We start from the raw sequence: 55,649 nt of genomic DNA, 5'->3' as shown, positions 1-55,649 counted from the left end.
CATAGTTTTGAATACTCATCATAAACCTTCCTTGCATTCGGTTGTGTTGTCGTGCAACTGTTCGGTTGTGGTGATGGTTGGTTATCTGCTCGTTTGGCTAAGACACGGATGTTAAAAAATCCCAGGGTGCGTACAGAGGCAGATAACCTGTTTGGTTGCTATGGTACATCGGTTTCAACATACAAGGGTGTGTGGCGCAGCCACGCACGCGGTGGACGGATTATGCAGGCTACGCTTGCTGTTTGCTCTTACGTTGGTAATTTTTATAATTCCATTCTTCGATTTTCTTTTGGGTATAGTTTACTTTTCTATCAAATTGAGCATAAAAATTCCCAGGTGTGTTATCTCTCATGAAGGTAGCAACAGTTTTAGCGAGATCCATTTTACTTAACCTAATTAATACATCAATATAGTTATATAAGCCGGTGATAATATTTTGTTTTGCAGAGCTTTTGAAAGAATCAAAATCAATCTTTTGATTCTGCACATTTAGCCAAATATGGAAAAATTGTTTTTCTAGTCTGTGACATTCTTGCCGTAATTTTTTTCTTTCCAAGAGATATTCAGTTTCTGAGAGTGTCTTTTCTTCTTTCCTATCTTTTAATTCATCTAAAGCATCAATGACATTAATACAGCTATATTGCATTAGTAATCCATTGAGATCTAAAATTTCCTCATCCTCATGGAGTGATTTAATCAGATTTGATTTATTTGATAACGTCATTAAAATAAAATCACTTAATATCTTTACCGCATTTTCTTTGTCCTCTGTCTTTCCATTAGCCCAGCTAAATTGAGCATATAACCGCGTAAAATTTAAATTAGTATGAAAATTGCTTATATCATTGAAAAAATGTTTGTAATTACTAATCTGTCTTAGTGCCTCATCTTTTTTCTTTAGGCTAGCTAGATAGTTAGCCAGCATACTAATAGCTTGATATTTGATTTCAATAGAACTATTTATTCTCTCTAGAACGCGATGATATGCCTCAATAACTTCTAGCTCGGGCTTTGATAATCTACAAGCATTAGCAGTCTCTAGTAAGGCTTGATCAATATTAGTCTCTGGATTGTTGATCTGTTCATTTCTTTCTAACCATATCTCCCTAAATTTTTCATCAAACTGGGAAAAATAGTTGCTCATTTTTTGGTAAATTTCGGGAGAGTATACTTCAAATATTTTTTCTTCCTCATCTAGTTTTATAATTTTTAGTTTAATTAATTCATTAACGGCATTATAAAATCCAGTATTATCGAATTCCATATTTAAAATAAACTGCGCTTTATGGAGGATGTTTGATAGATTATTAGTGGTAACTAATAAACTAATAATAGCAAAAAGTTCTTTTGCCTGATTAGATAGATAATCAAAAATTCGGCCGAATAGAAAATCAACAGCCTTACTATCTGATTTAATATCAAATTTTAAGGCTACATCTATACCTCGTGCCGCAATTATATAAGCTAATTGCATTATAAAAATAGGACGACCACTAGTAATTGAATGGATAGTCTCTACTTTATTTTCTAATTCGTTAAGCATATTGATAGGTATCAAATTTTCATTTTTAATGATGTGTTTTAAAAATTCAATAGTGTCACTTTTATTTAATTCATTGGTTTGAAACTCCTCACCAATTTTGATATTTGCAGAGCGTGTTGTAATAACAACCTTGTGATGGTTGATATTAAGCTTAGTAATTAAATTATTTATTTTTGACTTATCCTCTTTGGAAAAACTTTCATAATCATCAATAACTAATAGAATTTTTTGTTGGAAATTGATGAACTCTTTTTCAATTTCGGATGCATTCGATAATGAGGTATCAAATATCAAATTATTTATAGAAGTCAGCAAATCATGATAATCGACTACCCTATCTGTAATGTCATTAACATCCCCAGTATGGATATTATAAATTCGGTCTTTTGCGGATAAGAAAATTACATAGTCAAAAAACTTTCTTTCACAATTTGAAAAATCATCGCAAACACTTTGGATTGTTGCGGTTTTTCCTACTCCCCCATGTCCCCATAAAATAGCAGCAACAGAGGATTTTCCATCTTTCAAAAAGGTTATTAATTTATTTTTTACTCCAATATCTATATATTTTTTATAGTTATTATTGTAAATATTTCTAATTGTCCCATTTTGTGTTTTGATTCTTCTGCCATCATTTTGTATTTGTAATGTTTCAAATTCAGGCCATTCTAAGCTAAGTCGACCAGTTTCAAATATTTTATTATAAGTAACTTTTCCAACTAGTTTTTCACTAATTTTTGAAAAGCAGAATACAGAAGATGAGTCGGGAAGTAGGTGAATAAAAGGTGATACACGGAAAAAATTATTAGATGGAGATGCTTCTAAATCATTTGAAATGTAAACGTTACCTACTTCCATTGATAAATTCCGAATGCTTTTTTTAATTATTTTAAAAGGTTCTTCATCTCCATTAGGAGAAAATTTAATGCCATAATAATAATCATTGTCCAGTTTAATCACCGTATAGAATGACCATAAATTTGTAATGAAAAAACCTTGGGATTTTTCAATATTTTCATAAAGAAAATTCAGTTTTTTATGTATATTTTCGTATTTGTTAGAAAATGTATAGCCGTGTCCTATAAGTTGATTGCGATACTCAGGATAATCATTGAAGCTTTTGGAAACTTCTTTCGAGAGAATTTCTTTTTCTGTGTCAAGAACTCTAATTATTTGGACGATAGAGCCAATAGTAGGGTTCAAGATTTGATTGAAAACTTTTTCTTTCTTTTGTTCATCTAAATCAGATATATTTTTATTCCATAAGTAGCCTAGTGCTAAGAATAATAAATATTCCATTCTTACTTGAGAGTAGATATTTAGCTCGGAAATTTGCTCTTGCATAGAAAAAATATTTAGTTTCTGATTAATTTTTTTAAGAATAAAGTCCATGAAATTTCCTTTATATTAAGCATTGATTAAATTTAATGTATTCTTCAAATACTTTCCCGTATAACTCCCCTTAACCTTTACCACTTCTTCTGGCGAACCTTTGGCAATAATCCGCCCGCCGCCATCACCGCCTTCCGGCCCCAAGTCCACAATATAATCCGCTGTTTTAATCACGTCCAGATTATGCTCGATAATCACAATCGAATTACCTTTGCCTTTCAGACGGCCTATTACTTCTAACAACAAAGCAATATCGGCAAAGTGCAGGCCGGTGGTCGGCTCGTCGAGAATATATAAGGTGCGGCCGGTGTCGCGTTTGGAGAGTTCGAGGGCGAGTTTGACGCGTTGGGCTTCGCCGCCGGAGAGGGTGGTGGCGGATTGGCCGAGGCGGATGTAGCCGAGGCCGACGTCCATCAGGGTTTGCAGTTTGCGCGATACGGTGGGCACGGCGTCGAAGAATTGGCGGGCTTCTTCTACGGTCATATCCAGCACTTGGCTGATGTTTTTGCCTTTGTATTGCACCTCCAGCGTTTCGCGGTTGTAGCGTTTGCCGTGGCAGACTTCGCAGGGTACATACACGTCGGGCAGGAAGTGCATTTCTACTTTGATTACGCCGTCACCCTGGCAGGCTTCGCAGCGGCCGCCTTTGACGTTGAACGAGAAGCGGCCGACGTTGTAGCCGCGCTCGCGCGAGAGCGGCACGCCGGCGAACAGGTCGCGGATGGGGGTGAACAGGCCGGTGTAGGTGGCGGGGTTGGAGCGCGGGGTGCGGCCGATGGGGGATTGGTCGACGTTGATCACTTTGTCGAGGTGGTCGAGGCCGGTAATGTCGTCGTAGGGGGCGGGTTCTTCGTGGGCGCGGTTCAGCTCGCGGGCGGTGATTTTGGCGAGCGTGTCGTTAATCAGGGTGGATTTGCCGCTGCCGGATACGCCGGTGATGCAGGTAATCAAGCCCAGCGGCAGCTCGAGGGTAACGTTTTTGAGGTTGTTGCCGCGCGCGCCTTTTAACACCAGCATTCTTTCGGGGTTGACGGGCGTTCTAACAGAGGGCACTTCGATTTTCTTTTTGCCGCTTAAGTATTGACCGGTAACGGATTGTTTGCAGGCGGCGACTTTGGCGGGGGTGTCGGCCACCAGCACGGTGCCGCCGTGTTCGCCGGCGCCGGGGCCCATATCGATGACGAAATCGGCTTCGCGGATGGCGTCTTCGTCGTGTTCGACCACAATCACGCTGTTGCCCAAGTCGCGCAGGCGTTTGAGGGTGGCCAGCAGGCGGTCGTTGTCGCGCTGGTGCAGGCCGATGGAGGGTTCGTCGAGCACATACATCACGCCGGTTAGGCCGCTGCCGATTTGGCTGGCGAGCCGGATGCGCTGGGCTTCGCCGCCGGAGAGGGTTTCGGCGGAGCGGGCGAGGTTGAGGTAGTCGAGGCCGACGTTAATCAGAAAGCCCAAGCGCTCGGTGATTTCTTTGAGGATTTTTTCGGCAATCTGTTTTTTGTTGCCTTCCAAATCGAGTTGTTCAAAGAATTCGTGGGTTTTGGTGAGCGGCCAGGCGGAAAGCTCGTGCAGCGGCTGTTTGCCCACATAAACATAGCGCGCTTCTTTGCGCAGGCGTGCGCCGCCGCAGCTCGGGCAGGCTTTGTGGCTTTGGTATTGCAGCAGTTCTTCGCGCACGGTGGCGGAATCGGTTTCGCGGAAGCGGCGTTCGAGGTTGGGGATAATGCCTTCGAAAGCGTGGCTACGGTTGAAGGTGGTGCCTTTTTCGGAAAGGTAGCGGAAGTCGATCACTTCTTTGCCCGAGCCGTGCAGCACCACTTTTTTCACTTTTTCAGACAGGCTTTCAAACGGGGCGTCGACATCAAAACCGTAATGCGCGGCCAGCGACTGAATCATCTGGAAATAAAACTGGTTGCGTTTGTCCCAGCCTTTGATGGCACCGGCGGCCAGCGACAATTCGGGGTGCAGCACCACGCGCTCGGGGTCGAAAAAATTCATATTGCCCAAGCCGTCGCAGGTGGGGCAGGCGCCGACGGGGTTGTTGAAGGAAAACAGGCGCGGTTCCAGCTCGGGCAGGCTGTATGAGCAGACGGGGCAGGCGAATTGGGCGGAAAACCAGTGTTCTTCGCCGCTGTCCATTTCCAAGGCCAGCGCGCGCTCGCCGCCGTGGCGCAGGGCGGTTTCGAAGCTTTCGGCCAAGCGTTGTTTGATGTCGGCTTTCACTTTTACGCGATCAATCACCACGTCGATATTGTGTTTGATGTTTTTTTCCAGCTTCGGCACTTCGTCGAGCTGGTAGACTTCGCCGTCCACGCGCACGCGGGCAAAGCCCTGCGCCTGCAAGTCGGCGAAAAATTCAACGAATTCGCCTTTGCGCTCGCGCACGGCGGGGGCGAGAATCATCACGCGGCTGTCTTCCGGAAGTTTCAACACGGCATCCACCATCTGCGACACGGTTTGGCTCGCCAAAGGCAGGTTGTGCTCGGGGCAATAAGGCGTGCCGACGCGGGCATACAAGAGGCGCAAATAGTCGTGGATTTCGGTTACGGTGCCGACGGTGGAGCGCGGGTTGTGGCTGGTGGATTTCTGCTCGATGGAAATGGCGGGCGACAGCCCCTCGATCAAATCCACATCGGGCTTGTCCATCATCTGCAAAAACTGGCGCGCATAGGCGGAAAGGCTTTCCACATAGCGGCGCTGGCCTTCGGCATAAAGGGTGTCGAAGGCCAGGCTCGATTTGCCGCTGCCCGACAGGCCGGTTACCACCACGAGTTTGTGGCGGGGGATGTCGAGGTCGATGTTTTTCAAGTTGTGGGTGCGGGCGCCGCGGATGCGGATGGTGTCGTTGTTGCTCATGTCTGCTTGAGGCCGTCTGAAAAATGGAACTGCGTATTGTAGCATTTTTCAAAGAAAATCGCGGGGTTGAGACCTTTGCAAAACCCCCAGATGTGGATGCAGTTCAAGGCGTAGCAGCACAGCGAGCGCAGACATAACATGAAGTTAGGCAAGCGGGTGAGCAGCACGCAACGCGGAAATGCGCCGCAGATGGGGGTTTTGCAAAGGTCTCAGGTTGGGTGACGGGCGCGGCGAAAGGGAAAGGCCGTCTGAAAAAATGTTTTCAGACGGCCTGCTGTTTGGAAAAGTTATATCGGCATATTCTTTAATCCGCTGTTAAAAATATCCTTGTTTTTTGCGCTCCTCCATCGCCGCTTCTGAAACGCGGTCGTCCATGCGGGTGGCGCTGCGTTCGGAAATGGTGGCGGCGGCGGTTTCGGCGATGATTTCTTCGGCGTTGGCGGCGGTGCTGGCCACGGGGCAGGTGCACGAAATGTCGCCGACGGTGCGGAAGCGCACGCTGCGGATTTCGGAAACGTCGCCTTCGCGCTTGGGCGTGAGCGGGGTAACGGGCACCAAGAGGCCGCCGCGCTCTACCACTTCGCGCCGGTGGGCGTAGTAAATCGGCGGCAGCGCGAGGTTTTCGCGGGCAATGTATTGCCAGATGTCAAGCTCGGTCCAGTTGGAAATCGGGAACACGCGCATGTTTTCGCCGGGGAACAGGCGGGTGTTGTAGAGCGACCATAATTCGGGGCGCTGGTTTTTCGGGTCCCATTGGCCGAATTCGTCGCGGAACGAGAATATGCGCTCTTTGGCGCGGGCTTTTTCTTCGTCGCGGCGCGCGCCGCCCATCAGCGCGTCGAAGCCTTGTTCTTCGATGGTTTCCACCAGTGTGATGGCTTGGGCGGCGTTGCGCGAATCGGTTTCGCGGCGCAGCACCACCGTGCCGCGTTTGATGGAGTCTTCAACGTGGCCCACTACCAGTTGCACGCCGGTGCGCGCTACGGTTTGGTCGCGGAACTCAATCACTTCGGGGTAGTTGTGGCCGGTGTCGACGTGCAGCAGTTTGAACGGCAGTTTCAGCGGGCGGCCTTCGATTTTGAAGGCTTTTACTGCCAGCGCCAGCAACACCACGGAATCTTTGCCGCCCGAAAACAGCAGCGCGGGGTTTTTGGCTTCGGCGATCACTTCGCGGATGATGTAGATGGATTCGGCTTCCAGCCAGTCGAGGTGGTGGTTTTGGATAGACATGTTGTTCTCTTGTGCGGAATACGGATTTTCAGGCGCCACTTTAATCAGGCCGTCTGAAAAAGGGAAAGAATGGTTGGTTTTAATTTAAGATGTTTTCGTTATAACAGGCCGTCTGAAAGCTTTTCAGACGGCCTGTTTGCATAAAAGCAATTATTGCTGCGGCTTGTAAATCTGGTCGAACAGCGCGCCGTCGGCGAAGAAGCGTTGGTGCGCCTGATGCCAGCCGCCGAACGCATCGTTGATTTTCACCAAATCGAGCGCGGGGAAGCGGTCTTTGAATTCGGCCTGGATTTTCGGGTTCGACGGGCGGTAGAAATATTTGGCAATCATGCGCTGCGAATCTTCGGTGTAGAGCTGTTTCAGGTATTCGGTGGCCACTTCGCGCGTGCCGCGTGCATCGGCCACGCTGTCGACCACGGCCACCGAAGGCTCGCACAGCATGGAAATGGAGGGGGTAACGATTTCAAACTGGTCGGGCGATTCCTGCACGGCCAGGTAGGCTTCGTTTTCCCACGCCAACAGCACGTCGCCGAGGTTGCGCTGGGTGAACGAGATGGTGGAGGCGCGGGCGCCGGGGTCCATCACGGGCACGCGCTTGAAAAGTTCGGCCACAAACTGCTTGGCGGTTTCGTCGGTGGCGTTGGGCTGTTTGGCGGCGTAGGCCCAGGCGGCAAGGAAGTTCCAGCGTGCGCCGCCCGAGGTTTTGGGGTTGGGGGTAATCACCTGAACATCGCCTTTTACCAAGTCGCCCCAGTCTTTAATGTTTTTGGGGTTGCCCTTGCGCACCAGAAACACGATGGTGGAGGTGTAGGGCGTGCTGTTGTCGGGCAGGGCTTTCTGCCAGTTTGGGTTGATCAGCTTTTTGCCGCCGTTGTTGAGCGAATCGATGTCGCCTGCCAGCGCAAGGGTAACCACGTCGGCTTTCAGGCCGTTTTGCACCATCAGCGACTGTTTGCCCGAGCCGCCGTTAGACTGCTTGATTTCAAGCTCTTGGCCGGTTTTCTGCTTCCAATGCTGCTGGAAGGCAGCGTTGTATTCGCGGTAAAGCTCGCGGGTAGGGTCGTAGGATACGTTTAAGATGCTGATTTTAGACGCACCGCCGCCGCCGGAAGAGGCGGCCGACGATTCGGCTCCGCCGTTGCCGCCGCAGGCGGCCAAGGCGAGGGCGAGGGGCAGGGCGGCTAATAGTGATTTGATCTTCATGGTGCTTGATTCCGGGTTGATAGTTTTGGTTTGCGCAATATAACCATTCGCCCGTGCCGCACGAAATACCGTTTTTTCATGTGTTTATAACCAAAACCGCACCAAGCGCCGATATAACGAAAACGCATTTTGTTAAAACAAACCATTCTTTCCTTTTTTCAGACGGCCTGTTTAAAGTGTGGCGGCTTAGGGCGTGCCGCCGGAAAGATTGCGGCGGTATTTTTGGTTAAAACCCGCATCTGCGGCGTTAAAACTGCTCGCAAGATGTTCAATCTTGCTGCGCTTTTTGCCTTGCATCTGCGGATTTTTCCTCAAAAAACCGTTTCGCAAGTTTTCTGCCGATACGCCCTAAAAAACCGCCGCTCACTTTTTCGCAGCGGCATCAAACAATAAAAAAAGGAAACCTTTGCATGAGCCAAGCCAATCCGCTGCCCCCTGAACTTCCCGCCCAGTTAGCCGCACTTTCGCCCACCCAATTGGCGTGGCTGTCGGGTTATTGTTGGGCGCAAAGCCAGCAGGGCAACGCCGTTCAAGCGGCCTTTGCCGGCCAGGCAGAAGCCGCCGCCGCACCTGCCGCCGCGCCGCGCCGCGTTACCGTGCTGTCGGCCTCGCAAACCGGCAACGCCCGCCGCGTGGCCGCCGATCTGCTGGTGAAACTCGAATCGGCGGGCATCAACGCGCGTTTGGTGGCGGCGGCCGATTTCAAGAGCAAAACGCTGCCCGAAGAAGATATTGTTTTGATGGTAACGTCCACCCAGGGCGAAGGCGAGCCGCCCGAAGAAGCTGTGCCGCTGTATAAACTGCTGTTCGGCAAAAAAGCCCCTGATTTGAGCAAATTGAGTTTCGCCGTGTTGGGCTTGGGCGATTCTTCTTATCCGAAATTCTGCCAGGCCGGTAAAGATTTCGACGGCAGGCTGGCCGAGCTGGGCGCCACCCGTTTGAGCGCGTTCGGCGAATGCGATTTGGACTTTCAAGCGCCGGCGAATGCGTGGATCGAAACCACCGTCGCCAAAGTGGCCGAATTGTGTGCGCAGGCCGCCGCACCGGTTTCAGACGGCCCCAAAGCCGCCGCCGCGCCCGCCGCACAGCTTTACGGCAAAGAGCAGCCTTTCACCGCCACGCTTTCCGTGCGCCAGAAAATCACCGCCCGCAATGCCGAAAAAGATGTGGAACACATCGAAATCGACTTAACCGGATCCGGCATCCGCTACCAAACCGGCGACGCGCTGGGCATCTGGCCGCTCAACGCACCCGGGCTGGTGGCGGAAATCCTGGCTTTGAACGGCTTGAACGGCAGCGAAACCGTGGTGCTGGCCGACGGCAGCGAAACCGATATTCGGACGGCCTTGACCGAACATGCCGACATCACCCAAAACACCCCCGCATTCGTGCAGCAGTATGCCGTTTTGAGCGGCAGCGAAGAATTGCAGCGCACGGTTGAAAACCCAGAAGCGCTCGACACCTATCTTGCCGCCACGCCGCCCGTGGGCGTGTTGGCCGCGTTTGCGCACCCGCTCGACGCGCAAACCCTGTTCGGCCTGTTCCGCGCCCAAACCCCGCGCCTGTATTCCATCGCCTCGGCGCAAGACGAAGTGGGCGACGAAGTGCACCTTACCGTGGGCATGGTGCGTTACGAACACCACGGCAACACCTACACCGGCGCCGCCTCGGGCTTTATCGGCGCGCAGCTTGAAGAAGGCGGCAGCGTGCGCGTGTTTGTCGAACCCAACCCGCATTTCCGCCTGCCCGAAAACGGCGACACGCCCGTGATTATGATAGGCGCAGGCACCGGCATCGCCCCGTTCCGCGCCTTTATGCAGCAGCGCGAAGCCGACGGCAGCGGCGGCAAAAACTGGCTGGTGTTCGGCAACCAGCGCTTTACCGACGATTTCCTCTATCAGGCCGAATGGCTGCAATACCGCAAATCCGGCCTGCTCACCCGAGCCGATCTGGCGTGGAGCAGGCAGGGCAGGGAAAAAGTATATGTGCAGCACAAGCTGGCCGAAAACGCCGCCGAAGTGTGGGCCTGGCTGCAACAGGGCGCGCATATTTATGTGTGCGGCGACGCCACCCGCATGGCGCGCGACGTGGAAAACACGCTCTTGGACATCATCGCCGCACAAGGCAGACTCAGCCGCGACGATGCCGAAGATTATCTGAACGATTTGCGTGAAGAGAAACGCTACCAGCGCGATGTTTATTAACGGTGGCATAGTGTTTCAGACGGCCCGGGCAAAATCCGCTCAGGCCGTCTGAAATGCTTAACACCGTCATTCCCGCGTAGGCGGGAATCCAGAGGTAAACATTGAAGTATTGATTAAACAAACACTTGTATGCCGAGCACCTGGATTCCCGCCTACGCGGGAATGACGGAACAGGTTTTTGTAGGTAATTTGAATTTTGCAAAGATAACAGGCCGTCTGAAAAAAGTTTTTCAGACGGCCTGTAACTTTTGCATTGCATCTAAAATAATTGATTTACCGTATCAACTTACAGCGCCGCCAACACGGCATCGCCCATTTCGGAGCAGGAAACCAAACGTGTGCCTTCTTCGTAGATATCGGCGGTGCGGCAGCCTTGTTCCAGCACTTTCTGCACGGCCTGTTCGATTTGCTGCGCGCGTGCTTCGTCGTTCAGGCTGTAGCGCACCAGCATGGCGAGCGACAGAATCGTGGCCAGCGGGTTGGCTTTGTTTTGGCCGGCGATGTCGGGCGCGGAGCCGTGCGAAGGTTCGTATAAGCCTTTGCCTGTTTCGTTGAGGGAGGCCGAGGGCAGCATACCGATGGAGCCGGTGAGCATCGAAGCTTGGTCGGAAAGAATGTCGCCGAAGATATTGCCGGTGGCGATTACGTCGAACTGTTTGGGCGCGCGCACGAGCTGCATGGCGGCGTTGTCGACATACATATGGCTCAGTTCCACATCGGGGTAATCTTTGGCGGTTTGGTTGAAAATCTCTTTCCACAATTCGGTGGTTTCCAACACGTTGGCTTTATCCACCGAACACAGTTTCTTGCCGCGTTTCTGCGCGGCTTCAAAGGCCACTTTGGCGATGCGGCGGATTTCGCCCTCGCTGTATTTCATGGTGTTGAAGCCTTCGCGCTCGCCGTTTTCCAGCGTGCGGATGCCGCGCGGTTCGCCGAAATAAATGTCGCCGGTGAGTTCGCGCACAATCAGAATATCCAAACCGGCCACCACTTCGGGTTTCAGGGTGGAGGCGTTGGCCAGCTCTTTATACAGAATGGCGGGGCGCAGGTTGGCAAACAGGTTCAAATCTTTGCGGATGGCCAACAGGCCGCGTTCGGGGCGCAGCGGCCGGTCGAGGTTGTCGTATTGCGGGCCGCCCACCGCGCCCAGCAGCACCGCATCGGCGGCGCGGCACAGGTTTTGCGTGAATTCGGGGTAGGGGTGGCCGTATTCGTCGTAGCCGGCGCCGCCGATGGGGGCGTATTGGTATTGCACGTCGAGGCCGTCTGAAATCAGTTTGTCCAACACGCGCACGGCTTGGGCGGTGATTTCGGGGCCGATGCCGTCGCCGGGCAGAATGACGATTTGTTTGCTCATTTCGGGTTTCCTTTGTCGATCGGTTAGCTGAACGGGGCTGATTGTACCGTTTTTCGTTAAGGAAATGTTGCTGCCGGCAAGGTTTTTCAGACGGCCTCTGCGCCGATAAATCCTCATGCCGTCTGAAAAACATTATAATGCCGCCTATGAAACAGATTACCTCCGCCCGCAACGAACAGCTCAAGCACGTGGCAAAACTGCTTTCGCACGGCAAAACCCGCCGCGAACACGGCCAAACCGTGCTCGAAGGCGTGCATCTTTTACAGGTTTATTTGCAGGCGGGCGGGGAGCCGCTTCAGATTTATGTGCCTGAAAACAAACGGTATCTGCACGAAGTGGCGGCTTTGCTGGCGCAACTGCCCGAAAACCGGATTACGCTGGCATCGGCGGGCGTGCTCCCGAAAATCAGCGGGCTTGCCGAAGCCGAAGAAGTGCTGGCGCTCATCGATATTCCCGCGCCGGGCGCATTGCCGCAGCAGGGCGATTGCGTGGTGCTCGACCGCGTGCAAGACCCGGGCAACGTCGGCACCATCATGCGCAGCGCGGCGGCTGCGGGCGTGAAGCAATTGGTTTTGGGCAAAGACTGCGCCGATGTATGGGCGCCGAAAGTTTTGCGCGCCGGTATGGGGGCGCATTTTCTGCTCAATGTGTTTGAGCGCGTCGATTTGGCGCAATGGTGCGCGGGCTACGGCGATAACATCTGGGCAACCGCCTTATCCGAAACAAACGAGCGCAATCTTTACCGCATGGATTTAACCCGCCCCGCCGCTTGGGTGTTCGGCAACGAAGGCAGCGGTGTGGGCGCGGAATTGCTGGCGCGCGTAACCGGCTGCGTGAAAATCCCCATGGCGGGGCAAACCGAATCGCTCAACGTGGCGATGGCGGCAACGGTGTGTTTGTTTGAACAGATGCGCCAGCGGCTTTAATTATATTTTTCAGACGGCCTGCAAGCCGAAAGGCCGTCTGAAACAACCGGACCACCCACAAGGAACACTCAATAATGTTTGACGAATCTTCACAACAACGGCTTGCGCAGCTGCTCGACCCCAAAGCGGAAACCGGCGCCACCATGCGCTGCGACGAAGTTCAGGCATATATGCTGGCGCTGCTAACCGGCCCAGACGAGCTAAACACCGGCGAATGGCTGCCCGAAGTGATGGGCGGCGAACACCAGTTCACCCCGGCCGAAGAGCAGGAAATCGAATCGCTGGTGCTGGAGATGGTGCTCGATATGCGCATGAAGCTCGACGGCAGGATGCTGCCCGATTTATGGCTGTATGACGACGAAGCGGGCAACCCCGATTTCCACACTTGGTGCAACGCCTATCTGTATGCGCTCGACGTGGTGCCGACCGACTGGTTCGAGGCCGCCAACGACGAAGAATTCGAAGATTTGTTCTACCCCATCATGGCGCTGGGCGGCATCTACGACGAAGACGAAAACGGCGAAATGGTGCTGCACCTCACCACCCGCGAGCTGACCCAGCTTGAATCCGAGCTGCCCCATGTGCTGCTGGATATTTATTACTACTGGCAGAGCGTGAAAAACAAGCCGCAAACCGTGCGCCGCGAAGGTGCCAAAATAGGCCGTAACGACCCCTGTCCGTGCGGCAGCGGCAAAAAATACAAAACCTGCTGCGGCAAAGAGCAGGCCGTCTGAAAACATTTCAGACGGCCTCAACCCACCACCAAGCGGACTTCCATTAATGAACCGATTTGATTTAAACGCCGCCATCGGCATCAACCGCAGCGATGCCCCGTTTTTCCAAGCCGAATGGCCGGCGCCCGCCAATGTGAAAACCCTGATTTCCACCCGCAACGGCGGCGTAAGCGAAGGCGTGTACCGCAGCCTGAACGTGGGCGCGCACGTGGGCGACAACCCCGAGCATGTGCGGCAAAACCGCGAAGCAGTCGAACGGCAAACCGGCGTGCCGGTGGTGTATCTCAACCAAATCCACAGCGCCGCTGTGGTCAACGCCGCCGACCATATCGGCGGCACACCGCCCGATGCCGATGCCTCGTTCGACACCACCGGCACCGCCGCCTGCGCCAGCATGACCGCCGACTGCCTGCCCGTGCTGTTTTGCGACCGCGCAGGCACCGTGGTGGCCGCCGCACATGCAGGCTGGCGCGGCCTGGCAGGCGGTGTGCTGCAAAACACTATTGCCGCCATGAACGTGCCGCCCGTTGAAATCATGGCCTATCTCGGCCCCGCCATCGGCCCCGAAGCCTTCGAGGTGGGGCAGGATGTTTACGATGCCTTCTGCGCGCAAAACCCCGCCGCCGGCCAAGCCTTCGAACCGATCGGCGGTGGCAAATACCTGGCCGATATTTACCGCCTCGCCCGCTTAGTGCTGCAAAACGAAGGCGTGGGCATGGTTTACGGCGGCAACCGCTGCACCGTGCTGGAGCGCGATACCTTCTTCTCTTACCGCCGCGACGGCCAAACCGGCCGCATGGTCAGCGTAATCTGGCTGGAAAAACGGTAGTTTTAAAAGTACGGATATTTCAATAACAGGCCGAGACCTTTGCAAAAATACCTTAAAGCCGTCTGAAATGCTTAAATCCCGTCATTCCCGCGTAGGCGGGAATCCAGATAGAAATATTGAAGCATTGATTAAACAAATACTTGGATGCCAAGTGTCTGGATTCCCGCCTACGCGGGAATGACGGAATTCAGGTTTTTTAGATAGCAAGGTGTAGAAAATTCCAGCGTTGTTTACACTTTTCGCTTTTTGCTTGAAGACCCATTTTGGGATTTTTGAGGGTTGTCAAGAATGCCGAAAGGCACGGCGAAGCCGCATCGTTCTTGAGAATACTTAAAAATCACGAAACCATCATTCCAGCAAAAAAACAAAAGTTGTTTGGCATAAAAAGTGTAAACAACCCGACCTTTTCCCACATCTCAGGCCGTCTGAAAAGGTTGTTCGCTTTCAGACGGCCTTAGGGAGTGTAGTCAGAAAGCGTTGCGGCGGTATTTTTGGTCAAAATCCGCATCTGCTGCGTTCAAAATGCTCGCAAGATGTCCAATCTTGCTGCGCTTTTTGCCTTGCATCTGCGGATTTTTTCTCAAAAAACCGCTTCGCAAGCCTTCTGACCACACTCCCTAAGTTTTTTGCAAAGGTTTTAGGCTCTGCGGTTTGACGCGAAAACCCGCCGAATGCCTGCCGAAAACGCGGGCATTGCGGTACAATGCCGCTTTCTTTATCCAACCGACTGCCGAAACATCATGAAAGCCAGCCAATTTTTCATTTCCACCTTAAAAGAAGCCCCCGCCGAAGCCGTATTGCCCAGCCACCAATTGATGATACGCGCGGGCCTGATTAAAGCCGCCGCTTCGGGTTTGTACACTTGGATGCCGATGGGCTTGCGCGTTTTGCGCAAAGTGGAAAACATCGTGCGCGAAGAAATGAACCGCGCCGGCAGCGTAGAATTGCTGATGCCCGTGGTGCAGCCTGCCGAATTGTGGCAGGAATCCGGCCGCTGGGAGTTTTACGGCAAAGAGCTTCTGCGCATCAAAGACCGCCACGAGCGCGATTTCTGCATGGGGCCCACCTGCGAAGAAGTGATTACCGACATCGTGCGCAAAGAAATCACCAGCTATAAGCAACTGCCGAAAAACTTCTACCACATCCAAACCAAATTCCGCGACGAAGTCCGCCCCCGTTTCGGCGTGATGCGCGCACGCGAATTCGTGATGAAAGATGCCTATTCGTTTCACGCCGATTACGAATCGCTGGTTAACGACGGCTACCAGCCCATGTATGACGCCTATTGCCGTATTTTCGACCGCTTGGGCCTGAACTACCGCCCCGTTGCCGCCGACACCGGCAGCATCGGCGGCACCGGCTCGCACGAATTCCAAGTGCTGGCCGAAAGCGGCGAAGACGTGATTGCCTACAGCGACGCTTCCGATTACGCCGCCAACGTAGAGCTGGCGCAAACCCTGCCGCAAGCCGGCGAACGCGCCGCCGCCGCGGAAGCACTCACCAAAGTGCACACGCCCAACGTGAAAACCATCGCCGCTTTGGTTGAATTTTTGAATATCCCCATTGAGCGCACGCTGAAATCCATCGTGGTGGAAGGCGAAGAAGAAGGCGAAATCGTGCTGCTGCTGTTGCGCGGCGATCATGAGTTCAACGACATCAAAGCCGAAAAACTGCCCGGCATCAAATCGCCGCTTGCCATGGCCTCGCCCGAAGCCGTTCAGGCGGCCTTCGGCGCCAACGGCGGCTCGCTCGGCCCGGTGGGCTTCAAAGGCAGGGTTTATGCCGACTATGCCTGCGAGAAACTCGCCGACACCGTCATCGGCGCCAACGAAGACGACTACCACTACACCGGTTTCAACTTCGGCCGCGACTGCCCCGAGCCGGAATTCGTTGATTTGCGCAACGTGGTGGAGGGCGATCCCAGCCCCTGCGGACAAGGCCGTCTGAAACTGGCGCGCGGCATCGAAGTAGGGCATGTGTTCCAACTGCGCGACAAATATTCCCAAGCCATGAACGCCGGCTTTCTGGACAACAACGGCAAAGCGCAAATCATGGAAATGGGCTGCTACGGCATCGGCATCACCCGCATCGTGGCCGCCGCCATCGAGCAAAACCACGACGAACGCGGCATTATCTGGACCGACGCGATGGCGCCGTTCCGAGTGGTGATCGTGCCGATGAACTATAAAAAATCCGACACCGTGAAAGAAGCCGCCGACTATCTCTACGCCGAACTGCTGGCGCAAGGTGCCGACGTATTACTCGACGACCGCGACGAGCGCGCCGGCGTATTGCTTAACGATTCGGAGCTGCTCGGCATTCCCCACCGCATCGTTATCGGCGACCGCGGCCTGAAAGAAGGCACCGTCGAATATGCCCGTCGCACCGACGGCGAAGCGCAAAGCGTAGCGGTGAAAGAAGCCGCCGCCAAAGTGTTGGCTGCGCTGAACGCCTGATAACGCCGTTGCTTGTGTTTAGGCCGTCTGAAAATGTTTTTCAGACGGCCTAGATTCTATTCCAACACAGAAAGCGCTATTGCGGGCAAACTTATAGCGGATTGAATCGCTTCGATACAAGGCAGCATAAACAATACGGCCAGGCGCAGCAGCGCCTTCGCGAAAGTTAAATTAATCCGCTATATTTCTGCTTGCATTATATGGTTTTTAAAGTAACCAAATCACCGGTTGTATCCGCAAAACACCGTTAAAACACATTTTCCGGGCTGTTTCGGAAAATGCCTTTAAAATACGAAGTCCACCACTATAATATATAATACCAGCAGGCTGCGCGGCGGTAATAACGCATGGGCGCAGCAGCATTTTTCCGGAGCAAACCGTGTTTCGCAGCACACATATCCTCAGTGGCAAAACCCTATACGAACGCGCCGCACAGCCTATGGAAGAGTTCGAATACGAGTTGCGCCGCCTACAGCACCGCCAGCGCGAATTTGCCGCCTTAAAGGTAACCGAACGCACGGCGCTGTTGCAGGATTTTGCCGACAAACTGGCTGCCAACCGCGACCGCCTGGCCGTGATGATTTGCGAAGAAGTCGGCCGCTGCCTGCGCGAATGCGAAGCCGAGTTAGACAAATCGGTGGAGCTTGTCCGCTATTACGCCCATCTCGCCCCCGAGCTGCTGGCGCATAAAACAATCGCCACGCAAGCCACCTTGAGTCAGGTGCGTTTCGAGCCTTTGGGTATCGTGCTGGCCGTGATGCCGTGGAACTACCCCGTTTGGCAGGTGCTGCGTTTTGCCGTTCCCGCCTTGTGCGCCGGCAACGGCTGCATGGTAAAGCCCGCACCCAGCGTCGGCCGGATAACCGAAGCATTGTTTGAATTGGTGGGGAAAGATTTACCGTTGGGTGTGGCTTGGTTGGCCGAACCCGATGTCCGCCATGCCGTCGCCCGCACCGATGCGCTGGCCTTTACCGGCTCCACCGATATCGGCCGCCGTTTGGCCGCACAGGCCGGCCTGTATATGAAAAAAACCGTATTGGAGCTGGGCGGCAGCAACGCATTTATCGTGATGAACGATGCGGATTTGGCGCAAGCCGCAAAAGACGCCTGCTATTCGCGTTTCCGCGATGCAGGGCAATCGTGTAATGCAGCCAAACGCATCATCATTACCGAGGCGGTGGCCGACGAATTTATCCCGCTGTTTCTTGAAGAATGCGCCAAATTGAAGATCGGCGACCCGATGGATCCGCAAACCACATTGGCGCCGCTGCACCGCCGCGATTTGCGCGAAAAAATCCACTGCCAAGTGCTTGATGCGCTGGTAAACGGCGCCAGCGTATTGTGCGGCGGCCAAATTCCCGAGTGCACCGAAAAAGGCTGGTTTTACCCGGCAACCGTGCTGGATCATGTCAACCACAACTGCCGCGTATATCACGAAGAAGTTTTCGGCCCCGTGGCAGTTATTCTGCGCGCTTTAGGCGAAGAACACGCCGTTGCGCTGGCAAACGACACCCCTTTCGGGCTTGGCGCCAGCATTTATGCGAAAGACACCGCCAAAGCATGGCAGTTTGCATCCAAGCTGCAAACCGGCGCGGTTTACATCAACCGGCACACCAGCAGCGACTTGCGCCTGCCGTTCGGCGGCGTCAAAGCCTCGGGCTACGGCAGGGAATTATCCGAATTCGGCTTATATGAATTTGTAAACGTAAAATCTTACTGGCAAAAATGATATGAAACGGTTTTGGCATACAGGATTAACGGCATTGGTGATGGCGGGCGTTCCGCTGGCTGCGGCGGCGCAGATGCACGAAATTTATTTCAACCAACAAGGGCAGCTTACCGCCACCATGTCGGCGGTAGCCTATGTGCGCCAATACGAAATCAAAGACGGCACGGCACAGGCGCAAGACTTTTATTACCCGTCGATGAAAAAATATTCCGATCCCTACCAAGTGCCGGCCTCGCAAATCAAAATATTCGTGCCCACCCTCAATAACGGCACGCTGACCCTTTGGCATTTCAACGGCCAGAAAAAAATGAGCGGCACCTATAAAAACGGCAAGCCCGACGGCGTTTGGACCAATTGGTATCCCAACGGTAAAAAATCCGCCGTAATGCCGTATGTGGCAGGCAAAAGCGAAGGCATAGGCGCACGCTATTACCGCAACGGCAATAAAGAGAGCGAAATCCAGTTTAAAAACAATAAAGCCAACGGCTTTTGGAAGCAATGGTATGCCAGCGGCAAGCCGAAAACCGAAATGATGATGCAAGACGATAAACCCGTTAACATCGTAAGCTGGAACGAAGACGGCCTGCTGCTTTCGGAAATCACATTAGACGACGGCCGCCGTAACGGCATTATGCTCGATTGGCATCCGAACGGGGCAAAAAAATCGGAAGCAGTTTACCAAGACGGCAGCCTGGTTAAAAAAACTGTTTGGGATGAAGACGGTTATGTGCTTTCCGAATAATCTTTGAAAACATAAAAATTGATTAAAATAAAAAACCAAGCTTCGGCTTGTTTTTTTATTTTAGAGGCTCTAGACTGGCAAAATAGCTCTGTTAGACTAGAAAAATGAAATATAACACCAAGTTAAGTGAGTATCAGCTCAAAAAAATTATCAAGCATTTTGGTGTCGATATAGAAGCCTCAAAAACCGCTTTGCTGACAGGCTTCAACCGCAATACCATCAACCACCGGTATAGCATTTTCAGGCACGAAATATACCGCTGCCAAAGCGAGCAAAAAGACCTGTTATACGGCAGCATAGAGGTTGATGAAAGCTATTTTGGTGCCAAACGGCAGCGCGGTTTCCATGGCAAGTTAAAGCGTGGCAGAGGAACGCTTAAACAACCCGTTTTTGGTATTTTCGAAAGAGACGGCGGGGTTTATACCGGAATCGTTCCTGATTGTAAAAAGCAAACACTTCAAGCTGTTATATTGTGAAAGGTCTCTCTGGAGAGTGTTATTTATTCTGATAGCCGGCGCGGTTATAGCGGCTTGGTCGATGTCGGCTACTCTAAACATTTGCGCGTTAATCACGGACAAAATGAGTTTGCAGATGGTACCAGGCACATCAATGGTATTGAATCCTTTTGGAGCTACGCGAAGCATCGCTTGGTACAGTTTAACGGTGTGCCGAAGCATACGTTTTACCTGCATTTAAAAGAAACCGAGTTCCGCTTCAATCACAGGCATGATGATTTGTACAAAGTGCTGTTGGGAATGTTGCGGAAAGATCCTTTAAAATGAATTTTGCTTCCTAAGCCCCTAAATAAATGGCTCATAAGGCCAAATAACGATAAATGTTCTTACCACACCGGCCTTTTTTAAATAATATTTAATTTCAGGGGTGCTAGTGTCTTTAAAATCACAACGGTAAGTCCCATAGGGCAGTCTTAGCCCCCCCCCAGTGTTCCTATCTGTGCTCTAGAATCAAGACTATGGGGTTTATGCTCGTGAAGTGCCCACCCGCCTCCTAAATACAACTCATCTTTTTTAGAATATTTCCGTTGAAAAAATACGGTTTCTTTACCGTTTTCAATACGGTAACAGGTTGTTGAGAATGAGAAAGGAATTTCTTTGTTTGTTTTATAATCAATCGATTTGGCGTAATTGATATATTCAATAATCAAAAACATTGCGTAAGGTTTATCAATCCAAGAGCGGACGGGATAGCTGATCTGTTTACCCTCACCCATAGGAAAATCGATTTCGGGATGGTGGCCGATGTCTTGTGAACCCCAAACCCGAAGCAAATCACATTAGGCTAGGGCAAGCACGGCGGTAATGGCGAGAACGAATGCAATCCGTTTTTTTGTGAAGAATTTCATAAGTTGGCTTTTCCTGATTTCGGATGAACATAAGCTGTCCCCGATGAGGAAAATCTAACGGTTACGGTATATTCCGACACTCCTGGCCGGGTTAGGGAAACGGCAGTCGGTGGTTTGTGCTGATGGTTTTGGCCGGTTGGGCGGCAAAACGGTTTAGAGGTATTTGCGCATCAGTTCACACTCAACCGTTACTTCGCGGTTTAAGGGTAAAACCGCGGAGCCGAGTGATTCGTAGCCGTTGAGTTTGTAGAATGCCACCGAATTGAGCGAGGCATAGAGTTTGATAAAGCTCAGCCCTTCGCTTGCCGCCAGTGCTTCGGCACGTTGCAGCAGGGCGGTGCCTAAGCCGTGGTTGTGCACGAAGGGGTGGACGTAGAGCGCGTCTAACTGTGCTTCTTTGAAATCGAGTTGGAAAAAGCCTTGAATGTGTCCGCGGTATTCCACCACCCATAAGGCTTTGTTGGGATCGGCCATGGTGTCAAGATAGCCTTCGGGGCTGAGCAGCCGGCTCCATGCTTCGAGCACGCGGTTGTTGTAGCTGCGGGTGCAGGTGTATTGCACGGAATAACGGTGGGCGTTGTAGATATGTTCGCAGTCGTGCGGGGCGGCAGGGCGGAGTACGGTAATCAGGCTCATGGCGTATCGGGTGGTGGGTTTCAGACGGCCTGGCGGTTGCGTTTGGGAGGCCGTTTGAACAGTCGGACAAAATGCGGTTTGCTGTGTGCGAACATACGGGATTTTTAACGGGAGATAAAGCGGTTTGTGCCGAACGCGGTATTTTTTGCACAAGCGGAAGGGCAAACGGTTTGTGGTTTACTCTTTCAGCATTTTCCGTTCGTAAACCGCTTGTGCAAGCGTGCCGGCATCGACATATTCCAGCTCGCCGCCCAGCGGGATGCCGCGTGCAAGGCGGCTGACTTTATAGGGCAGGTTTTTGAACAGCTCCGACAGTACATAGGCGGTGGCATCGCCCTCGGCGGTGAAGTTGGTGGCGATGATGATTTCTTCCACTTCGCTGTTTTGCAGTCTTTCTACCAGTTTATCGAGGGCGATGTGGCTTAAATCCATGCCTTGTGCGGGGTTGACTTGACCCATTAATACGAAATACAGCCCGTCGTGGCAGTTGGCGGCTTCCATGCCGGAAACGTCGGCAGGCATGTGCACAATCATCAGGCGGCGCGGGTCGCGGTTGTGGTCGGCGCAGATATCGCATAACCCGCCTTCGCAAAAAGTGTTGCAGCGGGTGCAGTGTTGTACTTGTTTTAAGGCGTGTTGCAGTGCTTCGGCCAATTCCTGCGCGCCGCCTCTGCTGTGCTGCAACAGTTGGTAGGCCATGCGCTGCGCGGATTTGGGGCCGACATTGGGCAGAATTTTTAAGGCGTTGATCAGGCGGGTGAAAGCATCGGGGTTTTTGGGCATGGCTTCGTTATTGATTGTGATTTGATTTGAGGCCGTCTGAAAAAATTTTATAGTAAAACAATTGTTTTCTTTTTATTTTGTTTCGCTATAGCTTCACGGAAATTTTGCTCCGCTTGTTTTCAGACGGCCTGTATTTGATGCGTAAAGGGGAAGGTTAGGGTAGTTCATGGATGGAGTCGGCCAGTTCGCGGAACATCGCGTCGGCATCAACATCGGTTACCCAGTAGGCATTGGCCGGCTTGCCGGTGGAACCCCACCAGTCGACTACGCAGGCGCCCATGGTCAGCTCGCTTTGGGTTTCGACATCGACACGGCATGATTTGCCGCTGAAGAGTTCGGGGAATACGGCGCAGGCAATGGCGCAGGGGTCGTGCAGCGGTCCGCCTTCGAGGCCGAATTTTTGGGTGTCGAAACGTTCGTAGCTTTGCAGGATATTGGCCAAACGTTTGCCGTTGGTGTTGTTTTGTTTGCGTAAAACATCCATGCGCGGGGTGGTGATGCAGGCTTTGTGGGTAACGTCGAGCGGCAAAACAGTTATCGGTGCGCCGCTTTGCAATACAATCTGCGCGGCATGGGGATCGACATAGAAATTGAATTCGGCGGCAGGGGTAACGTTGCCTGCCTCGAAATAGTTGCCGCCCATCAGCACAATGTTTTTGATGCCGCGAACGATATCGGGGGCAAGGCTGATGGCTTGGGCGATATTGGTTAGCGGGCCGATGGGGCAGAGTGTGATGCTGGCCTCTTCGGCCTTGCGCAGGGTGTCGATGAGATAGGGCACGGCGTGCACGGGTTGCAGCGGGCATTGCGGGTCATGCAGTTCGGCTCCGTCCAGCCCGGTTTTGCCGTGTACTTCTTCGGCGGTAACCAGTGGCCGCAGCAAGGGTTTGCCTGCGCCGGCGTAAACGGGAAAATCGGTTTCGCCCGCCCAGTCGCAGATGATTCTGGCGTTGGTGGCGGTGTGGTGCAGGCTTACGTTGCCGGCTACAACGGTGAGCGCCATGAAATCTATCAGCCCGCGTTTGGCCAGTCCGTGCGCCATCAGAATGGCTGCGGCATCGTCTTGGCCGGGGTCGGTGTCGATAATCAGGCGGATTTTTTCGTTCATGGTCTGCTCTCCGTTATGTTTGCCGCCCGCAGGTGTTTATCTGCTCTCCTGCTTGGAACCGGCGGTTTGTGCTGCGAGGGTTTTATCGTATTCCTGCTGTTCTTCAGCAGAGAATCCGTTTTCATTCAAGATTTTCACGCGGTTGGCCGCCGCCTGTTGCTCGGCGCGGCTGATCTTGGTGCGGCTGATGCGCCAAGATGTACGGCCTTTTTCGGTAACCGAACGTGCCGTCCACAAGCCTTCTTTTTGGTAATGGTTGAGAACGGCTTGCGTCAGCGCTTTCATATCGGCGTCGGGGTTGGCGGCACCTATGGTACGCCCGATGCGGTTGTTGCGCAAATCGGCGGCTTGGTCGGCGGCCGCACGGCTGAAATATTGGATTTTGTTTTCGCGTATGGCGGTGTCGTCTTCATAGGCATTACCGATTTTTTCGGCGATTTCGGTGCCGAAGCGGGCGGTAATGGCTGCCTGCCAAAGTGTGTTGCGTACGGCGTTAACCTGCGTGCCCAAACCTTCGCCGCCGTTGGCCTGATTGTCGAGGCCGGTTTTAAGGGCGAAACGGGCTGCATTGCCGGTGATATTGACGGCGTTTTCACCGGGCAGGCCGATGGCCTGTGCAGCTACGGGGTGGTTGGCTGCAAATTTAAGAATTTTATTGCGGCGGCTCTCGTCGCTGTGAATCTGGCAGGCGGTGAGCAATAACACACTAATCAGTAAGCTAATCCGTTTCATGTTGTTTCTTTTATCAAAGAGGTTTAAGTGAGTAATGGGCGGGGTTGGGGTTGCGGCGGGTAAAAAGTTTGCGCCGCCAAATCTGCATCTAAATCTACATCGTAGCGTTTTTGTTTTTATGGGTTTCAGACGGCCTGTCAGGAGGCTGCCTGTATTTCTTGGCGGAGTTTGTCGAGAAAGCGGCTTTGGCGGACCAAAGCGGCTGCTTCGTCATGATTCTGCCGTGAAAAAGCGGTGCGCAGTTGTTGTTGCAGGTTTTGCTGCTCTGCGGCAATTTCTTCATCCAGCTCTGCGAGTGCGGCTGTATTGCCGCCGGCACGGGCTTCTTCTAAAGTTTCGCGCCATTCCATCTGCTGCATCAGGAATTCGGGGGCGAAAGCGGTGTGTTCGGGAGCGTCGGCCTCGATGCCGTGCTGTTGTAGCAGGTAGGCGGCGCGCTCGGTGGGGTTTTTTAAAACGCGGTAGGCTTCGTTTACGGCCGAAGCCATCATCACGGCCTGTTTTTGTTCGAATGCGGAGGCTGCTGCGTATTTGTCGGGGTGGAACCGGGCGGCAAGTGAGCGGTAGGTTTGCTCCAGCGTTTCGACATCGATGTCAAAAGCAGGTTCCAATTTAAATAAAGCAAAATATTGGGTCATGAAAACTTTCAATCGAATCAAGCTTGTTTACAAACAAGTGCGTCTTGATTTACATAACTTAAATTATCCTACAAAACTGATATTAAAACAAATGCTTATGCAGGTTTAAAATTGCCGCTCTATTTGAGGGCGAAAATACCTTTTCCGCTGCTTCGGCCAGCGGCAGCCAAGCGTAGGCGGTATGCTCGGAAAGGCTGATTTTTATTGGTGTCTGCCGGTTTATTTCGGCGGAGAATATGTGCTCGGTATTATGCGTAACGCCTGCGGGGTAGCGGTGGCGCCAGTGCGGATAGATTTCGTATTCGGTGCTTTCGTGCCAGTTGCACAATTGGCCGTCTGAAAGATAAATACCTGTTTCTTCTAAAACTTCTCGGCTTGCTGCGGCTTCGGGCGTTTCGTTTGGCTCGAGGCTGCCGGTTACAGACTGCCAGAAATTTTTACAATCGGCGCGTTCGATAAGCAACACATTACCGTTGCCGTCGTGCAACACCACCAATACTGAAACGGGTATTTTGGGCGGTTTGGCTGTCATGATTCAGTCTCCATTGTCGAATGCCGCATCGGAGCGGGTGTCGATTTGCGCTTTCAACGAGGCTTTCAATATAGCGATATCGCTGGGGGTTTGCGCTTCGTTGAGAATGCGTACCTCGCGTTGCGGGTAGGGGAACTCTATGCCTTGTTCGTTAAAGCGTTGCCAGATGTCGAGCAAAATGGCTGAAAACAATACGGAAAAGCCGTTTTCAGGGTCTTTCACCCAAAAGCCGATGCGCAAATCGACGCCGTTTTCGCCGAAGCTGATAATCACGGCGGTGGGGGCGGGAGAGGTGTCGACGCGCTCTTGTGCAGCGGCGGCTTCTTCCAAAACGGAGAGCGCTTTGGCCAAATCGGTATGGTAGGCCACCTGAATATTGAGGCTCTGCCATAAAGCCTTGCTGGTGTAGGATTCGTTGATAACGGTGGAGGTAACGAAGGTTTCGTTGGGAATCAGCGCTTCCGAGCCGTTGGCATTTTTGAGCACCACGAAGCGCGAGGTGATTTTGGTAACGTAGCCGGTGAAGTTGTTAACTGTTAAGCGGTCGCCGGGGCGGATGGAGCGGTCGCCCAAAATAATGAAGCCGGAAATATAATTGCTGGCAACTTTTTGCAGGCCGAAACCGATGCCCACGCCCAATGCGCCGCCGAACACCGACAGCACCGTCAAATCTATGCCCACCAACGGCAACGCGATTAAGAAGGAAAGCACGATCATCACCGTGCTGACGATTTTGGTGAGCACGATGCGCAAATTGATGTCGATCCGTTGGCTTTCCATCAGCTTATTATTGATAAAGCGCGCCAGCCACAGGGCGAACACCATAATCACGGCCACCCACAAGAGGCCGGTCAGCACGGTGTAGAGGTTGAGTTTGGTTGAGCCTATGGGCAGTTCGACGGTTTTCATGGCGTCGATAATGATGTCTTCGATGCCCGAAACCCATAATACGAACGCCACCCACAATGCGGCGGAAAGAAAGCGTTCCAGCCAGTCGGTTATTTTGCTGGCGGGCAGGGCGGCGTGAACCACGGCCAATGAGAAGCGGATCAGAATCATCCAGCGGGCGGCCATGGCTAAAAGTTGCAGCCACAGTGCGGTTTTGCCGGCAAGATTCCAGAAATAAACGGCGCTGATGGTGCCTATCAACATCAATACGGGCCACAGAATGCGTTGGCCGATATGGCGGATAACGCCCCAGCGCCTGCCGGCGACGGGGTGTTTTTTAATCCAATAGGCGGAAAGCCAGAATGTTGCCGCCATCACGGCCAGCGTGATGCCGATTTCGAGCCAGCCTTCCGGGCGGTTGAAACTGCGTTCCAGCAGTTGCGAGGTGAACTGATGGCGGGCAAACAGGCCGGAGATAAAATTTGAAATCCCGCTGTTTTCCAGAAATTGCAGGCTGGTGTCGGACAGATTCGGCATGGCTTTTGAAGCGTGTAATGTTATGTGTATGAAAAAACGGTAGGCGGATTATAGCCTAAATTGTTGCGGCGGTTGCGGGTTGGGGCGGATTCGCATTGGCACTTTTTATTGGCGGAAAAAACGTTCAGACGGCCTGAAGTTGCTGTATCAGGCCGTCTGAACGTTATGGGCGCGGTTATTTTATTCAATCGCGCACATAAACCACTTCCACATCATAATCGTCGTCGTTCCAACCGTCGTCGTCATTGCCGAGTTTTTCCTGCCATTCGGCTTCGTGGCTGAGCGAAGAATCCAACCCTGCTTCCAAGCGCAATACCGACAACAGGCGGTACATATCTTGCGGAATCGGTGCTTCAAACGATACGGTTTCACCGGTGGCGGGATGCTCGAAACTCAAGCGGTAGGCATGCAGGGCTTGGCGGGCCAGGCTTTTCACGGCCTCTTTGGCGGTGTCGGAGCAGGCGTGGCGCAGGTTGCCGTAAACGGGGTCGCCCGCCAGCGGATGGTTGGCTTCGCGCATGTGCACGCGGATTTGGTGGGTGCGGCCGGTTTCGAGCGAACATTCTATATAGCTGTGCGCCAAATAACGCTCCAGCACTTTCACATGGGTAACCGCCGGTTTGCCGCCGAATTTCACCACCGCCATTTTCAGGCGGTTGTGCGGGTCGCGGCCGATTAAGGTGTCGATTTTACCGTCGAACGGTACGATACCGTTGGCCACCGCGCGGTAGATGCGTTTGACCGTGCGCGCCTGCAACTGGCGCACCAAATGGTTTTGCGCGGGCAGGGTTTTGGCCACCACCATCAGGCCGCTGGTGTCTTTGTCCAAACGGTGCACGATGCCGGCGCGCGGAATCTGGGCCAGCCCGGGGCAGTGCGCCAGCAGGCCGTTGAGCAGCGTGCCCGTCCAGTTGCCGGCGGCGGGGTGCACCACCAAACCTGCGGGTTTGTTCAGCACAATCACGGAGCCGTCTTCATAAACAATGTCCAAATCCATGGGTTCGGGCGTAAACGCCAGATTTTCTTCGCTCGGGCGCACCGTTACCGCGATATATTCGCCGCCTATCATTTTGTCTTTGGGTTGGGCCGGCTTTTCGTTTACCGTTACCGCGCCTTCTTTTATCCAAGCGGTCAGGCGGCTGCGCGAATAATCGGGCAGCAGTTTGGCCAATACCGCATCGAGCCGCATACCCGCCAAATCGAGGGGAACGGTTAAATTAATGCAAGTTTCTGCATCGGGGGCTGCCGCAAACCCCAAATCATCGTTATAATCGGCTTCATTTTCAAAGGAAGAGTTCTGCATGAAAAAAATTCTTTTAGTTGTTGCTTTAGGTTTGGCTTTGGGCGGCTGCGCCGGCACCAAAGGCACTATCGATAAAGATACCCAAATCACTCAGGATTGGACGGTTGAAAAACTGTATGCCGAGGCCCATGACGAGTTAAACAGCAATAATTATACGCGAGCCATCAAGTTATATGAAATTTTGGAATCGCGCTTTCCCAACGGCCGTTACGCCCAGCAGGCGCAGTTAGACACGGCTTATGCTTATTATAAGGACGACGAGCCGGAAAAAGCGCTGGCTGCCGTCGAGCGTTTCCAACGCAACCACCCTCAGCACCCGAATATGGATTATGCCTTGTATCTCAAAGGCTTGGTGCTGTTTAACGAAGACCAGTCGTTTTTAAACAAATTAGCTTCGCAAGACTGGTCTGACCGCGATCCGAAAGCTAACCGCGATGCCTACCAGGCATTTGCCGAGCTGGTGGAACGCTATCCCAACAGCAAATACGCGCCCGATGCTACCGAGCGCATGGCGAAGCTGGTGGATGCTTTGGGCGGCAACGAAATCGCCGTGGCCCGCTATTATATGAAGCGCGGCGCATATTTGGCCGCCGCCAACCGTGCGCAGAAAATCGTTGAGCGTTATCAAAACACCCGCTTTGTGGAAGAATCGCTGGCGATTATGGAGTCTTCCTACCGCAAAATGAACAAAACGCAATTGGCCGACGATACCCGCCGCATTTTGGCGCAAAACTTCCCCAACAGCCCCTACCTGCAAAAACCGTGGAGCGAAAGCACCAGCATTCCGTGGTGGCGATATTGGCGTTAAGGTTTGATTTCAATAATTAAGCTATAAAAATTTAGGCCGTCTGAAAGCAAAAAACTTTCAGACGGCCTAAATTTTTATAGCTTGTATGTCAAATGAACAGGTTTCTATCCGTTTAACACGGCGGCAAACGCATCGGCCACATAATCTACGTTACTTTCGTTCAGACCCGCCACGCACATGCGGCCGGAGGCGACCAGATAAACCGCAAATTCGCTTTGCAGGCGCTGCACCTGTTCGGGGGAGAGGCCGGTGTAGCTGAACATGCCGCGCTGGGTGATGAAATAGTCGAAATTTCTGCCCGGCACTTTTTCAGAGAGCACTTCATACAATTTCTGCCGCATGGCGCGGATGCGGTCGCGCATGGCGTAAACCTCGCCTTCCCATTGTGCGAAAAGCTCGGGCGTGTTCATCACGTCTGCCGCGATATAGCCGCCGTGTGCGGGCGGGCTGGAATAGATGCGGCGCACGGTAAACTTGAGCTGGCCGAACACCAAGGCGGCCTCTTCTTCGCTGGTGCATACCACGCTCAGGCCGCCGACGCGTTCGCCGTAGAGCGACAGGTTTTTAGAAAAAGAATTGCTGACAAACAGCGGCAAACCCATCGCAACGGCTTTGCGGATGGCGTAGGCATCGCTGTCGAGATTTTCGCCGAAACCTTGGTAGGCGATGTCCATAAACGGAATCAGTTTGCGGGTTTGCACGATTTCGAGCACCGCATCCCATTGTGCGGGCGTCAAATCCACACCGGTGGGGTTGTGGCAGCAGGGGTGCAGCACCAGCACGCTGTGTTCGGGCAGGCTTAAGAAAAAGGCCAGCATTTCCTCGAATTTCACGCCGCCGGTTTCGGAGTCGTAGTAAGGATAAGTGCCCACTTCAAAACCTGCGCCCTCGAAAATGCCTTTGTGATTGTCCCAAGTGGGATCGCTCACATAGGCTTTGGCTTTGGGAAACCAGCGGTGCAGAAAATCTGCACCCACTTTGAGCGCGCCCGAGCCGCCTAGGGTTTGGATGGTGGCGATACGGTTTTCTTTCAATGCCGTGCAGTTGGCGCCGAACAGCAGTTTCTGCACGGCGCGGCGGTAGCTGTCCAAGCCCTCCATCGGCAGATAGGGGCGCGGCTGCGCGGCTGCGGCACGTTTGGTTTCGGCGGCCCGCACCGAATCCAGCAGCGGCAGCTTGCCGTTTTCATCGAAATAAATGCCGATGCCGAGATTTACTTTGTAGCTGCGCGGGTCGTTGTTATAGGTTTCGACCAGGCTCAGAATCGGATCGCCGGGGTAGAAATCGATGTGTTGGAACATGGTTTTTCCTTTGTAGAGTGAATGGCAAAGATTTTGGCACAAGAGACAGAGGTTTACAATTGCAGAATATGAGGGATTAAATTTAACCCGGTTACAGTATGGTCGGGGAATACGGCTGCCCGGCATATAGTGAATCCACTTCTGCTAAAGTGCAATAAAGACTGTCGAATCAAGGGGCGTTGTCTTACACGATAAAAATGCCGGGCCGTTAGGCCGACCTGCCCGCTACCTTTGGGCTTAAAAACAATAAGGCCGTCTGAAAAATATGTTTTCAGACGGCCTTACCTTGTTTCAGGCTGGGATAATTAAGCCTTAGGCACGTTTGCGGAATTCGCCGGTGCGGGTGTCGATTTCTACTTTGTCGCCGTTTTCAACGTAGGCCATTACTTGGATTTCGGTGCCGCCGACCAAACGGGCGGTTTTCATGACTTTGCCCGAAGTGTCGCCTTTAACGGCCGGTTCGGTGTATTCCACTTCGCGCACGATGATGGTGGGCAGCTCTACGGAAATCGGGTTGCCTTCGTAGAAAGTTACTTCGCACACGTCTTCCATGCCGTCGACGATAAATTTCAGGGCGTCGCCGATGTTTTCGGCTTCAACTTCGTATTGGTTGAATTCTTCGTCCATAAAAACATACATGGGGTCGGCGAAGTAGCTGTAGGTGCAGTTTTTGCGTGCCAAAACGACAACGTCGAATTTGTCGTCGGCTTTGTAGATGGTTTCGGTGGCGGCGCCGGTGAGCAGGTTTTTCAGTTTCATGCTCACTTTGGCGGAAGAGCGGCCGCCTTTGATGTATTCGGTTTTTTGCACCACCATCGGGTCGTTGCCGACCATAAATACGTTGCCGGCGCGCAGTTCTTGTGCGGTTTTCATAGTGTTTCCAATCGGTATTCAGTGAAAAATAAAACGCGTTATTTTAGCGGTGTCGGTTGAATTTGGCTAGTTTTTCTATGGCACTTGGCTGTGAAAACAGGTGTTTTTGCCAATCTGCCACGCTTTTTTGCCAGTTGGCGGCGTGGCTTTGCAGCGCTTGCCAGGCGGCCAGACGTTGCGCGGCGGTGAGGGCGGCGGCACCGTTGAGTTCGTTTGAGAGTGCCCGGTGGGCGGCGCGGACGGCTTCGGGGTAGTGCGCATAAGCCCTATCCCAAAATGCGTGCAGTTTTTCGATATGCACCGCTTCTTCCTGCGGGTAGATGTGCCAGAAAAAGGGCTTGGCGGCAAACTGGGCGCGCACGAAGCTGTCTTCGCCGCGCACGATCAGGCCGTCGGCAAGGTGCAGCAGGCGGTCGAAATCGTGTTGCGGCACGAAGGGAATGCGGATTAGGGTTGCGCAGGCCGTCTGAAACGTGTCGCCTGCCTGTTGCAGGGCATGGTGCGGAATGGCTGCGGCTGCTTTCAGGCTGTCGATGATTTGCCCGCCGGCCAGCAGCAGGGTGACGGGTTTGCCGTTTTGCCGCCACATATCCAGCCATTCGGCCCAAACGGGGCTTTCGTAGCCGAACAGCAGCCATTCGGGGGCGGTTTTTTCGGGCAGCATCAGGCGGGCGCGCCATCGGGCAGTGTGGAAGCGGCTGCGTTCGGCGTAATCCCGCTCGCGCAGCAGGCCGCCGCTTTTTTCGGTAAAGCCCATAAACCAGAAATATTTTTGCAGGCCGTTTGCCTGCGGCGAGGGGAGGGCGTGCAGGCGTTCGTTGTTGGCTTCGGCGCTCAGGTATTCCCAATTCAGCCACAGCGGCCGGGTTGCGGCTATTGCGGTTGTTACATTTGGCGGCAGGTCGCAGGCGAAGGTTTCGATAACGGTGTCGGGCGGCGGGGCGGATTCGAGCTGTTCGGCGCGGCAGCGGTTCCATAGGCGGACGGAGATGTTTTGGTGCGTGCAGGGCGGGGCGGGCAAATCTGGGCAGAGTGCGCGCAGGGCTTCGGCGCCGTCTGTCCATAAGTGCACCTGCCAGCCCAGTTCGTTGCGGAGCATTTGTGCAAGCCGCCACGACACGCCGATGTCGCCGAAGTTGTCGATAACGGTGCAGAAAATCCAGCAAACGGGGGCGGATTCGGTTTTCGGAGGCGGGCAGGCTTGGTCTTTGGAAGGCATGATGGGTTTTGATAAATCTTTGCGTGGCGTGAGGTTATCGCTTCGGGGTGTTTTGTCAAGAAAATATTTTCTTTATCCACATTAATAGTTACGGCATTGACAAGTATGCTGAACAAGGGGCTTGACAACTGTTTGAAGTGGTTATTTATTTGATATATAAACGTTTTTTATTTGGGCTTAATTTTTGTGCAACAATATGCAAAGCTTGATTTTTCGGGGAAAACGCGGGGATTTCACAAACTTTCCACACAGTTATCCACAGCTTTTGTGAGTAAGCTTTAAGGGCTTGATTGGGATTGGGTTTATATTATTGTCATATATAAACAGGCCGTCTGAAAACGGAAACCGCATTTTGTTTTCAGACGGCCTGTGCTATGTTTGATTTAACGGTGTTTACTTCACTTGGCGCAGATAGTTCAGCAACAATGGCACGGGGCGGCCGGTGGCGCCTTTGTCTTTGCCCGATTTCCACGCGGTGCCGGCGATATCGAGGTGCGCCCACGGGTAGCTTTCGGTGAAATACGACAAAAACGTGCCTGCGGTAATTGTGCCTGCGCCGGGGCTGCCGATATTGGGCAGGTCGGCAAAGTTCGATTTGAGCTGTTCTTTATAGGTGTCGAACAGCGGCAGCTGCCAGGCTTGGTCGCCGCTTTCGCGCGAGGCGGCCAGCAGGTTGTCCACCAGCTCCTGATTGTTGCCCATCAGGCCGCTGACATCATGGCCGAGGGCGACGATGCAGGCGCCGGTGAGGGTGGCGACGTCAATCACGGCTTTGGGTTTGAACTGTTCGGCATAGGTGAGCGCATCGCACAGAATCAGGCGGCCTTCGGCATCGGTGTTGAGCACTTCGATGGTGAGGCCCTTCATGCTTTTGACGATGTCGCCGGGCTTGTTGGCCTTGCCGGAAGGCATGTTTTCGCAGGTGGGCACGATGGCGATCAGGTTGACCGGCAGCTTGAGTTTGACGGCGGCGCAAAACGTGCCGATAACGCCGGCGGCGCCGCACATATCGTATTTCATTTCGTCCATATTCAGGCCGGGTTTGAGCGAAATGCCGCCGGTGTCGAAAGTGATGCCCTTGCCGACCAATACCACCGGAGCGGTTTTTTTGTTTTCGGCGCCGAAATAGGAAAGTTCGATTAAATAGGGTTTTTGTTTGCTGCCTTTGGCCACCGACCAAAACGAACCCATGTGTTTTTTAATGTAGTCTTTGCCGAGAATTTTAGCGGTAACGCCGAGTTTTTTGGCTTGTTTTCGGGCGGTTTCGGCCAAGAATTCGGGCGTGCATTCGTTGGGCGCGGCGTTGCCCAAATCTTTGCAGAGTGCCATGCCGTATAATTGGGCGTCGGCCAAGGTTAAGGCCGTCTGAACGGCTTGGCTGTGCTGCCCGCTGAAAAATTCCGCCCGAGCGAGCTTGGCCGGCTTGGCTTCTTTTTTGTAGCGGTCGAAGCGGTAGGCGGCGTTGCCGAATGCCAGCGCGAACACTTCGGCAACCAAAGCAGCGGCTTCTTGATTAAACGGCGCGAGGCAAACGTTTACCAGCTCCTGCTTCTGCGCCCACGCGGCGGCTTCGGCGGCGGCTTTGGCCACGGTTTCGCGCTTGGTGTCTTGCAGGCGCACCACGGCCACGGCTTTCAGGCCGCCGTTTTCGGAAACTTTGGTTTCGGCAAAGGCCTGGTCTTTTTCTAACGAACCGCAGAGCAGGGCGGCGGTTTCGTTATCGCTGTTTTCGCTGCACGGGCAGGCTTCTTCGCAAATATAAAGCAGGGCGCCGGCGGTGTCCGGCTGCAATTTTTCGGCTTTTGTGCTAAATTCCACGCTGATTCTCCTAGATGAGCGGTTATCCCTAAAGAATTTTTTCAGACGGCCTTACTTATATTTACAGGCCGTCTGAAACATATCGGCCTGATTGTACTCTATCATCGGTCTGCCCGAAACCTCGGGAAACCCCATGGCGGCAAACTTCATTGCCGCCGGTGCGGCAGCCCATGCCGCCGTTGTTTGCGTTTGGTTTTCCGCCATATCCCCCAACCCCGCCATTCGAAGCGGTTATTTTATGATTTATCAACGAAATTTTATCAAAGAACTTTCTTTCACCGCCGTGGGCATCTTCGTGGTGCTGCTGGCGGTGCTGGTGTCCACGCAGGCCATCAACCTGCTGGGGCGTGCCGCCGACGGCCGCGTGGCGATTGACGCCGTGACCGCGCTGGTGGGCTTTTGGGTTATCGGCATGACGCCGCTCTTGCTGGTGCTCACCGCCTATATCAGCACGCTTACCGTGCTGACCCGTTATTGGCGCGACAGCGAAATGTCGGTTTGGCTCTCGTGCGGGCTGGCGCTGAAACAGTGGATACGCCCCGTGTTGCAGTTTGCCGTGCCGTTTGCCCTGCTGATTGCGGTGATGCAGCTTTTCGTGATGCCGTGGGCGGAGCTGCGCAGCCGCGAATACGCCGAAATCCTAAAGCAGAAACAAGAGCTTTCGTTGGTGGAGGCGGGCGAATTCCGCACGCTGGGTAAGCGCAACGGGCGCGTGTATTTCGTGGAAACCTTCGACACCGATTCGGGCATCATGAAAAACCTGTTTTTGCGCGAAACCGACGATAAAGGCAACGACAACATCGTTTTCGCCAAAGAAGGCACATTTTCATTGAAAGACAACAAACGCACGCTGGAGCTGAGCAACGGCTACCGTTACAGCGGCACGCCCGGCCGGGCCGACTACAACCAAGTGTCGTTCGAGCATCTGAGCCTGATTATCAGCACCACGCCGAAAATCGTCGACCCGATTTCGCACCGCCGCACCATTCCCACCGAAAAACTATTCGGCAGCAGCAACCCGCAATACCAAGCCGAGCTGATGTGGCGGCTGTCGCTGCCCATCAGCGTGCTGCTGTTGAGCATACTCGCCGTGCCGCTTTCCTATTTCAACCCGCGCACGGGCCACACTTATAACATCCTCATCGCCATCGGCCTGTATCTGGTTTACCAAAACGGCCTTACCTTTCTGCGCAATGCGGTGGAAGACGGCAAACTCAATTTCTGGCTCGGCATGCTGCCCATGCACATATTGATTGCCGCCGTCGCCGTTATCCTGCTGCGCGTGCGCAGTATGCCCGCACAGCCTTTCTGGCGCGCAGTGAAACTCAGTTTGAAAGGCGGTGCCAAATGAAGCTGATTACCCGCTACCTTATCCGCCAACTCAGCGTGATGACGGTTTACGCACTGCTGGCCTTTTTGGCGCTTTACAGTTTTTTCGACATCATCAACGAAGTGGGCGACCTCGGCAAAGGCAGCTATAACGGCGCCAAAATGATGCAGTATGTGCTGATGCAGATGCCCGCCCACGCTTACGACCTGATGCCGCTGGCCGTGTTGATCGGCGGCCTGATTGCCCTGAGCCAGCTTGCTTCGGGCAGCGAAATCACGGTTATGAAAACCAGCGGCATGAGCACTAAGAAACTGATTGCCGTTTTGCTGCGCTTCGGCCTGATTTTCGCCGTCGCCACCGCCGCCTTGGGCGAATGGCTGGCGCCGTCGCTGAGCCAGAGCGCCGAAAACATGAAAGCCACCGCCACCAACGGCCGAATCAGCACGGGCGCGCAGGGTTTGTGGCTGAAGGAGCAGAACAACATCATCAATGTGCGCGAAATGCTGCCCGACCATACCCTGTTGGGCGTGAAAGTGTGGCGGCATAACGAAGCCTTCCAACTGGCCGAAGCGGTGGAAGCGGAATCCGCAACGCTAAACACAGACAACAGCTGGCAGCTGAAAAACGTGCGTCGCAGCCTGCTTGACGGCGAAGCGGTGCGCACCGAAACACAAGCCGAACAAAACTGGCCGGTCAAGCTGCAACGCGGCCTGCTGGACGTGTTGCTGGTGAAACCCGAGCAAATGTCGGTGTCGGAATTAACCACTTATATAGGCCATCTGAAAAACAACCAACAGCAAACCAAGCTCTACGAAATCGCCTGGTGGCGCAAGCTGATGTATCCCGTCGCCGCACTGGTGATGGCTTTGGTGGCGCTGGCGTTTACCCCGCAAAACACCCGCCGCGGCAATATGGGCCTGAAATTGTTCGGCGGTATCTGTTTGGGTTTGGCGTTCCACTTTGCCGGCAGGCTGTTCGGCTTTACCGGTCAGCTTTACGGTATCCCGCCGTTTATCGCCGCCGTGCTGCCGACGATGCTGTTTGCCGTTTTGGGCGTGTATCTGATACGCAGGCAGGAAAAGCGCTAAACATTGTTGGCCGTAAAGTTCGGGCTGTCTGAAAAGTAATTTTTTTATATTTCATGGGTTTGTTAAAAAGTGGTTTATCAGGCCGAAAAAATGCTTGCACAAGCTTCGGGATTTTGGTTTAATCACGTCTTCGCAAGGCGACACGGGTGATTAGCTCAGTTGGTAGAGCGTCTGCCTTACAAGCAGAATGTCGGCGGTTCGACTCCGTCATCACCCACCAAGTTTCTTGCGCGGAGTGGTAGTTCAGTTGGTTAGAATACCGGCCTGTCACGCCGGGGGTCGCGGGTTCGAGCCCCGTCCACTCCGCCAAACCTTTTCAGAAAAAAAGCACCGATTCAATCGGTGCTTTTTCTTTGTCTGTTTTTAGAATTCTTTCTAAAAAGAATCCTTTCTAAAAGTCTGCTTTCAGACGGCCTCTTGCCTTAAAAATAATATTTTGTGTCATATTTCATTAACTTAAAGAAAACACGTCATACTCGGGCTTGACCCGAGTATGACGTGTCCAAGTAAGTGGTTTAACTATACACGGTTGAATACGGCTGAAAAAGCGGTTAGCCCAGCCACGACGCGACTGCCGCACGCAGGCGTTTCATGCCTTCTTGCAGGTCTTCGTCGTTCAGCAGCAGGCTGGGGGCAAGGCGGATTACGTTGCTGCCGGCCACCAGAATCATCAGGCCGTGTTTCAGCGCGGCTTGGGTTAATTCGCCCGCGCGGTCGGTATAGCCGTCGGCCAGCACACAGCCGATCAACAGCCCCATGCCGCGCACTTCTTTGAACACGCCGGTTTCTTCTCCCAACAGAGTCAGCGCCGTTTGCAACTTTTTCCCTTGGTCGACTGCGTTTTGCAGGGTTTCGGGCGTGCTGATGATGTCGAAGGCGCAATTGCCGACGGCGCACGCCAACGGGTTGCCGCCGAAGGTGGAACCGTGCGTGCCGGGGGCGAAGCTGGGGGCGACGGCATCGGTGGTCAGCATTGCGCCGATGGGAAAGCCGCAGCCCAAGGCTTTGGCGCTGGTGAGAATATCGGGGCGCACACCGTAATGTTCATAGGCAAACAGTTTGCCGGTGCGCCCCATGCCGGTTTGCACTTCGTCGAACACCAGCAGCGCATGGTTTTCATCGCACAGGCGGCGCGCGGTTTGCAGAAACGCGGTATCGGCAGGCAAAACGCCGCTTTCTCCCTGAACCGGTTCGATAATCACGGCGCAGGTTTTTTCCGATATGGCGGCGGCAAGCGCATCGGTATCGTTGTAGGGAATATGGGTGATACCGCCCGGCAGCGGGGCGAAATCGCGGCTGTATTTGGGCTGGCCGCCCACCGACACGGTGAACAGCGTGCGCCCGTGAAAGGCGTTTACGCAGGCGATGATTTCGTTTTTTTCGGCGCCGAAATGGTCGCGTGCATATTTGCGGGCCAGTTTCAGGGCGGCTTCGTTGGCTTCGGCTCCGGAATTGCAGAAAAACACTTTGTCGGCAAATGTGTGTTCGGTGAGTTTTTTCGCCAGCATTTGTGCCGGAGCGGTGGTGTAGATATTGGAAATATGCCACAGCTTCGCGGCTTGGCGGGTGAGGGCGTCAACCAATTGCGGGTGGCAGTGCCCGAGCGCGTTAACGGCGATGCCGCCTGCCAAGTCGATATATTCCCGTCCTTCGGTATCCCACACGCGGCTTCCGGCGGCGTGGTCGGGGATAATCGGGGCAAAAGCGAAATTGGGTGTGAGATAGTTTTGCATGGTGTTCTTTCGGGTGCTGTTTTCAGACGGCCTGAAACGCCGGTTTTAGGGTGTTGGATTGAAGCCGTAACCTTACCGCAATCGTGTCGAAAACGGAATGTGCGCAGGTAAAAAAGCCGTGGTTTTGAATGTTATCCGAACTGCCGTTTTGTTTTCAGACGGCCTGAAACCTTTGCAAAATCCGGTCAGGCCGTCTGAAAGGCCAAGCTGCCGTCATGCACGGGCATGAAGCAGAGGTTTTAAAACGACGGCATGGATTGCGCCGAAGTTTCAGCCTGTTTTTCCGTCTCTTTGGCAATCATTTCCCGTAACGCGCTGCGGCGGTTTTCCTGTGTGGCGCAGGCCGTCTGAAAAGTGGTGCGGCCGCCCCAGAATACAAACCGTTTGCGGGCGCGGGTAACGGCGGTGTAGAGCATGGCGCGGTTCAGGCCGTGCGGGCTGCCGTCCGGTGCGGAATGCGGCAGCAGCCACACTTCGCCGTATTCCGATCCTTGGCTTTTGTGCACGGTGATGGCGAAAGCGGTTTCGTAGGCGGGCAGGCGGCTTAACGGCACGGTGCGCTGCCCGCCGGCAGCGGGAAAATAGGCGGCCAGCGTGCCGGGGCGGCTGGGGTCGGGCAGAATCAGGCCGATGTCGCCGTTAAATAAATCGAGTGCGTAATCGTTGCGCGACACCATCACCACCTGCCCGGCGAACCACGGTGCGTCGGCACGCGCCAAGCCGTGCCGTTGCAGGCAGCGGCGGTAGGCTTCGTTGAATGCGGCGGCATCTTCGCGCCAAGCCGCCAGCACCACGGTGTCGGTTTGGCGGCGGAATGCCTGTTCAACATCACCCGAAACCACCGCCTGCCAATAAGCGGCCTGTTTTTCATAAAAGGCTTCGGCCTGTTGTTTGATGCTGCTTTCGCGCATGCCGAGTGCGTCGGTGAAACGGGCAAACTGCGCCCACGCGTTTTCTGCATCTCCCGCCACAATGGCGCGAGCCAAGCAACCGATACCGCTGTCGGCACCGAAGCGGTGGCTGAAGTGCAGGCGGGCAGTATTTGCCGACAAGGGCGGCGGGTTGTCGGTAACTTTGAAACCGTGCCGGGGTAGCATGGCCGACAGCTCTTGCGCGGTTGCTGTGTTTAACCGGGTTTCCTGCGCCAGTTCGGCCAAAACCGCGCCCGCACCCACCGAGGGCAGTTGGTTTTCGTCGCCCAGCAAAATGACGCGGCAGCCCGAAGGCACGGCGCGCAGCAGTTGCAGCATCAGGGCAAGGTCGAGCATCGAAGCCTCATCGATAACCAGCACATCCAGCGGCAGCGGCTGCTCGCGGTGGAAGGCGGGCTGCATCTGCGGCGGACGCAGCTTCAGCAGGCGGTGTACGGTTTGGCCTTCGAGTTGCAGCAGATGGCGGCGGACGGTGTCGGGCAGCCCGAAAGTGCCGGCGGCATGGTGCAGCGCCCGCGCCATATGGGCGGCGGCCTTGCCCGTGGGTGCGGCCAGCGCGATGCGCGGCAGCCTGCCGCCGTTGCTGCACAACAGCCCCAGCAGTTTGGCCACGGTGGTGGTTTTGCCCGTGCCCGGCCCGCCGCTGATTAAGATGAGCGGTTGCAGCAGAGCCAATGCGGCGGCATCGCGCTGGCCTTCGCTGTTTGCGCCGGCAAACCATTGCGCCAGATTCTGCCCGGCCTGCATCCAGTCGACGGGTTCGGTTTTTGCGGCAGCCAAGCGCACGATTTCCTGCGCCAAGTCGCGCTCAAGCTGCCACACTCTGCCGAGAAACAGCCGCTTGCCTGAGAGTATCAGCGGCATACCGCTGCCGCCTGCCACCCCGGGAATCTGCCGCAAAGCCGCAACGTCAGCATCGTTTAACCAGATAAAGGTGTGGCCGTCTGAAAGTGCTTCAAACAGTTTGCATATATACGGCGCGGCGGTGGCGGCCTCTTCGGGTGCGTGCCGCTGCAATAGTTCAATCGCGGCATCGGCGGCAGCCTGGTTTAAATCGGCGGCGGTTTCTTGCGGCATGAAAATCTTCCGGCATTAAATAAACAATTGGATTTTAATGAACATTTCAGGCCGTCTGAAATTTTCAGACGGCCTGCTTGTTACATCTGAATCTAAAACCGCATCACAACACGGCCAAAGCGGCGGCGTAATCCGGTTCGTTGGCGATTTCGCCCACCAGTTCGCTATGCAGAACTTGGTTGTTTTCGTCCAGCACCACCACCGAACGGGCGGTCAGCCCTTTGAGTGCGCCGCTGTCGATGGCCACGCCGTAATCGCGGGCGAAGCCGCTGCGGAAAGTGGACAGCATCACCACGTTGTCGATGCCTTCCGCGCCGCAGAAACGAGCTTGGGCAAACGGCAGGTCGGCGGAAACACACAACACCACGGCGTTATCCAAACCGGCTGCTTTTTCGTTGAAAGTGCGCACGGATTTCGCACACACGCCGGTATCGACGCTGGGGAAAATATTGAGGATTTTGCGCTTGCCGGCAAAGTCGGCCAATGTTTTTTCCGACAAATCGCCTGCGGTCAGGCTGAAATCGGGCGCGCTCTGCCCTTGTTGTAAAAACACGCCACCCACTTCGACGGGGTTGCCTTGCAGGGTTACTTGGGCCATAACTTTCCTTTCGTATTGAAGAGTCAAACTTTGCACGGCGGCAAAGCGGAGGGGTAGATTGACACGTTGGTTTGCGTGAGTGCAAACAGCGTTTCAAGCTGGCGCTGCGCCTGAATCTGCGCGTGTTCAAGAATATCTGCTTTACAGGCGCTTGCCAACACTTGTTTTTTCGCCTGTTCCTGCACGGCGGCAAACACGCTTTTATCGATGGGGTGCAGGCCGAGCGAACCGGTTTTGATGTCGTACACCTCGATGTTGTCGAGGTTCACGTCTAAAATTTCCACCGGCGGCAGGCTGATAATCACTTTGCCGTCAACCACATTCACATTGTCGGCGGTGAGTTTGTTTAAATCCAAACCCGCCAGCACCCTGCCTTGCGCCATAAACAGCCCCGTTTGCGCGTCTTGCCACAGCGCATACCAGTTGCCTTTCTTTTCGGTTTTCACAATGGTGTCGATATGGAAAGCCGTGCTCTCCAGGCGGTTGAGGTTTTGGATTTGCGTGAGCACCCCTTCGCGCGTGAGTACTTGTTGTTCTTGTTGCGGCTGCTTGTGAAACCCGTGCCACCAGCCGGCGGCAACGGCCAGCAGAACCAGTAATACCGCAGCGGCGGTGCGGAAAAACGTTTTCATGTGTTCCAAACCTTAATCAAACTTGCTGACAGCGCCCAATATAATGTTTCCAATCGGATTTTCAATATCAAGGCCATGACCTTTGCAAAATTCGTTTAGGCCGTCTGAAACATCCGATTATCGTCATTCCCGCATAGGCGGGAATGACGGGATTTAAGCATTTCAGACGGCCTTAAGGTATTTTTGTAAAGGTCTCAGGCCGTCTGAAAAAGCCTTTGCGGAAAAATCGGGCGGCGAATCCCTACCGGCTTCTTTGCCGGTTGTTATGAATCCGGCAAACAAGGCCGTCTGAAATTAGCCGAAACCGTATTTTTCGGCTAAAATACGCAGCTATTTGATTTTCGTTTTGCCCGGTTGGGCAAACCCTTTTCAGACGGCCTTCCAAGAATAACGAGCAGTATGTCTAACTCAATGAAAAACATCAGAAACTTTTCCATTATTGCCCACATCGACCACGGAAAATCCACGCTGGCCGACCGCTTTATCCAATATTGCGGCGGCTTGGAAATGCGTGAAATGAGCACGCAGGTGCTCGATTCGATGGACATCGAAAAAGAGCGCGGCATCACCATCAAGGCGCAAACCGCCGCCCTCAACTACAAAGCGCGCGACGGGCAAACTTATCTGCTCAACTTAATCGACACACCCGGACACGTTGATTTTTCTTACGAAGTTTCCCGCTCGCTTTCCGCCTGCGAAGGCGCGCTGTTGGTGGTGGACGCTTCGCAGGGCGTGGAGGCGCAAACCGTGGCCAACTGCTACACCGCCATTGATTTGGGCGTGGAAGTGGTGCCTGTTTTAAACAAAATCGACCTGCCCGCAGCCGACCCCGACCGCGTGTCGCAGGAAATCGAAGACATCATCGGCATCGATGCCGTGGGCGCGGTGCAATGCTCGGCCAAAAGCGGCTTGGGCGTGGAAGACGTGCTGGAAGAAATCGTGGCCAAAATTCCTGCGCCGGAGGGCGACGAAGATGCGCCGCTGCAAGCCATGATCATCGATTCGTGGTTCGACAACTATGTGGGCGTGGTGATGCTGATCCGCGTGAAGCAGGGCCGTCTGAAACTGAAAGACAAAGTGCTGTTTATGAGCACCAAAGCCGAAACGCAGGTGGAGCAGTTGGGTGTGTTTACCCCCAAATCGGTGCCGAAATCCGAGCTGAAGGCCGGCGAAGTGGGCTTTCTGATTACCGGTATCAAGGAATTGCACGCCGCCAAAGTGGGCGACACCATCACGTTGTCGGCCAACCCTGCCGAGAAAGCGCTGCCGGGCTTCCAAGAAGTGCAGTCGCAGGTGTTTGCGGGGCTTTATCCGGTGGAAAGCCACGACTACGAAGCCCTGCGCGATGCGCTGGAAAAACTGCAATTAAACGATGCTTCGCTGAAGTTCGAGCCGGAGGTGTCGCAGGCATTGGGCTTCGGTTTCCGCTGCGGCTTTTTGGGGCTGCTGCACTTGGAAATCGTGCAGGAGCGTTTGGAGCGCGAGTTCGATATGGACTTAATCACCACCGCGCCGACGGTGGTGTATGAGGTGCTGCTGAAAAACGGCGAAAAAATCGAAGTGGAAAACCCGTCGAAACTGCCTGATGTGGGCAGCATCGACACCATTTTCGAGCCGATTATCACCGCCACCATTCTGGTGCCGCAGGAATATGTGGGCGCGGTGATGACCCTGTGCAACCAAAAGCGCGGCGTGCAGAAGAATATGCAGTATATGGGCCGGCAGGTGATGCTCACCTACGATTTGCCCATGAACGAAGTGGTAATGGACTTTTTCGACAAACTCAAATCCACCTCGCGCGGCTATGCTTCGCTGGATTACGAGTTTAAAGAATTCCAGGCCGCCGATTTAATCAAACTCGACATTATGGTCAACGGCGAAAAAGTCGATGCCTTAAGCCTGATCGTGCACCGCTCCAACGCCGTGTTCCGCGGCCGCGAGCTGGCGGCGAAAATGCGCGAGCTGATTCCGCGCCAAATGTTCGATATTGCCGTGCAGGCCGCCATCGGCAGCCAGATTATCGCCCGCGAAACCGTAAAAGCCCTGCGCAAAAACGTGCTGGCGAAATGCTACGGCGGCGACATTACCCGTAAGAAAAAACTCTTGGAAAAACAAAAAGCCGGTAAACGCCGTATGAAACAGGTGGGCAATGTGGAAATTCCGCAGAGCGCGTTTTTGGCGATTCTGCAAGTTGGGGACAAATAATGAGCAATACTTTGGTTTGGGGCGCGCTGGCCGCTTTGGTTTTGGGCCTGGTGCTGTATGCGACAAGCAGCAAATCGCGCGAAGAGGGCGGCGAGTGGAGCGGCGGCCTGCAATGGGGCTACCTGCTGATGATGGTGGGTGTGTTCGGCGTGTTGTCGGCATTTATGAGTTTCACCGCCGTGCTGCTGGTTTTCGTGTTGTTTACCGGCATTGTGTGGTTTATCCACAAAGGCCGTCTGAAAAAAAATCCGGCTGGCGACAGCAACCACTTCACCGATTATATGAGCGGGTTTTTCCCGATTATTCTGGTGGTGTTCGTGTTGCGCACTTTTGTGGCCGAACCGTTCCAAATTCCTTCCAGCTCCATGCGCCCCGGCCTGGTGGTGGGCGATTTTATTCTGGTTAATAAATTTTCCTACGGCATCCGCACGCCGATTATCAATAACGTGCTGGTTCCCACCGGCCAAGTGGAGCGCGGCGACGTGGTGGTGTTCAACTACCCCGAAGACACCAAAATCAACTACATCAAACGCGCCGTCGGCCTGCCCGGCGACGTTATCGAATATAAAGACAAGGTGTTGAGCATCAACGGCCAAACCGTCGAAGACCGTTCGACCGGCATTCAGAGCTATCAGGAAAACACGCCGCAATACGGCATGATTACCATCGAAGCCCAAGCCTTTCAGGAAACCATCGGCACACATCATTTCGAAGTGCTGAAAATCGCCGGCCAGCCGAGCTTTCTGCCGCAAGGCGTGCGCCCCGATTTCCCGCACCGCCAAAGCTGCGAATATGCCGAAGACGGCTCGTGGTTCCGCTGCACCGTGCCCGAAGGCCATTATTTCATGATGGGCGATAACCGCGACAACAGCGAAGATTCCCGTTATTGGGGTTTTGTGAGCGACAAGCTGATTGTGGGCAAAGCGTTCTTTATCTGGATGAACTTCGGCGACATCGGCCGCGTGGGCACCAGCATAGAGTAATTTGAGCGAAACGATTGCTAAAAGGCCGTCTGAAAACATATTTTCAGACGGCCTTTGGTTTTGCAAAGGTATCTTTTACTCTGCCGCACCGTATTTTTTCAAATAGCGGTAAACAGTCATCCTGCTCACGCCTAAATCGCGGGCGAGGCGCGACACGCAGCCGCCGGCGGCTTGCAAGGCGTTTTGCAGCGATGCGGGGTTTTGCAGTATGGCTTTGCTGTTTTGCATTTGTTCGGTTAGTGCCGACGGGTTTTCAGACGGCCTGTTCTGCGCATAGAGATAGTCGGGCAGGTCTTCGGGCTGAATCTGCGCGCCTTTGGCGCTGTGCAGGGCTACTTCCAAGGCGTTGGCCAGTTGGCGGATATTACCCGGCCAGCGGTGGCGGCGCATAACGTTCATGGCTTCGGCCGACACCGGTTTGGGCGTCAGGCCGTTATTGCGGGCAACGTGCCGCAACACCGTTTGCAGGGCGTAGTCGAAATCGTCGCGCTCGCGCAGGCTGGGCAGCACCACGTTGAGGCCGTTGAGGCGGTAATAGAGATCTTCGCGGAATTTTCCGGCGGCGATGTTTGCCTGCAAATCGTGGTGGGTGGCGGCGATGATGCGGATATCGACTTTTACCGCGTGAATCGAGCCTACGGGCATCACTTCGCGTTCCGACAACACCCGCAGCAGGCGGGATTGCAGGTAAAGCGGCATATCGCCGATTTCGTCGAGAAACAGCGTGCCGCCGTCGGCAGCCTGAATCAGGCCGGTTTTGCCTTTGCGGTCGGCGCCGGAAAAGCTGCCGGGCGCGTAGCCGTAGAGTTCGCTTTCTATCAGGTTTTCGGGGATGGCGGCGCAATTGACGGCGATAAAGGGCTTGTCGGCACGGTTGCCGGAAAGATGGATGGCGCGTGCGAGCAGCTCTTTGCCGGAACCGGTTTCACCGTTGATCAGCACCGGCACTTGGGTGTCGGCCAAGCCGGCCACACGTTGCAGGGTTTGGTTGAAACGGCTGTCGGGGCTGCACAGTTTGGCCAATTCGGGCGGCAGGGGCGTGCTGTTGCGGGATGGGGCAGGTTTGCGCGGCGGCGGGGTGATGCCCACAAACAGGGTGAGTCCGTCGAAGCAGAGGGTGGGGCGCCGGTTTTGAATACCGCACAGTTCGGGCAGGCTTTGGCCGAACAGCCGCTCGAAACCGTTGCCGATTAATGTTTGTCCGGATTTGCCGGCGTGGCGGGCAAACCATTGGTGGAAGGCGTGGTTGGCGCCGGTGATATTGCCTTCGTCGTTCACCGCCAGCAGGTATTCGGGGGTAACGTCGAGAAACTCGGCGGCATGGCCGAGGCGTATCAGCCAATCTTGCTTGTGGTTGCGGATAAAGGCGGCGGTTTCAATCAGTGCGGCAAAGTGTTTCACCAACTGCAACACCCAATATTGGCTCTGCTTGGCGGCCACGGGGGTGAGTGCCGACACATCCAGCACGGCGCGCAGGCGGTTTTGAGAGTCGAACACGGGCGCTGCGGTGCAGCTCAAACCGATATGGGTGGCATCGAAATGGTCGTTGCGGTGCACCACGGCAGGTTCGCCGGTTTCCAATACCATGCCCACCGCGCTGGTGCCGTTTTGCCGTTCGTGCCAGAGTGCGCCCAAATACAGGCCGGCCTGCTTCCAGGCCAAGCGGCCGCTGTCGCTGCTCAGCGAGTCGACCACCACGCCGTCGGCATCGGCCACCAGCACCACATAACCCATATCGCGGATTTGTTTCCACAGCGCTTGCAGGCCGTAACGGGCGATGTCGGTAAAATCGCCGATGGCTTCCTGATGCTCGCGCAAACGGCTGTCGGGCAGAATCAGCGCTTCTTTCATTTCTTCGGGGTTCAACCCGTGGCGGTGCACGCAGCGGCGCCACGATTCGGCGATACAGGTGTCGACACCCGAAAGCCGCAGCGGTTCGGTGCCGTACACATAATTGAGCACATCATTGATATGGCGGACTTGTTTGGCCAGCATCGGGCTTCTCCTCGGTTTGCAAAACTTCCTCTCAAGCCTGTGTTTTTATTATTTATCATGGTATTGTGCAATTATACTAAAACGAAAGTGTGCAGCCGTCTAGGGTGCGGAGGCACAGATTGGGTAAGGTTTGTGTAAGAATTGGCTGCGGTTGTGGAAACGGTAAGGCAGGTAACTTTATTCTGGCCAAAAAATCAGGCAAACGGTTGCAGGTGTGTATAAAATACAGCTTAACGCCGTTTTCAGACGGCCGCGCAGGTTAACGATAAAAAGGAACAAACAAGATGAAATGGACCGACACCCAACGCATAGCCGAAGAACTCTACGACAACCATCCCGACATCGACCCGAAAACCATACGTTTCACCCAATTGCGCGAGTTGATTCTCAACCTGCCCGATTTCGACGACGACCCCGCACGCAGCGGCGAAAAAATCCTCGAAGCCGTGCAGCAGGCGTGGATAAATGAGGCCGAATGATTTTATCGGGGCCGTCTGAAACGCAGAAATGCTTTTTCAGACGGCCTGCACCGTTTCGATGCAAAATTTTGAAAAAACAACCGGTCTGGGGAACGTTTGCCGGCCAAAATTTTCAGCCGACTATGGCCGGCCGTTCCGGCACCGGACAAACAGGAAAACATATGCAGAATTTAAAATCCATTTTCGTGCTCTACACCGGCGGCACCATCGGCATGAGCCAAAGCGAGCAAGGCCTGCGCCCCGATACCGCGCTGGCCGGCAAAGCGTTGGTGCCGTTTGCCGACCGCTTCCGTTTCGACTGGCACTTATGCGATCCGTTAATCGACTCTTCGGCGGTTACGCTTGACGATTGGCAAGGCTGGCTGCAACTTGCGGCAGAAAAAATCCCGCAATACGACGGCGTGCTGGTGCTGCACGGCACCGACACGCTGGCCTATGCGGCCAACCTGTTCGCACTCGCCTTGCAGGGTTTGGACAAACCCGTGGTGCTGACCGGTTCGCAATGGCCTTACGATGCCGAAAACAGCGATGCACCGATGAACCTCGCCACCGCCGTGGCCGCTTTCGAGCTGGATTTGCACGAAACCGTGATTGCCTTTAACGGCAAACTGTTCCCGGCCGTGGGCAGCAGCAAAATCAGCACCGAGAGTGCGGAGGGTTTCGGCAACCCGCATTTCGGCGTGCTGGCGGAATGGTCGCCCGAACAAAATTGGCATAACGTGCGTATCAGGCCGTCTGAAAAAACGGCGCAGGCTTTGCAGGTGCGCCCGTTGAGCGCGCAGGCCAAAGTGGTTTGCACCACCCTGATCCCCGGTTTTGCCGCACAAGCCTTTGCAAACAGCCTCGGCAGCAGCGGCGCAGATGCCGTGGTGCTGCAAAGCTACGGCCACGGCAATGCGCCCGCAGATGCCGGTTTTATCGAAGCCGTGCGACAGTTCACCGCCCAAGGCGGCCTGTTGCTGAACATCAGCCAAGTGCAGCAAGGCAACGCCGCCGCCGTATATGCGCAGGGCAGCGCGCTGCGCCAAGCGGGCGTGGTGAACGGCGGCAAAGCCAACTTGGAAACCGCTGCCGTTTTGCTGACACTGGCGGTGAGCGGCGGCTGGCAGGCCGAACGCTTGCAGCAGGAACTGGTTGGTTTGGGGCTGGTGTAGCTTAATCAATGTTTTGAGATGTTTAATCAATGTCTTGAGATAAGGCTGCCTTAAAAGGCCGTCTGAAAACAGGCATCCGCATGGTGGTGCGTCTGTTTTCAGACGGCCTTTTTGCGTGTGCGGGAATGACGGGGAATAAACTTTTGTGATGATTTTTAATTTTGCAAAGGTCTCGGCTTTGCTGCTTTTATTTGGTTTGATTGGGTTTGGCGCGCAAAGACAGTGGTTTGTCACGGCAAACTGAAGCCTGCGGGGAAGCAGGGGGCTATATTGGCGGCAACAATCATGTGATTGCCGTTTGTTATGAGTCAGGAGAACGAAAATGCCGGGTTATCCACAAGATATTTTACAGAACCGTTCGGTAGTCAAACACGGAAATTATGCGGTGATTACACCGCAGGGCCGGGTAATCAATGTGATTCCGGGAATCGAAGACTGCCAGATGACAATTTTGGCCACGCCGAAAATGGGTGCGAGTTTCGTCCAGTTAATCGGCCAATTGGGGGCAAATGCGAAAACCACACTGGCCTACGGCGCCAAGCCGCATGAAGAGGCCTTTATTTACCTGCTCGACGGCGAAGCCGAGCTGAAGGTAACGGTTGGCGGCGAAAGCCGCGCGCTGAAGCAGGGCGGTTATGCCTACGCGCCGCCCGGTGCAGGCATCGGTTTTGAAAACATCAATCATCAGGCGGGCCGCATTTTGCTCTACAAACAGCGCTACGTCGAACACCCGGCAGGGCTGAAGCCTTATACGGTGTTCGGCAACGTGCATGAGATGGAATGGGCCGACTACGACGGCATGGCCAATGTGCACATCAAAGACCTGCTGCCGGTCGAGCAGAATTTCGATATGAACATGCACATTTTGAGTTTCGACCCGGGTGCCAGCCACAACATCATCGAAACCCATGTGCAGGAGCACGGCGCTTATGTTTATGAAGGACAGGGCTGTTATCTGCTTGATGAAAATTGGTATCTGATCAAAGAGGAGGACTTTATCTGGTTTGGCCCTTATTGCAAGCAGGCATCTTATGCCGCCGGACGCGGCCCGTTTACCTATATCTACTCAAAAGACTGCCACCGCGATGTGGAAATTTGAAACAGACAGCAAGGCCGTCTGTAAAAACTTTCAGACGGCCGCCAACTTAAAGGAGCGTTTATCATGGCTTTAAATAAAGATTTCAAAACCCTGGATATTCGGGAGGCTCTTGCCGCAACCAATATGCGCGGTAAAAACATCACGTTTTTAGATGACTTCAAGCGCGAAGAAATTCTGTCGCTGTTTGAAGCGGCCGAAATGATGGAGCCGTTTTTGCGCACGGGGCTTAACCTGCTGAAGGGCAAGGTGCTCTATACCCTGTTTTTCCAACCTTCCACCCGCACCCGTTGCAGCCACGAAGACGCCATGCTGCGCTTGGGCGGCGGCGTGATTACCGAATCCGACCCGCAGCACAATGCCGCAGTGGCGAAAAACGAAAGCCTCTACGACACGCTGCGGGTAACGTCGGAATACGCCGATGTGATTGTGATGCGCCACCCCGACGATAAAGAAGCCTTAGGCGCATTAGACGAGTTGGGCGGCTGTGTTTCGCCGGTGATTTCGGGCGGCTACGGCCACGTTACCCACCCGACGCAGGGTTTGCTCGACTGCTATACCTGCTGGCGCGCGTTCGGCGATTTGAGCAATACCACGGCGGCCATTGCCACCCCCGATCTTTCGCGCGCGCGTTCCGGCCAATCGTTTGCGCTGGCGCTGGCTTCGATGGGAGCCAAGATTATCTACACCGGCACCAGCGAATTGCGCACGCCCGAAGTGGTGCGCAACAAACTCAAAGCGATGGGGGCGCATTTCGAGGAGCATTTCGACTTAACCGAAAAGCAAAACGAAGAACTTTATGCGGAAAATGCGGTGGATTTGATTTATCTGCCGGGCTGTTCGGTGAAAAAAGACGACCCCAACCGCGAAGACTTCATGAAGAAAATGATGAATTATTATATTTCGCTCGATATGTTGCAGCGTATCAAAGCGAAAAGCGGCAAGGTAGTCGGCGTGCACCATTCTTTGCCGCGCAACCCGGGTGAATTTGATTTCAGCATCGACAACACCGAACACCAGTTGTATTTCCGCGCAATCGGTTTCTCGGTGGCGGTGCGGATGGCACTCTTGAGCGCGGTTGTGGGCGTGGATTAAAGGCTTTTCAGACGGCCTGAATGCCGGCGGAAGGCCGTCTGAAAACCGGATACCCAAACACCGGATCGGGGCAGCCCGAGAAGCGTGCTGCCTTTTCTATAAGATTGGAGGAGTTGTGTGATGGATACGCAAAAACCGAAAAAATCTTTCAAAATGCCCGATATTTATATCGTATTGGCGGTGTTTATTTTAGTGGTTGCCGCGCTGACCTATATTGTTCCGGCGGGCGAGTATGAACGGCAGACCATTGAAACTTCCCACGGTGTGCAAAACTTGGTGGTGGCGGGAACCTATCACCAAATCGAACAGCAGCCTGTGGGGTTTATGGATTTGGTAACGGCCATTCCCGACGGTTTGAAGCGGGCGGCAGGCATCGTGTTTCTCACATTTATGGTGGGAGGCTGCATGGGTTTGATCAAACGCGCCGGCCTGATTGATATGGGTGTGCAGAAACTGAGCCGTGCCGTGGGCAACAAAGATATTCTGGTGATTCCGATTTTGATCACTATTTTTGCCGGTTTGGCTGCGTTTATCGGCGTGCCTGAGCTGTCGTTGGCTTATCTGCCGGTGTTGCTGCCATTGTTTTACCGCTTGGGGTATGACGGCATGACTGCAACGGCGGTGGCGCTCTTGGGGCCGTGCATGGGCTTCACTTTCGGCCTGACCATTCCCGGCTCTGTCGGGGTGGGGCAGCAAATCGCCCAATTGCCGATTTTCTCCGGCTCGGCTTTCCGTGCGGTGGTGTTGGTATGCGTGGTGCTGATTGCCATTCTGTATGTGATGCGTTATGCCGTTAAAGTGAAGCGCAACCCCGAGTCGAGCCTCACTTATGAAAGCGACCGCGCCATCCGCGCCGCGATAGCGGAAGAAGAGGCCGAAAAAGGCGAGATGGTGTTCAGCGCAAGGCAGAAATATGCCGGTATTACCTGTATGGTGCTGTTTCCGATTGCCATTGCCATGATTTTGAAGAACAACTTGGGTTTCGAGGCCATCGGCGGGTTGTTTCTCTTTATCGGCATCGCCGCAGCCGCCGTTGCCGGCAAGTCGGCACAGCAGATTTGCGATGATGTGAATGCGGGTATGCGCGATATGATGGTGGCGGCGCTGTTGTGCGGTGTGGCCTCGGCCATTGCCGTGGTGATGGATAAGGGCGTGATTACCGATACTTTGGTGTTTTGGCTCGAAAGCATGATGCGTTCGGTGCCGCCGGAGCTTACCGCTATTGCGATTTTCTGGGAGCAGTCGCTGTTTAACTTTCTGATTCCCGGGGCCACCGCATTAACCGTGCTGACTATGCCGATTATTTCGCCTTTGGCCAGTTTGCTTGATATTTCGCAACAGGCGGTGGTGTCGGCCAACGCATGGGGCGGGCAGCTTACCGATATTTTCTTTCCCACTTCAGGTTTCTTTGTGGCCACTCTGGTGATTGCCAAGGTGGAATACGGCAAATGGCTGCGCTTCTATGCCCCGCTGATGCTGATACTCGGCCTGCTTGCCAGCGTTGCACTCTATTTCATGCAGTCTGCCGGTATTGGCGCGATGTAGGTTTTTGACCCGACAATCGAGTTTTCAGACGGCCTTGAAGCAATATCGGGCCGTCTGAAAAAAGGAGATCGAAATGTATGATTTATTGATTAAAAACGGCTTGTTGGTTTTGCCGGAGCAAATGCTGCACGGCGATATCGCGGTGAAAGACGGAAAAATCGCCGCCATTGCGCCCGGGCTTGAGGGCGGCGCCGAAAAAATCGTCGATGCCCGCCACTGTTATGTGTTGCCCGGTATGGTCGATGTGCACATGCATATTTCCGAGCCGGGCCGGACCGAATGGGAAGGCTACGCCACCGGCACGCAGGCGATGGCGGCGGGCGGCACGACTTCTTATGTGGAAATGCCGCTCAATACCCTGCCGGCCACCATAGATTTGGCAAGCTTGGAAATCAAACGCCGAGCCGCAAAAGATCAGAATTATGTGGACTATGTGTTTTTCGGCGGGTTGGTGCCGCACAACCTCAACGATTTGAAAGCCCTGTCGCAGGCCGGCGTGGCGGCATTCAAAGCATTCGTTGCCACCTGCGGCTCCAACAAGCCCGGCGATTTTAAAGATGTGAACGACTACGAACTCTATACCGGCATGCAGACTTTGGCCGAAACCGGAGATTTGCTGGTGGTGCACTGTGAAAATGCCGTAATCACCGACGAATTGGGTAGAAAAGCCAAAGCAGAAGGCAAAACGCTGGTGTCGGATTATGTGGCCAGCAGGCCGATTTTCACCGAAGTCGAAGCCGTCCGCCGCGTGCTCTATTTTGCCGAACAAACCGGCTGCCGCGTGCATATCGCCCATTGCAGCTGCCACGAAGCCGTCGAAGCCGTGTTGGAAGCGCAGGCGCGCGGGGTGGATGCCAGCTTTGAGAGCTGCCCGCATTATTTATTGCTGGCCACCGAAGATTTGGACGCCATCGGCGCCAAGGCCAAATGCTCGCCGCCGATACGCGACAAGGCGCACCAGCAGAAAATGTGGCAATTGCTGGAAGCGGGTGTGCTCGACATCATCGGCTCCGACCATTCGCCGTGCACGCCCGATTTGAAAGCCGATCCGAACGCGTTTAAAGCCTGGGGCGGCATCAGCGGTTGCCAAAACAGCGTGGATGCCCTGTTTGATGCGGCTGTGAAGCAGCGCAACATCAGCCCCGTTACGCTGATGAACGCATTGGCTACCCAGCCCGCCAACCGTTTCGGTTTGATAGACAAAGGCGCGCTCAGTTTGGGCAAAGACGGTGATATTGTGATTTTAGACCCCAATCAGTCTTACACGGTTACTGCCGACAAACTCTTGTATAAAAACAAAATCAGCGCCTATGAAGGTTGGGAAATCGGCTGCCGCATCACCCACACTTTTTTGCGCGGGCGGGAAATCTATACGCTGGAAGGCGGCATCTCCGGCGGCGCACAAGGCAAACCGGCACGCCTGCTCAAACAGCTTTAACCTGTTCAGACGGCCTTTGGGCGCATGAAAGAACAAGAGAAAGGCCGTCTGAAATATTTTATGCAAAGGATTAATCATGAGAATCGTTATTGCATTGGGCGGCAATGCCCTGCTCAAACGCGGAGAGCCGTTAACTTCCGCCAACCAGCGGGCCAACGTGCGGACCGCCTGCGAACAAATCGCCAAAATTTATCCGGGAAACCAACTGATCATTACCCACGGCAACGGGCCGCAAGTCGGCCTGATGGCTTTGCAGAGCAATGCCTATAAAGATGTGCCCATGTATCCGCTTGATGTTTTGGGTGCGGAATCAGTCGGCATGATCGGCTATATGATCCAGCAGGAGCTGGCCAATTTCGTGCCCAAAGAGGCTTCGCTGACCACCGTATTAACCCAAACCGAAGTGGATCCCAAAGACCCTGCCTTCCAAAAGCCGAGCAAGCCCGTCGGCCCCGTGTACAGCAAAGAAGAGGCCGATGCCGTCGCCGCCGAAAAAGGCTGGACGATGGCCCAAGACAACGATAAATACCGCCGCGTTGTTCCCAGCCCGCTACCCACGCGTATTTTCGGGCTTAAGCCGTTGAAAACCCTTATCGAGCATAACTATATATTGATTTGTGCGGGCGGCGGCGGGATTCCCACCTATTACGACGAATCGGGAAGATTGTGCGGTGCCGAGGCCGTGATCGACAAAGACTTGGCCACAGCTTTGCTGGCGGCTTCGGTAGAGGCCGATATGTTGGTTATCGCCACCGACATTGATGGTGTTTATCTTGACTGGGGCACGGAAAAACAGCGCCTTGTGCAGGCGGCAAACCCCGATGAAATCGAAAAAATCGATTTTGCCGCAGGTTCGATGGGGCCGAAAGTTCAGGCGGCGGTCAATTTTGCCCGTTTAACCGGCAAAACCGCAGTAATCGGCGCTTTGCGCGATATCGAGCGTATTGCGGCGGGGGAGGCCGGTACGCGTATCAGCATGGCCGTAAACGGCATAGAATGTGTTTGATATAAGATTTTTATAAAAAAGATATTTATTCGGGCATTAACGGCACATTACGGCAGGCCGTCTGAAGATATTTTCAGACGGCCTAAATGACTTGCAAAGGTTTCAACCAAAATAAATTTTGAAAGGTTGCGGCATAAGGTTTTAAACCTGCTCGGGAGATATTGTTTGGTATTTTTTCTTTTGGGATTATTTTGTAATTTATTGTGAATTGGTGGCATAACATGCTATTAATTTGCCAATTTTTATATATATTTTTTAATTTTTAAGCATGTTTCGAATATTCGGCAAGGGTTTGCACATATAATCGGTTAAAACGGAATATCGGATTTACATTTGTTTGGAAGGCTGGTACGGCAACCCGAAAAGGAGGGGCTATGGCTGCTGAAGCAAGTGAAACGGTGTGCACCAAAGTTACCGGACACAGCGTTTTGGTGAGTTGGGTATCGTCTGTTTGCCAGACTGCGCGGGGTTACGGTGTCGATCCCGTTCCTTTGCTGATTGCCTCGGGATTGGATGCCAGGCTGCTACATATACCGGATGCGCGTTATCCCGTAGCAGGCGTGCGCCGCCTGTGGGACGGGTTGATTCAGGCCACCGGAGATCCTTTGTTCGGTTTGACCGTAGGCAAAGAAATCCAAGCACCGGCATTACAAGGTCTCGGGCTGGCCATGATTTCATGCGGTTCGCTGTCTGATCTGATGATGATTATGGTGCGCTATTGCAAGATTATTTCCACCACGATGAACATCAGTTTCGACCACCCGCCCGATCTGAAAGGAACCAAGCTGGTGTTGCGTTCCGACGGAGGCGCAGAGCCGATGAACTCGGCACGCTTGGCGGTGTTGGCGTTTATTTACCGGCAGGCGTGCAGTTTGTCGCAGCATTTGGTGCGGCCGCTGTCGGTTACTTTGTCTTTGGGCGTAAGTGGCGGTACGGCCCGGCTCGACGATTATTTCCGCGTTCCCGTGAATTTGGGGTGTGAGAAAGATTCGATTTCATTTGCCTATGAAGACACCATCGAGCCTTATGCCGGCGCCAACCGCCAGCTGATGGATATCAATGCGGCGGTAGTGGGCCGTTATCTCAACCGCCTGAACAATATGGATATTGCCGACAGGGTGGATATGCTGATCAGGGAAGAGCTGCAAACCGGCGAGCCGAGGTTGTGCATGGTGGCAGACTTGCTCCATTTGTCGCCACGCACGCTGCAACGGCGGCTGCGGGAAGAAGGCCATTCGTTTAACGGTTTGCTGGATAAGGCCCGCTATGAAATGGCTCACGACCTGTTGATGCACAGTGATTTGAGTATTACCGAAATCGGCTTCAGATTGGGCTTTTCCGATTTGAGCAATTTTATCCGTGCCTGCCACCGCTGGTTTGGCTGTTCGCCTGTAAAACATAGGGAAAACAGCCTGTTAATCAGCGTATAAAGCCCACTGAAGCTGCAAACGGCAAGAGCGGGATTGTTTTTCCGGAAACAATCCCGCTCTTGCCGTTTTGATATTGAAAGGCATACGGGGTGGCGC

At 53.9% G+C, this 55,649-nt stretch carries 46 protein-coding genes, 2 tRNA genes and 3 pseudogenes (1 of these 51 cut by a window edge); 24 read left to right on the top strand and 27 right to left on the bottom strand.

The annotated features are described in order from the left end of the window. Window positions 1-229: 229 nt before the first annotated feature. From NQ012_RS03600 to NQ012_RS03580, 5 genes and pseudogenes are all read right to left on the bottom strand, one after another. Window positions 230-2,935 carry an NB-ARC domain-containing protein gene (locus NQ012_RS03600; protein WP_257066206.1) on the bottom strand — a complete coding sequence of 902 codons (2,706 nt, stop codon included), beginning with the start codon at window positions 2,933-2,935 and terminating at the stop codon, window positions 230-232. 15 nt (window positions 2,936-2,950) lie between these two features. Beyond that, window positions 2,951-5,833 (bottom strand): excinuclease ABC subunit UvrA, encoded by a 2,883-nt coding sequence (uvrA, locus tag NQ012_RS03595; RefSeq protein ID WP_373566628.1) that lies wholly within the window; start codon window positions 5,831-5,833, stop codon window positions 2,951-2,953. Window positions 5,834-5,836: 3 nt separating this feature from the next. Continuing rightward, window positions 5,837-5,992, bottom strand: a pseudogene (locus tag NQ012_RS03590) (lipoprotein signal peptidase). Window positions 5,993-6,103: 111 nt separating this feature from the next. Then, the gene (cysD, locus tag NQ012_RS03585; protein ID WP_257066204.1) at window positions 6,104-7,018 is read right to left on the bottom strand and encodes a sulfate adenylyltransferase subunit CysD; all 915 of its coding nucleotides are present in this window, start codon (window positions 7,016-7,018) and stop codon (window positions 6,104-6,106) included. Window positions 7,019-7,168: 150 nt separating this feature from the next. After that, a complete protein-coding gene (locus NQ012_RS03580) occupies window positions 7,169-8,221 on the bottom strand; it encodes a sulfate ABC transporter substrate-binding protein (protein ID WP_257066203.1) in 1,053 nt (350 codons plus the stop codon). Window positions 8,222-8,350: 129 nt separating this feature from the next. Here NQ012_RS03580 and NQ012_RS03575 point away from each other — a divergent pair, with 129 nt between their 5' ends. Further along, complete coding sequence (locus tag NQ012_RS03575; protein WP_257066202.1) at window positions 8,351-8,614, top strand: hypothetical protein; 264 nt, start codon at window positions 8,351-8,353, stop codon at window positions 8,612-8,614. Between the two features lie 17 nt (window positions 8,615-8,631). Continuing rightward, the gene (locus NQ012_RS03570) at window positions 8,632-10,425 is read left to right on the top strand and encodes an assimilatory sulfite reductase (NADPH) flavoprotein subunit (RefSeq protein WP_257066201.1); all 1,794 of its coding nucleotides are present in this window, start codon (window positions 8,632-8,634) and stop codon (window positions 10,423-10,425) included. A gap of 286 nt (window positions 10,426-10,711) precedes the next feature. Here the strand turns inward: NQ012_RS03570 and leuB are convergent, their stop codons facing one another. Then, window positions 10,712-11,782, bottom strand: a complete 1,071-nt coding sequence (leuB, locus tag NQ012_RS03565) for a 3-isopropylmalate dehydrogenase (RefSeq protein WP_257066200.1) — start codon at window positions 11,780-11,782, stop codon at window positions 10,712-10,714. A gap of 146 nt (window positions 11,783-11,928) precedes the next feature. On the opposite strand from leuB, the gene NQ012_RS03560 reads away from it, so the two are divergent. From NQ012_RS03560 to pgeF, 3 genes are all read left to right on the top strand, one after another. Further along, window positions 11,929-12,708, top strand: a complete 780-nt coding sequence (locus NQ012_RS03560) for a TrmH family RNA methyltransferase (RefSeq protein ID WP_257066199.1) — start codon at window positions 11,929-11,931, stop codon at window positions 12,706-12,708. 74 nt (window positions 12,709-12,782) lie between these two features. Next, complete coding sequence (locus NQ012_RS03555) at window positions 12,783-13,442, top strand: YecA family protein (RefSeq protein ID WP_257066198.1); 660 nt, start codon at window positions 12,783-12,785, stop codon at window positions 13,440-13,442. Window positions 13,443-13,488: 46 nt separating this feature from the next. Next, window positions 13,489-14,271: a peptidoglycan editing factor PgeF gene (gene pgeF / locus NQ012_RS03550; protein ID WP_257066197.1), complete on the top strand. Its 783-nt coding sequence runs from the start codon at window positions 13,489-13,491 to the stop codon at window positions 14,269-14,271. Window positions 14,272-14,766: 495 nt separating this feature from the next. Here the strand turns inward: pgeF and NQ012_RS03545 are convergent, their stop codons facing one another. Further along, window positions 14,767-14,994 (bottom strand): hypothetical protein, encoded by a 228-nt coding sequence (locus tag NQ012_RS03545; RefSeq protein WP_257066196.1) that lies wholly within the window; start codon window positions 14,992-14,994, stop codon window positions 14,767-14,769. 17 nt (window positions 14,995-15,011) lie between these two features. Here NQ012_RS03545 and NQ012_RS03540 point away from each other — a divergent pair, with 17 nt between their 5' ends. The 4 genes and pseudogenes from NQ012_RS03540 to NQ012_RS03525 all read left to right on the top strand — a co-directional run bounded on the left by NQ012_RS03540 (window position 15,012) and on the right by NQ012_RS03525 (window position 19,980). Continuing rightward, window positions 15,012-16,727, top strand: a complete 1,716-nt coding sequence (locus tag NQ012_RS03540) for a proline--tRNA ligase (RefSeq protein ID WP_257066195.1) — start codon at window positions 15,012-15,014, stop codon at window positions 16,725-16,727. Window positions 16,728-17,106: 379 nt separating this feature from the next. Then, window positions 17,107-18,456 carry an aldehyde dehydrogenase family protein gene (locus NQ012_RS03535; RefSeq protein WP_257066194.1) on the top strand — a complete coding sequence of 450 codons (1,350 nt, stop codon included), beginning with the start codon at window positions 17,107-17,109 and terminating at the stop codon, window positions 18,454-18,456. 1 nt (window position 18,457) lies between these two features. Continuing rightward, window positions 18,458-19,198: a toxin-antitoxin system YwqK family antitoxin gene (locus NQ012_RS03530; RefSeq protein WP_257066192.1), complete on the top strand. Its 741-nt coding sequence runs from the start codon at window positions 18,458-18,460 to the stop codon at window positions 19,196-19,198. A 104-nt stretch (window positions 19,199-19,302) separates the two neighbouring features. Next, window positions 19,303-19,980 (top strand): annotated as a pseudogene (locus tag NQ012_RS03525) (IS1595 family transposase). Window positions 19,981-20,126: 146 nt separating this feature from the next. On the opposite strand, the gene NQ012_RS03520 reads toward NQ012_RS03525, so the two are convergent. The 9 genes from NQ012_RS03520 to rluD form a co-directional block, all read right to left on the bottom strand. Continuing rightward, entirely contained in the window at window positions 20,127-20,429 is a 303-nt protein-coding gene (locus NQ012_RS03520) for a hypothetical protein (protein ID WP_257066191.1), read from the bottom strand. Between the two features lie 285 nt (window positions 20,430-20,714). After that, complete coding sequence (locus NQ012_RS03515) at window positions 20,715-21,197, bottom strand: GNAT family N-acetyltransferase (protein WP_257066190.1); 483 nt, start codon at window positions 21,195-21,197, stop codon at window positions 20,715-20,717. 177 nt (window positions 21,198-21,374) lie between these two features. After that, complete coding sequence (recR, locus tag NQ012_RS03510) at window positions 21,375-21,980, bottom strand: recombination mediator RecR (RefSeq protein WP_257066189.1); 606 nt, start codon at window positions 21,978-21,980, stop codon at window positions 21,375-21,377. Window positions 21,981-22,134: 154 nt separating this feature from the next. Further along, window positions 22,135-23,088: a nucleoside hydrolase gene (locus NQ012_RS03505; protein ID WP_257066187.1), complete on the bottom strand. Its 954-nt coding sequence runs from the start codon at window positions 23,086-23,088 to the stop codon at window positions 22,135-22,137. A gap of 36 nt (window positions 23,089-23,124) precedes the next feature. Beyond that, complete coding sequence (locus tag NQ012_RS03500) at window positions 23,125-23,820, bottom strand: DUF6973 domain-containing protein (protein ID WP_257066186.1); 696 nt, start codon at window positions 23,818-23,820, stop codon at window positions 23,125-23,127. Window positions 23,821-23,957: 137 nt separating this feature from the next. Next, entirely contained in the window at window positions 23,958-24,458 is a 501-nt protein-coding gene (hscB, locus tag NQ012_RS03495) for a Fe-S protein assembly co-chaperone HscB (protein WP_257066185.1), read from the bottom strand. Between the two features lie 82 nt (window positions 24,459-24,540). Then, on the bottom strand, window positions 24,541-24,993 hold the full coding sequence (gene nudB, locus NQ012_RS03490) for a dihydroneopterin triphosphate diphosphatase (RefSeq protein WP_257066213.1): 453 nt from the start codon (window positions 24,991-24,993) through the stop codon (window positions 24,541-24,543). After that, on the bottom strand, window positions 24,994-26,415 hold the full coding sequence (locus NQ012_RS03485; RefSeq protein WP_373566627.1) for a mechanosensitive ion channel family protein: 1,422 nt from the start codon (window positions 26,413-26,415) through the stop codon (window positions 24,994-24,996). It lies immediately after the preceding gene. 184 nt (window positions 26,416-26,599) lie between these two features. After that, window positions 26,600-27,718: a 23S rRNA pseudouridine(1911/1915/1917) synthase RluD gene (gene rluD / locus NQ012_RS03480; protein ID WP_257066184.1), complete on the bottom strand. Its 1,119-nt coding sequence runs from the start codon at window positions 27,716-27,718 to the stop codon at window positions 26,600-26,602. Here rluD and NQ012_RS03475 point away from each other — a divergent pair. Beyond that, a complete protein-coding gene (locus NQ012_RS03475; protein WP_257066183.1) occupies window positions 27,717-28,526 on the top strand; it encodes an outer membrane protein assembly factor BamD in 810 nt (269 codons plus the stop codon). The two genes, rluD and NQ012_RS03475, sit on opposite strands and share 2 nt — an antisense overlap. 104 nt (window positions 28,527-28,630) lie before the next feature. Here the strand turns inward: NQ012_RS03475 and NQ012_RS03470 are convergent, their stop codons facing one another. The 5 genes from NQ012_RS03470 to NQ012_RS03450 all read right to left on the bottom strand — a co-directional run bounded on the left by NQ012_RS03470 (window position 28,631) and on the right by NQ012_RS03450 (window position 33,941). After that, on the bottom strand, window positions 28,631-29,827 hold the full coding sequence (locus tag NQ012_RS03470) for an amino acid aminotransferase (protein ID WP_257066182.1): 1,197 nt from the start codon (window positions 29,825-29,827) through the stop codon (window positions 28,631-28,633). 312 nt (window positions 29,828-30,139) lie between these two features. Next, complete coding sequence (gene efp, locus NQ012_RS03465; RefSeq protein WP_085366796.1) at window positions 30,140-30,700, bottom strand: elongation factor P; 561 nt, start codon at window positions 30,698-30,700, stop codon at window positions 30,140-30,142. A gap of 43 nt (window positions 30,701-30,743) precedes the next feature. Next, window positions 30,744-31,919, bottom strand: a complete 1,176-nt coding sequence (gene earP, locus NQ012_RS03460) for an elongation factor P maturation arginine rhamnosyltransferase EarP (protein WP_257066181.1) — start codon at window positions 31,917-31,919, stop codon at window positions 30,744-30,746. A gap of 393 nt (window positions 31,920-32,312) precedes the next feature. Then, window positions 32,313-33,737, bottom strand: coding sequence for a leucyl aminopeptidase (locus NQ012_RS03455; protein WP_257066180.1), 1,425 nt, complete (start codon window positions 33,735-33,737; stop codon window positions 32,313-32,315). Between the two features lie 51 nt (window positions 33,738-33,788). Then, window positions 33,789-33,941: a hypothetical protein gene (locus tag NQ012_RS03450; protein WP_257066179.1), complete on the bottom strand. Its 153-nt coding sequence runs from the start codon at window positions 33,939-33,941 to the stop codon at window positions 33,789-33,791. Window positions 33,942-33,975: 34 nt separating this feature from the next. Between NQ012_RS03450 and lptF the strand changes: the two genes are divergently transcribed. The 4 genes from lptF (at window position 33,976) to NQ012_RS03430 (ending at window position 36,464) form a co-directional block, all read left to right on the top strand. After that, the gene (gene lptF / locus NQ012_RS03445) at window positions 33,976-35,088 is read left to right on the top strand and encodes an LPS export ABC transporter permease LptF (protein WP_257066178.1); all 1,113 of its coding nucleotides are present in this window, start codon (window positions 33,976-33,978) and stop codon (window positions 35,086-35,088) included. Continuing rightward, window positions 35,085-36,155: an LPS export ABC transporter permease LptG gene (gene lptG, locus NQ012_RS03440; protein WP_257066177.1), complete on the top strand. Its 1,071-nt coding sequence runs from the start codon at window positions 35,085-35,087 to the stop codon at window positions 36,153-36,155. Before lptF ends, lptG begins: the two co-directional genes overlap by 4 nt. 144 nt (window positions 36,156-36,299) lie before the next feature. After that, window positions 36,300-36,375, top strand: a tRNA-Val gene (locus tag NQ012_RS03435). Between the two features lie 12 nt (window positions 36,376-36,387). Further along, a tRNA-Asp gene (locus NQ012_RS03430) sits at window positions 36,388-36,464 on the top strand. A gap of 242 nt (window positions 36,465-36,706) precedes the next feature. Here the strand turns inward: NQ012_RS03430 and NQ012_RS03425 are convergent. The 4 genes and pseudogenes from NQ012_RS03425 to NQ012_RS03410 all read right to left on the bottom strand — a co-directional run. Further along, window positions 36,707-37,894: pseudogene (locus NQ012_RS03425) on the bottom strand (acetylornithine/succinyldiaminopimelate transaminase); the annotation flags it as partial. Between the two features lie 233 nt (window positions 37,895-38,127). Next, the gene (recD, locus tag NQ012_RS03420; protein WP_257066175.1) at window positions 38,128-39,897 is read right to left on the bottom strand and encodes an exodeoxyribonuclease V subunit alpha; all 1,770 of its coding nucleotides are present in this window, start codon (window positions 39,895-39,897) and stop codon (window positions 38,128-38,130) included. Between the two features lie 103 nt (window positions 39,898-40,000). After that, complete coding sequence (tpx, locus tag NQ012_RS03415; RefSeq protein WP_257066174.1) at window positions 40,001-40,495, bottom strand: thiol peroxidase; 495 nt, start codon at window positions 40,493-40,495, stop codon at window positions 40,001-40,003. A gap of 23 nt (window positions 40,496-40,518) precedes the next feature. Continuing rightward, the gene (locus NQ012_RS03410; RefSeq protein WP_257066173.1) at window positions 40,519-41,127 is read right to left on the bottom strand and encodes a DUF4230 domain-containing protein; all 609 of its coding nucleotides are present in this window, start codon (window positions 41,125-41,127) and stop codon (window positions 40,519-40,521) included. A 411-nt stretch (window positions 41,128-41,538) separates the two neighbouring features. Between NQ012_RS03410 and lepA the strand changes: the two genes are divergently transcribed. Both lepA and lepB read left to right on the top strand, forming a co-directional pair. After that, entirely contained in the window at window positions 41,539-43,332 is a 1,794-nt protein-coding gene (gene lepA, locus NQ012_RS03405; protein WP_085366790.1) for a translation elongation factor 4, read from the top strand. After that, a complete protein-coding gene (gene lepB, locus NQ012_RS03400) occupies window positions 43,332-44,315 on the top strand; it encodes a signal peptidase I (RefSeq protein WP_257066171.1) in 984 nt (327 codons plus the stop codon). The genes lepA and lepB overlap by 1 nt, the downstream gene beginning before the upstream one ends. A gap of 75 nt (window positions 44,316-44,390) precedes the next feature. Here the strand turns inward: lepB and NQ012_RS03395 are convergent, their stop codons facing one another. After that, on the bottom strand, window positions 44,391-46,310 hold the full coding sequence (locus NQ012_RS03395; protein ID WP_257066168.1) for a sigma-54-dependent Fis family transcriptional regulator: 1,920 nt from the start codon (window positions 46,308-46,310) through the stop codon (window positions 44,391-44,393). A gap of 284 nt (window positions 46,311-46,594) precedes the next feature. Here NQ012_RS03395 and iscX point away from each other — a divergent pair, with 284 nt between their 5' ends. The 8 genes from iscX to NQ012_RS03355 all read left to right on the top strand — a co-directional run bounded on the left by iscX (window position 46,595) and on the right by NQ012_RS03355 (window position 55,553). Next, window positions 46,595-46,789 (top strand): Fe-S cluster assembly protein IscX, encoded by a 195-nt coding sequence (gene iscX / locus NQ012_RS03390; protein WP_085365627.1) that lies wholly within the window; start codon window positions 46,595-46,597, stop codon window positions 46,787-46,789. Between the two features lie 161 nt (window positions 46,790-46,950). Next, a complete protein-coding gene (locus NQ012_RS03385; RefSeq protein WP_257066166.1) occupies window positions 46,951-47,943 on the top strand; it encodes an asparaginase in 993 nt (330 codons plus the stop codon). A 322-nt stretch (window positions 47,944-48,265) separates the two neighbouring features. Next, window positions 48,266-49,042: a (S)-ureidoglycine aminohydrolase gene (gene allE / locus NQ012_RS03380; protein WP_257066165.1), complete on the top strand. Its 777-nt coding sequence runs from the start codon at window positions 48,266-48,268 to the stop codon at window positions 49,040-49,042. Between the two features lie 63 nt (window positions 49,043-49,105). Next, window positions 49,106-50,134 (top strand): aspartate/ornithine carbamoyltransferase family protein, encoded by a 1,029-nt coding sequence (locus tag NQ012_RS03375; protein ID WP_257066164.1) that lies wholly within the window; start codon window positions 49,106-49,108, stop codon window positions 50,132-50,134. 120 nt (window positions 50,135-50,254) lie between these two features. Further along, a complete protein-coding gene (locus NQ012_RS03370) occupies window positions 50,255-51,679 on the top strand; it encodes a YfcC family protein (protein ID WP_257066162.1) in 1,425 nt (474 codons plus the stop codon). 73 nt (window positions 51,680-51,752) lie between these two features. Then, window positions 51,753-53,117 (top strand): allantoinase AllB, encoded by a 1,365-nt coding sequence (gene allB, locus NQ012_RS03365; RefSeq protein WP_257066160.1) that lies wholly within the window; start codon window positions 51,753-51,755, stop codon window positions 53,115-53,117. Between the two features lie 76 nt (window positions 53,118-53,193). Next, a complete protein-coding gene (arcC, locus tag NQ012_RS03360) occupies window positions 53,194-54,123 on the top strand; it encodes a carbamate kinase (RefSeq protein ID WP_257066158.1) in 930 nt (309 codons plus the stop codon). Between the two features lie 374 nt (window positions 54,124-54,497). Continuing rightward, complete coding sequence (locus NQ012_RS03355; RefSeq protein ID WP_257066156.1) at window positions 54,498-55,553, top strand: AraC family transcriptional regulator; 1,056 nt, start codon at window positions 54,498-54,500, stop codon at window positions 55,551-55,553. Here NQ012_RS03355 and NQ012_RS03350 read toward each other — a convergent pair. After that, window positions 55,543-55,649 carry the 3' portion of a hypothetical protein gene (locus NQ012_RS03350; protein WP_257066154.1) on the bottom strand. It continues 100 nt past the right edge of the window, so 107 of the gene's 207 nt are visible here — the last part of the coding sequence; the start codon falls outside the window, past its right edge; the stop codon is at window positions 55,543-55,545. The two genes, NQ012_RS03355 and NQ012_RS03350, sit on opposite strands and share 11 nt — an antisense overlap.

The organism is Neisseria dentiae (genome assembly GCF_024580525.1).
Lineage (GTDB): Bacteria > Pseudomonadota > Gammaproteobacteria > Burkholderiales > Neisseriaceae > Neisseria > Neisseria dentiae_A.
The sequence above is the reverse complement of the archived record's forward strand: the minus strand, read 5'-3'. Positions and strand labels throughout refer to the sequence as shown.

Bases quoted from the DNA above. Each gene is read 5' to 3' on its own strand.
- NQ012_RS03600 (WP_257066206.1), bottom strand. From the start codon at position 2,935: ATGGACTTTATTCTTAAAAAAATTAATCAGAAACTAAATATTTTTTCT.
- uvrA (WP_373566628.1), bottom strand. From the start codon at position 5,833: ATGCTACAATACGCAGTTCCATTTTTCAGACGGCCTCAAGCAGACATG.
- cysD (WP_257066204.1), bottom strand. From the start codon at position 7,018: ATGTCTATCCAAAACCACCACCTCGACTGGCTGGAAGCCGAATCCATC.
- NQ012_RS03580 (WP_257066203.1), bottom strand. From the start codon at position 8,221: ATGAAGATCAAATCACTATTAGCCGCCCTGCCCCTCGCCCTCGCCTTG.
- NQ012_RS03570 (WP_257066201.1), top strand. From the start codon at position 8,632: ATGAGCCAAGCCAATCCGCTGCCCCCTGAACTTCCCGCCCAGTTAGCC.
- leuB (WP_257066200.1), bottom strand. From the start codon at position 11,782: ATGAGCAAACAAATCGTCATTCTGCCCGGCGACGGCATCGGCCCCGAA.
- NQ012_RS03560 (WP_257066199.1), top strand. From the start codon at position 11,929: ATGAAACAGATTACCTCCGCCCGCAACGAACAGCTCAAGCACGTGGCA.
- NQ012_RS03555 (WP_257066198.1), top strand. From the start codon at position 12,783: ATGTTTGACGAATCTTCACAACAACGGCTTGCGCAGCTGCTCGACCCC.
- pgeF (WP_257066197.1), top strand. From the start codon at position 13,489: ATGAACCGATTTGATTTAAACGCCGCCATCGGCATCAACCGCAGCGAT.
- NQ012_RS03540 (WP_257066195.1), top strand. From the start codon at position 15,012: ATGAAAGCCAGCCAATTTTTCATTTCCACCTTAAAAGAAGCCCCCGCC.
- NQ012_RS03530 (WP_257066192.1), top strand. From the start codon at position 18,458: ATGAAACGGTTTTGGCATACAGGATTAACGGCATTGGTGATGGCGGGC.
- NQ012_RS03520 (WP_257066191.1), bottom strand. From the start codon at position 20,429: ATGGGTGAGGGTAAACAGATCAGCTATCCCGTCCGCTCTTGGATTGAT.
- NQ012_RS03515 (WP_257066190.1), bottom strand. From the start codon at position 21,197: ATGAGCCTGATTACCGTACTCCGCCCTGCCGCCCCGCACGACTGCGAA.
- recR (WP_257066189.1), bottom strand. From the start codon at position 21,980: ATGCCCAAAAACCCCGATGCTTTCACCCGCCTGATCAACGCCTTAAAA.
- NQ012_RS03505 (WP_257066187.1), bottom strand. From the start codon at position 23,088: ATGAACGAAAAAATCCGCCTGATTATCGACACCGACCCCGGCCAAGAC.
- NQ012_RS03500 (WP_257066186.1), bottom strand. From the start codon at position 23,820: ATGAAACGGATTAGCTTACTGATTAGTGTGTTATTGCTCACCGCCTGC.
- hscB (WP_257066185.1), bottom strand. From the start codon at position 24,458: ATGACCCAATATTTTGCTTTATTTAAATTGGAACCTGCTTTTGACATC.
- NQ012_RS03485 (WP_373566627.1), bottom strand. From the start codon at position 26,415: ATGCCGAATCTGTCCGACACCAGCCTGCAATTTCTGGAAAACAGCGGG.
- NQ012_RS03475 (WP_257066183.1), top strand. From the start codon at position 27,717: ATGAAAAAAATTCTTTTAGTTGTTGCTTTAGGTTTGGCTTTGGGCGGC.
- rluD (WP_257066184.1), bottom strand. From the start codon at position 27,718: ATGCAGAACTCTTCCTTTGAAAATGAAGCCGATTATAACGATGATTTG.
- NQ012_RS03470 (WP_257066182.1), bottom strand. From the start codon at position 29,827: ATGTTCCAACACATCGATTTCTACCCCGGCGATCCGATTCTGAGCCTG.
- efp (WP_085366796.1), bottom strand. From the start codon at position 30,700: ATGAAAACCGCACAAGAACTGCGCGCCGGCAACGTATTTATGGTCGGC.
- earP (WP_257066181.1), bottom strand. From the start codon at position 31,919: ATGCCTTCCAAAGACCAAGCCTGCCCGCCTCCGAAAACCGAATCCGCC.
- NQ012_RS03450 (WP_257066179.1), bottom strand. From the start codon at position 33,941: ATGGCGGAAAACCAAACGCAAACAACGGCGGCATGGGCTGCCGCACCG.
- lptF (WP_257066178.1), top strand. From the start codon at position 33,976: ATGATTTATCAACGAAATTTTATCAAAGAACTTTCTTTCACCGCCGTG.
- lptG (WP_257066177.1), top strand. From the start codon at position 35,085: ATGAAGCTGATTACCCGCTACCTTATCCGCCAACTCAGCGTGATGACG.
- recD (WP_257066175.1), bottom strand. From the start codon at position 39,897: ATGCCGCAAGAAACCGCCGCCGATTTAAACCAGGCTGCCGCCGATGCC.
- tpx (WP_257066174.1), bottom strand. From the start codon at position 40,495: ATGGCCCAAGTAACCCTGCAAGGCAACCCCGTCGAAGTGGGTGGCGTG.
- NQ012_RS03410 (WP_257066173.1), bottom strand. From the start codon at position 41,127: ATGAAAACGTTTTTCCGCACCGCCGCTGCGGTATTACTGGTTCTGCTG.
- lepA (WP_085366790.1), top strand. From the start codon at position 41,539: ATGAAAAACATCAGAAACTTTTCCATTATTGCCCACATCGACCACGGA.
- lepB (WP_257066171.1), top strand. From the start codon at position 43,332: ATGAGCAATACTTTGGTTTGGGGCGCGCTGGCCGCTTTGGTTTTGGGC.
- NQ012_RS03395 (WP_257066168.1), bottom strand. From the start codon at position 46,310: ATGCTGGCCAAACAAGTCCGCCATATCAATGATGTGCTCAATTATGTG.
- iscX (WP_085365627.1), top strand. From the start codon at position 46,595: ATGAAATGGACCGACACCCAACGCATAGCCGAAGAACTCTACGACAAC.
- NQ012_RS03385 (WP_257066166.1), top strand. From the start codon at position 46,951: ATGCAGAATTTAAAATCCATTTTCGTGCTCTACACCGGCGGCACCATC.
- allE (WP_257066165.1), top strand. From the start codon at position 48,266: ATGCCGGGTTATCCACAAGATATTTTACAGAACCGTTCGGTAGTCAAA.
- NQ012_RS03375 (WP_257066164.1), top strand. From the start codon at position 49,106: ATGGCTTTAAATAAAGATTTCAAAACCCTGGATATTCGGGAGGCTCTT.
- NQ012_RS03370 (WP_257066162.1), top strand. From the start codon at position 50,255: ATGGATACGCAAAAACCGAAAAAATCTTTCAAAATGCCCGATATTTAT.
- allB (WP_257066160.1), top strand. From the start codon at position 51,753: ATGTATGATTTATTGATTAAAAACGGCTTGTTGGTTTTGCCGGAGCAA.
- arcC (WP_257066158.1), top strand. From the start codon at position 53,194: ATGAGAATCGTTATTGCATTGGGCGGCAATGCCCTGCTCAAACGCGGA.
- NQ012_RS03355 (WP_257066156.1), top strand. From the start codon at position 54,498: ATGGCTGCTGAAGCAAGTGAAACGGTGTGCACCAAAGTTACCGGACAC.